This window comes from Variovorax sp. TLI9-5A, from assembly GCF_056867935.1.
Map to the genome: position 1 here is coordinate 1001455 of NZ_CP200310.1, position 56478 is coordinate 1057932.

At 66.3% G+C, this 56478-nt stretch carries 47 protein-coding genes, 2 tRNA genes, 3 rRNA genes and 1 riboswitch (2 of these 53 cut by a window edge); of the genes, 25 read left to right on the forward strand and 27 right to left on the reverse strand.

The annotated features are described in order from the left end of the window. Positions 1-127 carry the 5' end (the start) of a toxin-antitoxin system YwqK family antitoxin gene (locus AC1VNX_RS04910; protein WP_483155713.1) on the reverse strand. It extends 1046 nt beyond the left edge of the window, so the window shows 127 of its 1173 coding nt (coding positions 1-127); the start codon lies at positions 125-127; the stop codon falls past the left edge of the window. A gap of 4 nt (positions 128-131) precedes the next feature. Then, entirely contained in the window at positions 132-545 is a 414-nt protein-coding gene (locus tag AC1VNX_RS04915) for a VOC family protein (RefSeq protein ID WP_483155714.1), read from the reverse strand. A 64-nt stretch (positions 546-609) separates the two neighbouring features. On the opposite strand from AC1VNX_RS04915, the gene AC1VNX_RS04920 reads away from it, so the two are divergent. The 4 genes from AC1VNX_RS04920 (at position 610) to AC1VNX_RS04935 (ending at position 5586) form a co-directional block, all read left to right on the forward strand. Next, positions 610-1812, forward strand: coding sequence for a TraB/GumN family protein (locus AC1VNX_RS04920; protein WP_483155715.1), 1203 nt, complete (start codon positions 610-612; stop codon positions 1810-1812). An 11-nt stretch (positions 1813-1823) separates the two neighbouring features. Further along, complete coding sequence (locus tag AC1VNX_RS04925) at positions 1824-2195, forward strand: DUF2946 family protein (RefSeq protein WP_483155716.1); 372 nt, start codon at positions 1824-1826, stop codon at positions 2193-2195. 126 nt (positions 2196-2321) lie between these two features. After that, positions 2322-4613: a TonB-dependent receptor gene (locus tag AC1VNX_RS04930; protein WP_483155717.1), complete on the forward strand. Its 2292-nt coding sequence runs from the start codon at positions 2322-2324 to the stop codon at positions 4611-4613. Positions 4614-4653: 40 nt separating this feature from the next. Next, positions 4654-5586: a copper chaperone PCu(A)C domain-containing protein gene (locus AC1VNX_RS04935; protein ID WP_483155718.1), complete on the forward strand. Its 933-nt coding sequence runs from the start codon at positions 4654-4656 to the stop codon at positions 5584-5586. 18 nt (positions 5587-5604) lie between these two features. Here AC1VNX_RS04935 and AC1VNX_RS04940 read toward each other — a convergent pair whose 3' ends face one another. After that, a complete protein-coding gene (locus tag AC1VNX_RS04940; RefSeq protein WP_483155719.1) occupies positions 5605-7338 on the reverse strand; it encodes a phospholipase D family protein in 1734 nt (577 codons plus the stop codon). Positions 7339-7428: 90 nt separating this feature from the next. Continuing rightward, a complete protein-coding gene (locus AC1VNX_RS04945) occupies positions 7429-9333 on the reverse strand; it encodes an ATP-binding cassette domain-containing protein (protein WP_483155720.1) in 1905 nt (634 codons plus the stop codon). A 722-nt stretch (positions 9334-10055) separates the two neighbouring features. On the opposite strand from AC1VNX_RS04945, the gene AC1VNX_RS04950 reads away from it, so the two are divergent. From AC1VNX_RS04950 to rrf, 5 genes are all read left to right on the forward strand, one after another. Further along, positions 10056-11590, forward strand: a 16S ribosomal RNA gene (locus AC1VNX_RS04950). A 79-nt stretch (positions 11591-11669) separates the two neighbouring features. Next, positions 11670-11746, forward strand: a tRNA-Ile gene (locus tag AC1VNX_RS04955). Positions 11747-11776: 30 nt separating this feature from the next. After that, positions 11777-11852, forward strand: a tRNA-Ala gene (locus AC1VNX_RS04960). 315 nt (positions 11853-12167) lie between these two features. After that, positions 12168-15038 (forward strand): 23S ribosomal RNA (locus tag AC1VNX_RS04965). Positions 15039-15165: 127 nt separating this feature from the next. After that, positions 15166-15278 (forward strand): 5S ribosomal RNA (rrf, locus tag AC1VNX_RS04970). Together the 16S, 23S and 5S rRNA genes with 2 tRNA genes alongside form the textbook arrangement of a ribosomal RNA operon. 168 nt (positions 15279-15446) lie before the next feature. Here rrf and AC1VNX_RS04975 read toward each other — a convergent pair. The 5 genes from AC1VNX_RS04975 to hppD form a co-directional block, all read right to left on the reverse strand. Next, positions 15447-16379 (reverse strand): MBL fold metallo-hydrolase, encoded by a 933-nt coding sequence (locus tag AC1VNX_RS04975; protein ID WP_483155721.1) that lies wholly within the window; start codon positions 16377-16379, stop codon positions 15447-15449. Between the two features lie 6 nt (positions 16380-16385). Continuing rightward, positions 16386-18083: an AMP-binding protein gene (locus AC1VNX_RS04980; protein WP_483155722.1), complete on the reverse strand. Its 1698-nt coding sequence runs from the start codon at positions 18081-18083 to the stop codon at positions 16386-16388. A gap of 124 nt (positions 18084-18207) precedes the next feature. Beyond that, positions 18208-19083 (reverse strand): phenylalanine 4-monooxygenase, encoded by an 876-nt coding sequence (gene phhA / locus AC1VNX_RS04985; RefSeq protein WP_483155723.1) that lies wholly within the window; start codon positions 19081-19083, stop codon positions 18208-18210. A 31-nt stretch (positions 19084-19114) separates the two neighbouring features. Continuing rightward, on the reverse strand, positions 19115-19921 hold the full coding sequence (locus AC1VNX_RS04990) for a transporter substrate-binding domain-containing protein (RefSeq protein WP_483155724.1): 807 nt from the start codon (positions 19919-19921) through the stop codon (positions 19115-19117). A gap of 35 nt (positions 19922-19956) precedes the next feature. Next, positions 19957-21084, reverse strand: a complete 1128-nt coding sequence (gene hppD / locus AC1VNX_RS04995) for a 4-hydroxyphenylpyruvate dioxygenase (protein ID WP_483155725.1) — start codon at positions 21082-21084, stop codon at positions 19957-19959. Positions 21085-21239: 155 nt separating this feature from the next. Here hppD and AC1VNX_RS05000 point away from each other — a divergent pair, with 155 nt between their 5' ends. The 4 genes from AC1VNX_RS05000 (at position 21240) to lnt (ending at position 25116) form a co-directional block, all read left to right on the forward strand. Beyond that, a complete protein-coding gene (locus tag AC1VNX_RS05000) occupies positions 21240-21713 on the forward strand; it encodes an Lrp/AsnC family transcriptional regulator (protein WP_093206014.1) in 474 nt (157 codons plus the stop codon). 120 nt (positions 21714-21833) lie between these two features. Continuing rightward, positions 21834-22562 (forward strand): GNAT family N-acetyltransferase, encoded by a 729-nt coding sequence (locus AC1VNX_RS05005; RefSeq protein ID WP_483155726.1) that lies wholly within the window; start codon positions 21834-21836, stop codon positions 22560-22562. A gap of 110 nt (positions 22563-22672) precedes the next feature. Beyond that, entirely contained in the window at positions 22673-23551 is an 879-nt protein-coding gene (locus tag AC1VNX_RS05010; protein ID WP_126023798.1) for an HlyC/CorC family transporter, read from the forward strand. Beyond that, entirely contained in the window at positions 23551-25116 is a 1566-nt protein-coding gene (lnt, locus tag AC1VNX_RS05015; protein WP_483155727.1) for an apolipoprotein N-acyltransferase, read from the forward strand. Before AC1VNX_RS05010 ends, lnt begins: the two co-directional genes overlap by 1 nt. A 6-nt stretch (positions 25117-25122) precedes the next feature. Here the strand turns inward: lnt and AC1VNX_RS05020 are convergent, their stop codons facing one another. The 7 genes from AC1VNX_RS05020 to AC1VNX_RS05050 form a co-directional block, all read right to left on the reverse strand. Continuing rightward, positions 25123-26502, reverse strand: a complete 1380-nt coding sequence (locus AC1VNX_RS05020) for an FAD-binding oxidoreductase (RefSeq protein ID WP_483155728.1) — start codon at positions 26500-26502, stop codon at positions 25123-25125. Between the two features lie 9 nt (positions 26503-26511). Beyond that, positions 26512-27318 carry an ABC transporter permease gene (locus AC1VNX_RS05025; RefSeq protein ID WP_483161878.1) on the reverse strand — a complete coding sequence of 269 codons (807 nt, stop codon included), beginning with the start codon at positions 27316-27318 and terminating at the stop codon, positions 26512-26514. 2 nt (positions 27319-27320) lie between these two features. After that, positions 27321-28157 (reverse strand): ABC transporter ATP-binding protein, encoded by an 837-nt coding sequence (locus AC1VNX_RS05030; RefSeq protein ID WP_483155729.1) that lies wholly within the window; start codon positions 28155-28157, stop codon positions 27321-27323. Positions 28158-28177: 20 nt separating this feature from the next. Then, positions 28178-29161 carry an ABC transporter substrate-binding protein gene (locus tag AC1VNX_RS05035; protein WP_483155730.1) on the reverse strand — a complete coding sequence of 328 codons (984 nt, stop codon included), beginning with the start codon at positions 29159-29161 and terminating at the stop codon, positions 28178-28180. Between the two features lie 88 nt (positions 29162-29249). Then, positions 29250-30113 carry a creatininase family protein gene (locus AC1VNX_RS05040; protein ID WP_483155731.1) on the reverse strand — a complete coding sequence of 288 codons (864 nt, stop codon included), beginning with the start codon at positions 30111-30113 and terminating at the stop codon, positions 29250-29252. Positions 30114-30133: 20 nt separating this feature from the next. Beyond that, positions 30134-31411, reverse strand: a complete 1278-nt coding sequence (locus tag AC1VNX_RS05045; RefSeq protein WP_483155732.1) for an amidohydrolase family protein — start codon at positions 31409-31411, stop codon at positions 30134-30136. Beyond that, positions 31408-31995, reverse strand: coding sequence for an NAD(P)H-dependent oxidoreductase (locus AC1VNX_RS05050; RefSeq protein ID WP_483155733.1), 588 nt, complete (start codon positions 31993-31995; stop codon positions 31408-31410). The genes AC1VNX_RS05045 and AC1VNX_RS05050 overlap by 4 nt, the downstream gene beginning before the upstream one ends. Positions 31996-32310: 315 nt before the next feature. Between AC1VNX_RS05050 and AC1VNX_RS05055 the strand changes: the two genes are divergently transcribed. From AC1VNX_RS05055 to AC1VNX_RS05080, 6 genes are all read left to right on the forward strand, one after another. After that, complete coding sequence (locus AC1VNX_RS05055; RefSeq protein WP_483155734.1) at positions 32311-32817, forward strand: Csu type fimbrial protein; 507 nt, start codon at positions 32311-32313, stop codon at positions 32815-32817. 14 nt (positions 32818-32831) lie between these two features. After that, positions 32832-33563 carry a fimbrial biogenesis chaperone gene (locus AC1VNX_RS05060; RefSeq protein WP_483155735.1) on the forward strand — a complete coding sequence of 244 codons (732 nt, stop codon included), beginning with the start codon at positions 32832-32834 and terminating at the stop codon, positions 33561-33563. Further along, complete coding sequence (locus AC1VNX_RS05065; RefSeq protein ID WP_483155736.1) at positions 33514-35925, forward strand: fimbria/pilus outer membrane usher protein; 2412 nt, start codon at positions 33514-33516, stop codon at positions 35923-35925. The genes AC1VNX_RS05060 and AC1VNX_RS05065 overlap by 50 nt, the downstream gene beginning before the upstream one ends. After that, positions 35922-36950, forward strand: coding sequence for a Csu type fimbrial protein (locus tag AC1VNX_RS05070; RefSeq protein ID WP_483155737.1), 1029 nt, complete (start codon positions 35922-35924; stop codon positions 36948-36950). The genes AC1VNX_RS05065 and AC1VNX_RS05070 overlap by 4 nt, the downstream gene beginning before the upstream one ends. 253 nt (positions 36951-37203) lie before the next feature. Continuing rightward, positions 37204-37599, forward strand: a complete 396-nt coding sequence (locus AC1VNX_RS05075; RefSeq protein WP_483155738.1) for a hypothetical protein — start codon at positions 37204-37206, stop codon at positions 37597-37599. 78 nt (positions 37600-37677) lie between these two features. Next, a complete protein-coding gene (locus tag AC1VNX_RS05080) occupies positions 37678-38013 on the forward strand; it encodes a hypothetical protein (protein ID WP_483155739.1) in 336 nt (111 codons plus the stop codon). Positions 38014-38055: 42 nt separating this feature from the next. On the opposite strand, the gene AC1VNX_RS05085 is transcribed toward AC1VNX_RS05080, so the two are convergent. Next, a complete protein-coding gene (locus AC1VNX_RS05085) occupies positions 38056-39663 on the reverse strand; it encodes a carboxypeptidase regulatory-like domain-containing protein (RefSeq protein WP_483155740.1) in 1608 nt (535 codons plus the stop codon). Between the two features lie 181 nt (positions 39664-39844). Then, positions 39845-40522: a TetR family transcriptional regulator C-terminal domain-containing protein gene (locus tag AC1VNX_RS05090; protein WP_483161879.1), complete on the reverse strand. Its 678-nt coding sequence runs from the start codon at positions 40520-40522 to the stop codon at positions 39845-39847. Positions 40523-40686: 164 nt separating this feature from the next. Here AC1VNX_RS05090 and AC1VNX_RS05095 point away from each other — a divergent pair, with 164 nt between their 5' ends. Further along, positions 40687-41757, forward strand: a complete 1071-nt coding sequence (locus AC1VNX_RS05095; RefSeq protein ID WP_483155741.1) for an asparaginase — start codon at positions 40687-40689, stop codon at positions 41755-41757. A gap of 60 nt (positions 41758-41817) precedes the next feature. Here the strand turns inward: AC1VNX_RS05095 and AC1VNX_RS05100 are convergent, their stop codons facing one another. From AC1VNX_RS05100 to AC1VNX_RS05110, 3 genes are read right to left on the reverse strand one after another with little or no spacing between them, the layout of a single operon-like run. Continuing rightward, positions 41818-42654: a phosphatase PAP2 family protein gene (locus AC1VNX_RS05100; protein WP_483155742.1), complete on the reverse strand. Its 837-nt coding sequence runs from the start codon at positions 42652-42654 to the stop codon at positions 41818-41820. 10 nt (positions 42655-42664) lie between these two features. Continuing rightward, entirely contained in the window at positions 42665-43486 is an 822-nt protein-coding gene (locus tag AC1VNX_RS05105; protein WP_483161881.1) for a metallophosphoesterase family protein, read from the reverse strand. A 29-nt stretch (positions 43487-43515) separates the two neighbouring features. Then, a complete protein-coding gene (locus AC1VNX_RS05110) occupies positions 43516-44502 on the reverse strand; it encodes a diacylglycerol/lipid kinase family protein (protein WP_483155743.1) in 987 nt (328 codons plus the stop codon). A gap of 235 nt (positions 44503-44737) precedes the next feature. Here AC1VNX_RS05110 and glyQ point away from each other — a divergent pair, with 235 nt between their 5' ends. The 5 genes from glyQ to AC1VNX_RS05135 are packed head-to-tail and all read left to right on the forward strand — an operon-like array spanning position 44738 to position 50233. Further along, on the forward strand, positions 44738-45664 hold the full coding sequence (gene glyQ / locus AC1VNX_RS05115; protein ID WP_483161882.1) for a glycine--tRNA ligase subunit alpha: 927 nt from the start codon (positions 44738-44740) through the stop codon (positions 45662-45664). A 15-nt stretch (positions 45665-45679) separates the two neighbouring features. Next, positions 45680-47833, forward strand: coding sequence for a glycine--tRNA ligase subunit beta (gene glyS, locus AC1VNX_RS05120; RefSeq protein WP_483155744.1), 2154 nt, complete (start codon positions 45680-45682; stop codon positions 47831-47833). Positions 47834-47855: 22 nt separating this feature from the next. Beyond that, on the forward strand, positions 47856-48449 hold the full coding sequence (gene gmhB / locus AC1VNX_RS05125; protein ID WP_483155745.1) for a D-glycero-beta-D-manno-heptose 1,7-bisphosphate 7-phosphatase: 594 nt from the start codon (positions 47856-47858) through the stop codon (positions 48447-48449). Next, positions 48449-49222, forward strand: a complete 774-nt coding sequence (locus AC1VNX_RS05130; protein ID WP_483155746.1) for a lysophospholipid acyltransferase family protein — start codon at positions 48449-48451, stop codon at positions 49220-49222. Before gmhB ends, AC1VNX_RS05130 begins: the two co-directional genes overlap by 1 nt. Positions 49223-49258: 36 nt before the next feature. Beyond that, the gene (locus AC1VNX_RS05135; RefSeq protein ID WP_483155747.1) at positions 49259-50233 is read left to right on the forward strand and encodes a M48 family metallopeptidase; all 975 of its coding nucleotides are present in this window, start codon (positions 49259-49261) and stop codon (positions 50231-50233) included. Positions 50234-50275: 42 nt separating this feature from the next. Here the strand turns inward: AC1VNX_RS05135 and thiC are convergent, their stop codons facing one another. The 6 genes from thiC to AC1VNX_RS05165 all read right to left on the reverse strand — a co-directional run. Then, complete coding sequence (gene thiC, locus AC1VNX_RS05140) at positions 50276-52159, reverse strand: phosphomethylpyrimidine synthase ThiC (RefSeq protein WP_483155748.1); 1884 nt, start codon at positions 52157-52159, stop codon at positions 50276-50278. Between the two features lie 89 nt (positions 52160-52248). Next, positions 52249-52354: riboswitch (TPP riboswitch) on the reverse strand. Between the two features lie 41 nt (positions 52355-52395). Further along, a complete protein-coding gene (locus AC1VNX_RS05145) occupies positions 52396-52839 on the reverse strand; it encodes a YchJ family protein (protein WP_483155749.1) in 444 nt (147 codons plus the stop codon). 157 nt (positions 52840-52996) lie between these two features. Then, positions 52997-53836, reverse strand: coding sequence for a metallophosphoesterase (locus tag AC1VNX_RS05150; RefSeq protein ID WP_483155750.1), 840 nt, complete (start codon positions 53834-53836; stop codon positions 52997-52999). A 1-nt stretch (position 53837) separates the two neighbouring features. Then, the gene (locus AC1VNX_RS05155; RefSeq protein WP_483155751.1) at positions 53838-54968 is read right to left on the reverse strand and encodes an acyl-CoA dehydrogenase family protein; all 1131 of its coding nucleotides are present in this window, start codon (positions 54966-54968) and stop codon (positions 53838-53840) included. 43 nt (positions 54969-55011) lie between these two features. Continuing rightward, positions 55012-56259 (reverse strand): glutamate carboxypeptidase, encoded by a 1248-nt coding sequence (locus AC1VNX_RS05160; RefSeq protein WP_483155752.1) that lies wholly within the window; start codon positions 56257-56259, stop codon positions 55012-55014. Between the two features lie 86 nt (positions 56260-56345). Then, positions 56346-56478, reverse strand: partial view of an acetyl-CoA C-acyltransferase gene (locus AC1VNX_RS05165; RefSeq protein WP_483155753.1) — the final stretch only. Its footprint extends 1052 nt past the window's final position; the window shows 133 of its 1185 coding nt (coding positions 1053-1185); its start codon lies beyond the right edge, outside the window; its stop codon occupies positions 56346-56348.

The window sequence follows — 56478 nt, forward strand, 5'->3', positions numbered from 1 at the left end:
CGGCGGTGCTGCTGCCGTTGTCGGGGTTCACGCTGCGGCCGTTGAGCTCGCAGTCGAGCTGGGCGTGCGCGAGGGTGGCGCACAGCAGCGCCAGGGGCGCGATGACGGCGGCCGGGCGCGGGATCATCTGCTTACTTGTCGTAGAGGGAGTCCAGGGAGCGGAAGCCCTTGACCTCGATCGGATTGCCGAACGGGTCGTGGAAGAACATCGTCCATTGCTCGCCGGGCTGGCCCTCGAAACGCACCTGCGGCTTCAGCAGGAACTCGGTGCCGGCGGCCTCCAGCCGCTGCGCCATCGCCTGCCAGTCGGGCAGCGCGAGCGCGAGGCCGAAGTGGGGCATGGGCACCATCACGTCGCCGACGCGGCCGGTACGGGCGGTGGCGAAGGGTTCGCCCAAATGAAGGGAAATCTGGTGACCGAAAAAATCGAAGTCGACCCAGGTGTCGGTGCTGCGGCCCTCGGCGCATCCGAGCACGCCGCCATAGAAGCCGCGGGCGATGTCGAGGTCTCGAACGTGAAAGGCAAGGTGGAAGATGCTCTGCATGGTTTCGGATTATGGGCAGCGGTGCTGTGAGAATGCCGGACTTTCTTTCATCGTGGAGCAAGCCTTGCGGATACTCCGGATCCTCGCCGCGCCCCTGTGCGGCATCGCTTTTCTCTTCGGCCTCGGCTCGGCCCAGGCCGCTTGCCCGCCCTCCGCCATCGCCAGCCTCGAGAAGGCCGGCGCGGGCATGCGCAACGGCGTGGACCGCGGCGTGCTGTGGCGCATCGAGCGCGACGGGCGCACCTCGTGGCTGTACGGAACCATCCACATCGGCCGCGGCGACTGGGTGCGGCCCGGCCCCACCATCCAGAAGGCGCTGACGCAGAGCGACACCGTCGCCCTTGAACTCGACATGCGCGACGAAGCCACCGCGCGCGCCATGGCCCGCCCGGCCGACCCCGAGCTGCTGGCCCGCATGATCAGCGGCGAGCGCGCCCGCCGGCTGGAGCGCCAGAACAGCGAGGCCTGCGTGCCGCCGGGCTCGCTGTCGAAGCTGCAGCCGATCCTGCAGGTCACGGCGCTGGCCGGGCTGGTGGGGCGTGCCGACGGCCTCTACCCCGAGTTCGGCGTCGACGAGACGCTGGCGGTTGCCGCGCGCAACAGCAACAAGCCGATCGTCGCTCTCGAGAATGCGGACGCGCAGCTCAAGGTGCTGACCGGCGATTCCGAAACCGAGGAGGCCGAGCAGGTCGACGCGGCGCTCGACGAGCTCGAGTCCGGCAAGCTTCGCGGCCAGATCAAGGAACTGGCCGACGTATGGGCCCGCAGCGACGCCGCCCGGCTGGCCCGCTACCCCGAGTGGTGCGACTGCCTCAAGACGCCCGCCGAGCAGCGGCTGCTCAAGCGGCTGCTCGACGACCGCAACCCGAACCTCGCCGACGGCATCGAGCGCCTGCACGCCGGTGGCAAGGGCGTGTTCGCCGCGGTCGGGGCGCTGCACATGATCGGCCCGCAGGGGCTGCCCACGCTGATGGCGGCGCGCGGCTTCACCGTGACGCCGGTGCTGACCAACGCGCAGGAACAGACGGCGCAGCCGATGCCCGCGCTCGCTGCGCCGTCGCCCGCGCCCAGGGCCGCGCGCGGCGGCAAGGCGCTCAAGGGTCAGCGCGGAAAGGCCGCGCCGGCGGCCGCCGCAAGAGGCGGAAAGTCGGCCAGGGCGGCGCCCGCCGCCGCCAAGGGCGGGGCCCGCTCACCGGCCAAGGCTGCCGGCAAGACCACGGCCTCCAAGGCCGCGGCCCCTGCCGGCAAGGGCAAAGTGCGCAGATAATCGCGGCCGCCATGCACGCGCTGCACCGATCCACCCGCTCCATCGCCCTCGCCGGGCGATGGGTGCTGCTGTGGTTCGTGATGTCGCTGGGCGTGGCGGTGGCGTCGCCGCTGGTGAACCCGCAGGCCATGGAGCTGGTGTGCTCCGCCGCGGGTTCCATCAAGGTGGTGGTCCACACCGAGGACGGCGTCAAGGAAATGGGCGCCTCGCACATGGACTGCCCGCTGTGCGTGCTGACCGGCGCACCGCCGCCGGCCATGGCCGCCCCGGTTTTCGATCTTCCCCTCCCGCTGGGCCGCGTGGTCCAGCCCATTCCCGCCGCGCGCCTGGCCGCGGCCACCGCGGCGCCGCTGCCGGCGCGCGGGCCCCCGGCTTTCTCCTGACGCTCTCAAAACCGTAGCCATGCACGCGCGCCCGAAGCGCGTGCGCGGCTTGTCCGGCCTGTCCGGCTTGAAGCTCCGTGGAGAAGGTTCCTCTTGAAAAAGCATTCCCGCGCCCTGGCGATCGCCATGGCATTTCCTCTTGGCGCGCCCGCGCTGGCGCAACAGGCGCAGCCGGCCGACGCCGCCGAAGGCGGCCCCGGCGGCCGCACGCTGAACACCATCACCGTGACCGGCGGGCGGCCGACCTCGCTGCCCGCGCAGATTCCCACCACCATCGAGGGCGTGACGCACGATCAGATCGTCGAGACCGTCAACGCCACCGACAGCGAGGACGCGCTGAAGTACCTGCCGAGCCTGGTCGTGCGCAAGCGCTACATCGGCGACTTCAACCACGCGGTGCTGGCCACGCGCGCCTCGGGTACCGGCAACAGCGCGCGCTCGATGGTCTACGCCGACGGCATCATGCTGTCGAACCCGCTGGGCAACGGCGCCACCTACGCGCCGCGCTGGGGCATGGTGTCGCCGGAGGAGATCGAGCGCGTCGACGTGCTCTACGGACCGTTCTCGGCCGCCTACCCGGGCAACTCGGTGGGCGCGGTGGTCGACTACGTGACGCGCATGCCCACGAAGTTCGAGGCGCACGTCAAGCTGAGCGGCTTCGTGTCGAACTTCGACCTCTACAACAGCCATTCCTCGCCGGCCGGCCAGCAGCTCGACCTGTCGCTGGGCAGCCGCAGCGGCGACTGGTCCTGGTGGCTCAGCGCCTCGCGCACGCACAGCAAGGGGCAGGCGCTGGTGTTCGGCAACCGGCTGGTGAGCGCCGGCACGGTCGGCAACGCGGGTACGCCGGTGACCGGCGCGGTGGGCGGGCTGAACCCGTCGAACCAGCCGTGGTGGCTGGTGGGCGGCTCCACCATCTACGACACCACGCAGGAGCAGGCCAAGCTCAAGGTGGCCTACGACTTCTCGCCCACCGTGCGCGCCACCTACACGCTGGGCGCATGGAACAACACCACCCACGGCGGCGTCGACACCTGGCTGCGCGACGCCTTCGGCCGGCCGGTGTACGGCGGGCGGGTGAACATCGGCGGGCGCAGCTACAACCTCGACTCGCCCAGCGCCGCGCTCGCGCCCACCGAGACCGCGCTCACGCACTACATGCACGGCCTCTCGGTGAAGAGCCACACCGGCGGCGTGTTCGACTGGGAAGTGGCGGCCAGCCTGTACGACTACTCGCGCGACACCTCGCGCACGCCCACCACGCCGCTGCCGGGCGCCTTCAGCGGCGGCCCGGGCCGCACCACCGACATGGGCGGCACCGGGTGGAACACTTTCAAGGCGGCCGGCACCTGGCGCCCCACCGGCTCGGCCGAGGGCGTGGGCGCGCACGTGGTCGACATCGGCTTCCAGCAGGACACGGCGCGCCTGCGCACCAGCGTCGGCAACACGCTGGACTGGATCGGCGGCTCGCCCGTCTCGCCGTTCTCGGCCTTCAACGGCAACACCCGGCTGCAGTCGCTCTACGCGCAGGACACCTGGCGCTTCGCGAAGGACTGGAAGACCACGCTCGGCCTGCGCCACGAGCGCTGGGAGGCCTACGGCGGCCAGCTCGGCAGCGCCGGCACGCTGCTGGGCTTCGCGCCGCGCAAGAACAACTACGACTCGCCCAAGGCCGCCATTGCCTGGCAGGCCACCTCCGACTGGCTGCTCAAGGCCTCGACCGGCCGCGCGGTGCGCATGCCCACGGTGAGCGAGCTCTACCAGGGCTCGATCAGCGGCAACCAGATCGTCAACACCAACCCGAACCTGCGCCCCGAGCGCTCATGGACCACCGAGCTCACCGCCGAGCGCGACCTGAAGGGCTGGGGGCTCGACGGCGTGCTGCGCACCACGCTCTTCTTCGAGAACACCAAGGACGCGCTCTACACCCAGGCCCTCACCAACCTCGTGAGCACCGTGCAGAACGTCGACGCCATCCGCACGCGCGGGCTCGAGGTGGCGCTAAACGCGGTCGACGTGGGCGTGCGCGGGCTGGACCTGAGCGGCAGCCTCACGCTGACCCGCTCGAAGATCACCGCCAACAGCGGCTTCGCGGCCAGCGTCGGCCACGACCAGCCGCGCGTGCCCAGGGTGCGCGCCACGCTGCTGGCCACCTACCGGCCCGATGACCGCTGGAGCTACACCGTGGGCGCGCGCTACAGCGGCAAGCAGTACGGCACCCTGGACAACAGCGACCCCAACGGCTTCGCGTACATGGGCTTCTCGAAGTTCTTCGTGGTCGACGCGCGCATACGCTACCGGATCGACCGGCAGTGGAGCGCCTCCTTCGGCATCGACAACCTGACCAACAACAAGTACTGGGCCTTCCACCCGTACCCGCAGCGCACTTACGTGGCCGAACTCAAGTTCGACCTTTGACGACTTCCCACTCCAACTTCAACCGCAAGGACCACACGACATGATGAACACGACTTCGATGGCCATCCTCAGGACCACTGCCGCCGCCTGCGCCATGCTGGCCGGCATGGGTGCCGCCGTGGCGCACGTCACGCTGCGCCCGGGCGGCGTGACAGTCGGCAGCGACTACGACGCCGCCTTCCGAGTCGGCCACGCCTGCGAGGGCGCCAAGGCCACCACCGGCCTGGCCGTGCGCCTGCCCAAGGGCTTCATCCTGAGCGATGCGCAGGCGCGCAAGGGCTGGAAGCTCGACGTGCAGAAGAGCGCGAAGGACGGCGACGGCGAAGTCCGCTGGACCGCCGAGAAGCCCGAGAACGCGCTGCCCGGCAGCGAGCGCGCCGAGTTCGTGCTGCGCGGCAAGGTGCCCGCGACGCCGGGCACGCTGTGGTTCAAGGTGCTGCAGACCTGCGACGTGGGCGCGGCCGACTGGGCCGAGGTGCCGCCTTCGGGCAACTCCACCGCCGGCCTGAAGAGTCCGGCCGCGAAGTTGAGCGTGGTGGCGCAGGGCGTGGCCACGGTCGACGTGCGCGACGGCTGGGTGCGCCAGTCGGTGCCGGGCCAGAGCGGCACCGGCGCCTTCATGAAGCTGACCTCACCCACCGGCGCGAAGCTGGTGGGCATCTCCACGCCGGCCGCCGGTGTCGCCGAAGTGCACGAGATGAAGATGGAGGGCGACACCATGAAGATGCGTGAGCTCCCGGCCGGCCTCGACCTGCCCGCCGGCCAGACCGTCGAGCTCAAGCCCGGCGGCTATCATGTGATGATGATGGACCTGAAGGGTGCGCTGGCGAAGGGCGCGACGGTGCCGATGACGCTGAGGTTCGAGGACGCCAAGGGCGTGAAAACCTCGCTGGACGTGACGCTGCCGGTGGGCGCTCCCGAAGGCACGGATGCGGGCGGCACGGCCGGTGCGGCGCACCAGCACAAGCACTGAGCGGCTTCCTTCGTCGTTCTAGAGGAGCTGGTCCGGCGCCAGCGGCCCGAAGAGCCTGAGCATCAGCCGCAGCATCGCGCCGGCGTCGGGCTCGGTGGTGGCGTCCTTCAGGCCGCTGCCTTCGGGCGCGCGCCAAAGCAGCGAGCCGTCGACCAGTTCGACGTGCCATGAACGCTCGCGCATGCCGCGCTCGATCTGCTCGGAGGCGGCTCGCGAAAGCTCGTTGCTGCGGATCAGCAGCGCGATCTCGGTGTTCTGCAGCTGCGAGCGCAGGTCGAGGTTCATCGAGCCCACCACCAGCAGCCGGCCGTCCATCACCAGCACCTTGGAGTGCAGCATCGCGCGCGATTCGCCCGAGACGCCCGTGCTTCCGCCGCTGCGGCCGCTACTTCCAGTGGAGCCGCCGAAGACGGTGCCGAAGCTGGCCTGCTCGCTGCGCAGCTCGTAGAGCTCGATGCCCATCTTCAGCAGCTCCTCGCGGTGGCGCGCGTAGCCCACGTGCGCCACCGGTGCGTCGTTCGAGGCCAGCGAGTTGGTCAGCACGCGGATGCGCACGCCCCGGCCGCGGGCCGTGGAAAAGGCCTGCAGCATGTCCTTTCCGGGCACGAAGTAGGGCGAGATGATGAGCAGGTCGGTGCGCGCCTGGCCGATGAGCTGCAGCAGGCCCTCGACCACGGTGTCGCCGCCGGCGGCGAGGTCGGAGGCGGCTTCCAGGGAGGCCGCGCCGCGCGAGCTGCCGGCCTTGTCGTCGGGGCGGCTCACCACGAGGCCGGGCGCTTTCTTGTTGCCCGGGTCCGAGTCGGCGGGAATCTTGCCGGGCTTGTCGGCCAGCATCACGGCCGGCGCCCAGACGAAGGTGGCGGTGCGCAGGTCCAGCGGTTTCTCGTCCCAGGCGCGGGCGCGCTGCTCGGCGGTGGGGACGCCGCCGTCTTCCTGCTGGCGGACAGATTCCGCAGCCAGTTCCTGGTCGGCCCTTCTCGCGCGCTCGCGCATCGCCTGGAGCTCCTCGCGCGTGACCAGCGACTGCACCGGGTAGGCGCGCTCGTTGTTCCAGTAGCTGTCGAAGCTGCGGGAAAGGTCCTGCACGATGGGGCCGGCCGCCAGCACGTCGACATCGACGAAGTTGCCGTTGGTCGCGTTGCCGAAGTAGGCGTCGCCGAGGTTGCGTCCGCCCGTCACGCCCAGCACGTTGTCGGCCAGGAACAGCTTGTTGTGCATGCGCTGCTGGATGCGCGAGGCGTCGTCGATCGAGTTGAGCAGCCGGCTGAAGCTGGAGTCGCGCGAGCCGGCGAGCGGGTTGAACAGCCGCATCTGGATGTTGGGAATGAAGGCCAGGCCAAGCACCAGCGCGTCGCGGCCGGTGGTGTGGAAGTCGTCGAGCAGCACCCGCACCCGCACGCCGCGCTCGGCCGCCGCGCGCAGGCCGCGCACCAGCCGGCCGGTGCTGGCGTCGGCGTGAATGGCGTAGTACTGCAGGTCCAGCGTCTTCTGGGCGCCCTCGATCAGCGCGAGGCGGCTGCCGTAGGCGGCCTGCGGACCGCCAAGCAGCAGGAAGCCGGATTCGTAGCGCGCCTTCTCGGCCTGCCGGCGCTGCTGCACCAGGTCGGCCAGGGCGGTGCCGGTGGCCGGGGATGCGATCGCGGTCGAGACGGGGCGGTCGACGTTCTGCGGCAGTTGCGCGCAGGCGCCGAGGATCAGCAGCGCGAGCAGTGCCGTGGATCGGCGGAAGAACGTCTGGAGGGAGAAATGCATGCGGCTACTTTCCCGGGGCTCGGAGGGAGGTGCCGCATATATAGCCTAGTCGGCGCCCGCCGCGCGTCGGACGGCGGGCCCGGGCGGCTGTCAGCGGCCGGCGCTGAGTTCTTCCTGGCGCTCCATGGCAGCGAGCAGCTCGTCGTCGATCTGGGAATGGCGCTCCGCCAGCTCGGTCGCGCGCGAGGAGTCGGTGGCGTAGATGGCGCCACCGTCGAGTTCGAGCATTTCGGTGATGCGCTTCTGCTCGGTTTCGAGGGCCTCGATCTGGGCGGGGAGGGCATCGAGCTCGCGCTGCTCTTTATAGGAGAGCTTCTTGCGGGCGCCTGTCGCCGCCTTGGGAGCGGAGGGTTCCGCCGCCGGGGCAGGCGCGGGCGCCGGGGCCGCGGCGGGCGCGGCGGCCAGGCGCTGCTCGGCGATCTCGCGGGCGCGCTTGGACTGGGTCAGCCAGTCCTGCACGCTGCCCTCGTACTCGCGCCAGCGGCCGTCGCCTTCGTACGCGATGGTGCTGGTGACCACGTTGTCGAGGAAGGTGCGATCGTGGCTCACGAGGAACACGGTGCCGTCGTAGTCCTGCAGCAGGTTCTCGAGCAGCTCCAGGGTGTCGATGTCGAGGTCGTTGGTCGGCTCGTCTAGCACCAGCACGTTGGCCGGGCGGGCGAACAGGCGGGCCAGCAGCAGCCGGTTGCGCTCGCCGCCGCTGAGAGAGCGCACGGGGGAGTTGGCACGCGCCGGGGAGAAGAGAAAGTCGGAAAGGTAGCTCTTGACGTGCTTCTTCTGCGTGCCGATCTCGATCCACTCGCTGCCGGGGCTGATGAAGTCTTCCAGCGTGGCGTCGAGGTCGAGCTTGTCGCGCATCTGGTCGAAGTAGGCGACCTGCAGGTTGGTGCCGCGGCGGATCTTGCCGCTGTCGGGTTCGAGCTCGCCGAGGATCAGCTTCAGCAGGGTGGTCTTGCCGGCGCCGTTGGGGCCGAGCAGGCCGACCTTGTCGCCGCGCAGGATGGTGCCGCTGAACTTGCGGATCACTGTCTTCTCGCCGAAGGACTTGGTGGCGTCGGTGAGCTCGGCCACGATCTTGCCGCTGGACTGGCCCGAAGCCACGTCCATGTTGACGCTGCCCTGCACCTCGCGGCGGGCGGAGCGGCTGGCGCGCAATTCCTGCAGGCGGGTGATGCGGCTCTGGCTGCGGGTGCGGCGTGCCTCCACGCCCTTGCGGATCCAGATCTCTTCCTGGGCCAGGAGCTTGTCGGCCTTGGCGTTGATCACCGCTTCCTGGGCGAGCTGCTCTTCCTTCTGCAGGAGGTACTGCTCGAAGTTGCCGGGGTAGGAGCCCAGCTTGCCGCGGTCGAGCTCGACGATGCGGGTGGCGACGCGGTTCAGGAAGCTGCGGTCATGGGTGACGGTGACGACGCTGCCCTTGAAGTCGATCAGCAACTGCTCGAGCCACTCGATGGAGTCGAGGTCCAGGTGGTTGGTGGGTTCGTCCAGCAGGAGGACGTCCGGAGCCGCCACCAGCGCCTGGGCCAGGGCCACGCGCTTGCGGGTGCCGCCGGAGAGGGAGCCGACGCGGGCGTCGCGGTCCAGGTGCAGGCGGTGCAGCGTCTCTTCGACGCGCTGCTCCCAGTTCCAGGCGTCGAAGGCTTCGATCTGCGACTGGAGTGCGTCGAGGTCGAGGCCGTCCGCACCGGACAGATAGAGGTCGCGGATGGCGATGACGGGGGCCAGGCCCTGGCTGGCTGCGGTGAAGACATCCGCGTCCATGTCCAGCGCGGGCTCCTGGGCGACGTAGGCCACGCGGAGGTTCTGCTGCAGCTGGAGGGTGCCGTCGTCGGTCTTCTCCAGGCCGCCCAGTATCTTGAGCAGCGAGGACTTGCCCGCGCCGTTGCGGCCGATCAGGCCAATGCGCTCCGATTCCATAAGAGAGAAGTCCGCATGATCCAGCAGCGGGACGTGACCGAACGCGAGCTGCGCGTCGAGGAGTGTGATGAGTGCCATGTGGCGCGGATTATCGGAGGAGGGGATGTCGGGTCGCCCAGGGGGCGCTGCCCTATCTATATATGGAGAGACCGCGGAGACGCCAATCCAAGATTCTTTCACGAACATCTTGCGCGAGCCCGAATCTGTCATATACTCGTGGGCTTCGTTACTGACAGCCGCTAGGTTGTGGATGCGGCCGGTCTCTTCGGGGTTCTGGTTGTGGTGGTGAAGAAAAAGTCTTCGAAAGTTGACCGGTTCTTAAAAAACGGTGCATAATCGAAGGCTTCGCTGAAACGAACTGCTTCAGTGGCTTGCGATGAAAGTTGCGGGTTGCGAAAGAAGTTGGTGGATGTGAAAAGGCCAAAATAGTTGGTGAGATTTGAAAAAATCGTGCTAGACTGCAAGGCTTCGCTGAAATGACTTCGGCGGCTGACAATGAAAGTTGTGAGTTGCGAAAAACGAAGAAATGGAAAGCGAAAAAAGTTTGGCGATTCTTTAAAAATCGTGCTAGACTACAAGGCTTCGCTGATCGCAGCAAGCAAACGAAGTAAACGACAAGTTGCTTCGGTGATCGTTAAAAAATTACAGCCGATAAGCGTGGGCGTTTGAAGGTAATTGCACAAGTTCTTCGGAACAAGTCGCAAGACTTAAAACGCTCATGAGAATAGAAGTGAAGTTCACTTCAATTCCGTTTTTGTGAGTTTTGTTCAATCGCGAGATTGGACGCAAAAATCAAGATCGAACTATAGAGTTTGATCCTGGCTCAGATTGAACGCTGGCGGCATGCCTTACACATGCAAGTCGAACGGCAGCGCGGGAGCAATCCTGGCGGCGAGTGGCGAACGGGTGAGTAATACATCGGAACGTGCCCAATCGTGGGGGATAACGCAGCGAAAGCTGTGCTAATACCGCATACGATCTACGGATGAAAGCAGGGGATCGCAAGACCTTGCGCGAATGGAGCGGCCGATGGCAGATTAGGTAGTTGGTGAGGTAAAGGCTCACCAAGCCTTCGATCTGTAGCTGGTCTGAGAGGACGACCAGCCACACTGGGACTGAGACACGGCCCAGACTCCTACGGGAGGCAGCAGTGGGGAATTTTGGACAATGGGCGCAAGCCTGATCCAGCCATGCCGCGTGCAGGATGAAGGCCTTCGGGTTGTAAACTGCTTTTGTACGGAACGAAACGGCCTTTTCTAATAAAGAGGGCTAATGACGGTACCGTAAGAATAAGCACCGGCTAACTACGTGCCAGCAGCCGCGGTAATACGTAGGGTGCAAGCGTTAATCGGAATTACTGGGCGTAAAGCGTGCGCAGGCGGTGATGTAAGACAGTTGTGAAATCCCCGGGCTCAACCTGGGAACTGCATCTGTGACTGCATTGCTGGAGTACGGCAGAGGGGGATGGAATTCCGCGTGTAGCAGTGAAATGCGTAGATATGCGGAGGAACACCGATGGCGAAGGCAATCCCCTGGGCCTGTACTGACGCTCATGCACGAAAGCGTGGGGAGCAAACAGGATTAGATACCCTGGTAGTCCACGCCCTAAACGATGTCAACTGGTTGTTGGGTCTTCACTGACTCAGTAACGAAGCTAACGCGTGAAGTTGACCGCCTGGGGAGTACGGCCGCAAGGTTGAAACTCAAAGGAATTGACGGGGACCCGCACAAGCGGTGGATGATGTGGTTTAATTCGATGCAACGCGAAAAACCTTACCCACCTTTGACATGTACGGAATTTGCCAGAGATGGCTTAGTGCTCGAAAGAGAGCCGTAACACAGGTGCTGCATGGCTGTCGTCAGCTCGTGTCGTGAGATGTTGGGTTAAGTCCCGCAACGAGCGCAACCCTTGTCATTAGTTGCTACATTCAGTTGGGCACTCTAATGAGACTGCCGGTGACAAACCGGAGGAAGGTGGGGATGACGTCAAGTCCTCATGGCCCTTATAGGTGGGGCTACACACGTCATACAATGGCTGGTACAAAGGGTTGCCAACCCGCGAGGGGGAGCTAATCCCATAAAACCAGTCGTAGTCCGGATCGCAGTCTGCAACTCGACTGCGTGAAGTCGGAATCGCTAGTAATCGTGGATCAGAATGTCACGGTGAATACGTTCCCGGGTCTTGTACACACCGCCCGTCACACCATGGGAGCGGGTTCTGCCAGAAGTAGTTAGCTTAACCGCAAGGAGGGCGATTACCACGGCAGGGTTCGTGACTGGGGTGAAGTCGTAACAAGGTAGCCGTATCGGAAGGTGCGGCTGGATCACCTCCTTTCTGGAAACAGGCAATTTAATTTAAACGTCCACACTTATCGGTTGTTGGAAGAAGTCGAGATCGTCAAGGTCGTCGATATGGGTCTGTAGCTCAGCTGGTTAGAGCACCGTCTTGATAAGGCGGGGGTCGTTGGTTCGAGCCCAACTAGACCCACCAAATCTTCTGATATCTCGTGTGAGAGTTTGAGGGGGATTAGCTCAGCTGGGAGAGCACCTGCTTTGCAAGCAGGGGGTCGTCGGTTCGATCCCGTCATCCTCCACCAACAACTCGATGCTTATTCAACACCAAAGCGGCTTCCTGCGAAAGCATGAGGCTTCTTTGTTGTTGATCAGGATCTCTTGATCAATCGGCTGTTCTTTAAAAATTCATAGAGTCGAATCAGCGTTGCTGATGGAAACTGCACATTCGTAAAGGTTTAGTGCAGACCGTGCCATCAGCAACATAGAATTTTTGATTGCGTCAAAAGAAACTTCAATTTCGAGTCAAATCGATTTGAAGACGGCATAACGCGCCAGGTGAAAGGCCTGGTAATTCCTTGATTGACTTTGGTTTCCGTGAGGAAACGTCAAAGTTATAGGGTCAAGTGAATAAGAGCACGTGGTGGATGCCTTGGCAATGATAGGCGACGAAGGACGTGATAGCCTGCGATAAGCTTCGGGGAGCTGGCAAATTAGCTTTGATCCGGAGATTTCCGAATGGGGAAACCCACCGAAAGGTATCGTTATCTGAATACATAGGGTAACGAGGCGAACCGGGTGAACTGAAACATCTCAGTAGCTCGAGGAAAAGACATCAACCGAGATTCCGAAAGTAGTGGCGAGCGAAATCGGAGAAGCCTGTTAGTGATAGCACAAGACATAACGGAACAGCTTGGAAAGGCTGGCCATAGCGGGTGATAGCCCCGTACGTGAAATGACCTGTGTGGTACTGAGCTAACGACAAGTAGGGCGGGACACGAGAAATCCTGTCTGAATATGGGGGGACCATCCTCCAAGGCTAAATACTCATCATTGACCGATAGTGAACTAGTACCGTGAGGGAAAGGCGAAAAGAACCCCGGGAGGGGAGTGAAATAGATCCTGAAACCGCGTGCTTACAAAAAGTAGGAGCCCGCAAGGGTGACTGCGTACCTTTTGTATAATGGGTCAGCGACTTACATTCAGTGGCAAGGTTAACCGAATAGGGAAGCCGTAGAGAAATCGAGTCCGAATAGGGCGATCAGTCGCTGGGTGTAGACCCGAAACCAAGTGATCTATCCATGGCCAGGATGAAGGTGCCGTAACAGGTACTGGAGGTCCGAACCGACTAGTGTTGCAAAACTAGCGGATGAGCTGTGGATAGGGGTGAAAGGCTAAACAAACTTGGAAATAGCTGGTTCTCTCCGAAAACTATTTAGGTAGTGCCTCAAGTATTACCTTCGGGGGTAGAGCACTGTTTTGGCTAGGGGGTCATGGCGACTTACCAAACCAAGGCAAACTCCGAATACCGAAGAGTACAGCTTGGGAGACAGAGCACCGGGTGCTAACGTCCGGACTCAAGAGGGAAACAACCCAGACCGCCAGCTAAGGTCCCTAAAATTGGCTAAGTGGGAAACGAAGTGGGAAGGCTAAAACAGTCAGGATGTTGGCTTAGAAGCAGCCATCATTTAAAGAAAGCGTAATAGCTCACTGATCGAGTCGTCCTGCGCGGAAGATGTAACGGGGCTAAGCCAGTTACCGAAGCTGCGGATTTGCAATTTATTGCAAGTGGTAGGAGAGCGTTCTGTAAGCCTGTGAAGGTGCGTTGTAAAGCGTGCTGGAGGTATCAGAAGTGCGAATGCTGACATGAGTAGCGTTAAAGGGGGTGAAAAGCCCCCTCGCCGTAAGCGCAAGGTTTTCTACGCAACGTTCATCGGCGTAGAGTGAGTCGGCCCCTAAGGCGAGGCAGAGATGCGTAGCTGATGGGAAACAGGTCAATATTCCTGTACCGATTGTTAGTGCGATGTGGGGACGGATCTTAATAGGTCATCCGGGTGTTGGATATCCCGGTTTAGATGGATGTAGGCGTGCATTAGGCAAATCCGGTGCACATATACCGAGGCCATCGATCGAGCCAGCTTGCTGGTGAAGTGATTGAACGAGGTTCCAGGAAAAGCCACTAAGCTTCAGCTAACAACGACCGTACCGCAAACCGACACTGGTGCGCGAGATGAGTATTCTAAGGCGCTTGAGAGAACTCAGGAGAAGGAACTCGGCAAATTGACACCGTAACTTCGGAAGAAGGTGTGCCCTATTAGTGTGAAGCGAACAGCGGAGCATGAACGGGTTGCAAAAAATCGGTGGCTGCGACTGTTTATTAAAAACACAGCACTCTGCAAACACGAAAGTGGACGTATAGGGTGTGACGCCTGCCCGGTGCTGGAAGATTAAATGATGGGGTGCAAGCTCTTGATTGAAGTCCCAGTAAACGGCGGCCGTAACTATAACGGTCCTAAGGTAGCGAAATTCCTTGTCGGGTAAGTTCCGACCTGCACGAATGGCGTAACGATGGCCACACTGTCTCCTCCTGAGACTCAGCGAAGTTGAAATGTTTGTGATGATGCAATCTCCCCGCGGAAAGACGGAAAGACCCCATGAACCTTTACTGTAGCTTTGTATTGGACTTTGAACAGATCTGTGTAGGATAGGTGGGAGGCTTTGAAGCAGGGTCGCTAGATCTTGTGGAGCCAACGTTGAAATACCACCCTGGTGTGTTTGAGGTTCTAACCTAGGTCCATTATCTGGATCGGGGACAGTGCATGGTAGGCAGTTTGACTGGGGCGGTCTCCTCCCAAAGCGTAACGGAGGAGTTCGAAGGTACGCTAGTTACGGTCGGACATCGTGACGATAGTGCAATGGCATAAGCGTGCTTAACTGCGAGACTGACAAGTCGAGCAGATGCGAAAGCAGGACATAGTGATCCGGTGGTTCTGTATGGAAGGGCCATCGCTCAACGGATAAAAGGTACTCTGGGGATAACAGGCTGATACCGCCCAAGAGTTCATATCGACGGCGGTGTTTGGCACCTCGATGTCGGCTCATCTCATCCTGGGGCTGTAGCCGGTCCCAAGGGTATGGCTGTTCGCCATTTAAAGAGGTACGTGAGCTGGGTTTAAAACGTCGTGAGACAGTTTGGTCCCTATCTTCCGTGGGCGCTGCAGATTTGAGGAAGCCTGCTCCTAGTACGAGAGGACCGGAGTGGACACACCTCTGGTGTATCGGTTGTCACGCCAGTGGCATTGCCGAGTAGCTAAGTGTGGAAGAGATAACCGCTGAAAGCATCTAAGCGGGAAACTCGTTTCAAGATGAGATCTGCCGGGGCCTTGAGCCCCCTGAAGAGTCGTTCAAGACCAGGACGTTGATAGGTCAGGTGTGGAAGCGCAGTAATGCGTTAAGCTAACTGATACTAATTGCTCGTGCGGCTTGACCCTATAACTTTGATCGTCAGATCAAGGTGTTATGCCAAGTTGACGCATTCAAAATAATTCGCCAAAAGCTGATTCCAAACTCTATGAATTCGTTTGATTGATCGCGTGATCAGTCGGACAACCCTTTATGCCTGATGACCATAGCGAGTTGGTCCCACTCCTTCCCATCCCGAACAGGACAGTGAAACGACTCAGCGCCGATGATAGTGCGGGTTCCCGTGTGAAAGTAGGTCATCGTCAGGCTCTTACAGCCCCAAAAACCCCCGGTCGATATCGATCGGGGGTTTTTGCTTTGCGCGTCACAAATCGATCAATAAGAAAAAACACGCCCGCAAAGAAAGGGAAATAGAGCGGGCAGCGAAAGCAAAGACAGAGAGGGCAGAAAGGCCGCGAGGACGAGAGCACTGCCAATTAACGGTTGCTCAGATCCGTGTGACTCACCTCGGCTGCACCAGCAGCTACCAATTCCGCCAAGATCTCTCCGGTCAGCAGATCCAGCGCGACATCGCTGAAGAAGCGCGATCGGATCGCATTGAGATAGGGCGTGCCTCGAAGCCAGGCATCCCAGTCTTCCAGCGAGATCGACTGCACCTCCAGCAACTTGAACTTCATCAAGACCTTGATCGCATGCCGCGCATGCTTGACCGGATCGAGCCTCAATCCGTCGAGTCGTCGGTGCGCCACGGACAGAGCCTTGCCAACATCGTCGAACACAGCCCCGTGCCCAGGAATCACCCGTTGAGGCGCGAGCTTCTCGATCAAATCCAAAGTCGCACCTACTTCCTCGAACGACGGCTCCCCCGCCAACTCGGGAAACGCAATACCGAACCCGTTCTCCCACAAGGCATCCGCTGAAATCAACGTCCGCGATGCCTCGTCGAACAGAATGACCGAGTGAGGATCGTGCCCCGGTGCCGCATGCACCTGCCACGGCCTGCCGCCAAGCAGGCACTCGGCCCCCGGCAACAGCAACGACGTAAACCGGAATCGCGGACAGCTCTGCCCCGTGGCCAGAAAGCTCAGCCTCTGCTGATCCCAGCTCTCCACAAACGCAGCCTCCCCCGGCGGGATTTCCGTGTGAACCGACGGATAGCGCGCCTGCAGTGCAGCATTCCCCCCGCAATGGTCGCTGTGCAGATGTGTATTCAGAATCCGGTCGAGCGGCCGATCCCCGAGCGCCGACTCGACCAGCGCCAAGGTCTGCTCCGAATGCGTCACATACCCCGTATCGACCAGCACTGTCTCGTCGCCGCCCACGAACAGCACATTGTTCGAAGACAACCACCCGCGCTCGAACACGACGACACCCGCCGGCAGCCCTGCGCTCGCCGACGAATGACTCATCGCCGCTCAGGCTCCCGCGTTGACGCGAAGCTCGCGCCGCAGGATCTTCCCGACATTGGTCTTCGGCAGCGACTCCCGAAATTCGATGTGTTTCGGCCGCTTGTAGCCCGTGAGCTGCGAGTGGCAATACTGCAGCACCGCATCCTCGGTAAGCGCCGGGTCCCTGCGGACCACGAAGACCTTGATGGCCTCGCCTTGCTTCTCATCGGGCACGCCCACCGCCGCGCACTCCACGACGCCAGGGCACAGCGAGATCACGTTCTCCAGCTCGTTCGGGAACACGTTGAAGCCGCTCACCAGGATCATGTCCTTCTTGCGGTCGACGATGCGGCTGTACCCGTCCTCCTGCATCACGGCGATGTCGCCGGTGCGCATGAAGCCGTCGGCGGTGAAGGCGGCGGCAGTCTCGGCCGGCTGGTTGTAGTAGCCCGTCATCACGTTCGGCCCCTTGATGCAGAGCTCCCCGGGCTGACCGACGGGCAGTGAATGCCCTTCGTCATCCTTGATCGCAATCTCGATGCTGGGCAGCGGGAGCCCGATCGTCCCGGTGAACTCGGTGTTCGACACCGGATTGTTTGTACCGATCGCGCATGTCTCGCTCATACCCCAACCCTCGATCATGGGGCAACCGGTGGCCTCGAACCACTTGCGCGCCGTGCCTTCCGATGCGGCCATGCCGCCCGCCTGCGAGACGAACAGCGTCGAGAAGTCGATCGACTTGAAGTCCGGGTGCATCAGCAGCGCATTGAACAAGGTGTTCACCGCGGGCAGCATGTGGAAGGGCCGCTTCTTCAGAACCGCAATGAACTTGTCGAAGTCGCGCGGGTTCGGGATCAGCGTCATGTGCGAGCCCTGGCGGATCACCAGCAGGCACAGCGTCAGCGCGAAGATGTGATACAGCGGCAGCGCTGCGATGCTGTTGACCTTCGCCAGATCGCCCGCCCGCGACAGCGCCGGCGTGAACCAGGCCTCGGCCTGCAGCGTGGCTGCGACGATGTTGCGGTGGGTCAGCACCGCGCCCTTCGACAAGCCGGTCGTGCCGCCCGTATACTGCAGGAAGGCGATCGAGTCGAGCGTGCTCTGGTCAGGCCCCAGCGTGCGGCCGCGTCCCTCGGCAATCGCCTGGCTGAACGGCGTCACGCTGCGCCCGTCGCTCAGCGGCAGCTTGTAGGCCGGCACCAGCTTTGCAAGATGGCGCACGGCCACCGTGATCCAGGCGCCATACAAGCCGCCCAGCAGGTCGCCCATCGACGTCATGACCACGTGCTTCACCGGCGTGCGCTCGATCACCTTTTCGAGCGTGGCCGCGAAGTTCTCGAGGATGACGATGGCCGTTGCGCCGGAGTCCTTCAGCTGGTGCTCCAGCTCCCGCGCCGTGTAGAGCGGGTTGACGTTGACGCACGTGTACCCCGCGCGCAGCACGCCGCACATGGTGACCGCAAACTGCGGAATGTTGGGCAGCATGATCGCCACCCGCGCACCGGGCTCCAGCCCGCGCGACTGCAGCCAGGCGCCCAGCGCCTTCGACAGCGTATCGAGCTCGCCATACGACATCCAGCGCTCCATGCAGACCGAGAACGGCCGGTCTGCATAGCGGGCAAAAGCCTCGTCGAACATCTGGGGCAACGAGCGGTACTGCTCCGGATGAATCTCGTGCGGCACGCCGGCCGGATAGTTCTGTCGTGCGGATGTGGTGGTCTGCATGCAAGCTCCTTTGGCGCGGATTGTGGAAGGCACTCTGCCTCCGCGACCAGCGGGCTTGTCCTAGGGGAAGGGCATGCGCTGTCGCGCGCGCGATAGCTGCGCGCGGGAACAACCCTTCGAAGTCTCAGGCCTTGCCGGACTCGCCCGGCAGCAGCACACCGGCTTCGATGTCGGTCGCGACCTTCAGCGACTCGTACAGCGGCGTGAAATCGGGCTCGGTGAGGTCGAACAGCTGCTGGAAGTTGTCGATCACGAAGTAGTTGGCCTGGTAGGTGTCGATCTTGTAGCGCGTGCGCATGGTGCGCAGCAGATCGAGAGGCAGGCGACGCGGCTCCTCGCTGAGCACCGCATGCCTGAGTTCGCCCACCGAGCTGAGGATGCCGGCGCCGTACGCGCGCAGGCCGTCCGGCTGGCGGATCAGTCCGAATTCCACCGTGTACCAGTAGAGCCGCGCGAGCTTCTCGCCCGCGTCCAGCTCATGCGCCTTGATGCCGCCCTGGCCATAGCGTTGCACGTAATCGGCGAAGGTCGGGTCGAACAGCATCGGCACGTGGCCGAACAGGTCGTGGAACACGTCGGGCTCGACGATGTAGTCGAACTCTTCCGGCTTGCGGATCCAGTCCGTCACTGGAAACTTGCGGTTCGCCAGCAGCGTGAAGAAAGGCAGTTCAGGAATCAGCCCTGGCACCGCCACGATCTCCCAGCCCGTCGCGCGGTGCAGCCGTTCGTTGAGCTCGTCGAAGCGCGGGATGCGGTCCTTCACGCCCAGCGAGGGCAGCGCCTTGATGAAGGCGTCGCAGGCCAGCCCTGGCAGCTGCGCCACCTGCCGCTCGTAGAGCCGGCGGTAGGTGTCGTGGTCGGCCGGCGTGTAGCTGGCCCAGTCCTGCGGGCAGGTGTAGTCGGCCAGCACTGCGCCGCCGCGCGAGTAGTCGCCGCGGGGCGGGCGATCGGAGGCGCCGTAGACGGCAGGAGTGACAACGGCAGCGGCGGCGGATTCCATGAAAGAGCTCTGTCCTGAGTTGCTTGCTTGTTTACTTGAGCCAGCGGTCCATCGTCCGCTGGAAGTCGCCGCCGGCCTGCTGCAGGTGCAGCCACTGATCGACGTACGACTTGAAGGCCACGTCGTCGCGCGGCAGCATCCAGGCCATTTCGCCGTACTGCAGCGGCTTGTCGGGATTGACCGCGCACAGGCCCGGCTTGAGCTTTTGCTGCGTGATGGCCTCGGCCGCCTCGGTGACGAACACGTCGGCGCGGTTGGCGAGGATCTCGTCGAAGATCGTCACGTTCTCGCCGTGCAGCGTGAGCTTGGCCTGCTTGAAATTGGCCCGGGCGAAGCGCTCGTTGCTGCCGCCCGGGTTGAAGATGACGCGCACCGACGGCTTGTCGATGGCGGCCACGCTCTGGTACTTGGCCACGTCGGCGCAGCGCGCGATGGGCGTCTTGCCGTTGACCATGTAGGGCGCGCTGAAGAAGGCGCGCTTCTGCCGGTCGGTGGTGACCGACACGCCGCCCACGGCGATGTCGCACTTGCCGGCGGTCAGGTCGGGCAGCAGGTTGGCCCAGGTGGTCTTGATCCACTCGGGCTTCGCGCCGAGGCTGGCGCTGAAGCCGGCCATCAGGTCGACGTCGATGCCCTCGAAGGCGCCGTCGGGCTTCTGGAAGCTGAAGGGCTTGTAGTCGCCCGGGGTGCAGATGCGCAGCACCGCGGCCTTCTGCACCGTGTCCAGGTGCGAGGTGCCGGCGGCCGGCGTGGCTGCCGGCGTCATGGCGCAACCCGAAAGAAGGGCGGCAGCCGCCGCAATGAAGGTCAGACCGATCGAAGGCGTACAGCTGCGCATGCGTGCTCCAGAAGCGTGAATAAGGGATGGGGCCCTTATTTTGCGGCGCTCAGCACCCCGCGGCGCATCTGGTCGAGCTCGATGCTTTCGAACAGCGCCTTGAAGTTGCCGTTGCCGAAGCCGTCATCGCCCTTGCGCTGGATGAACTCGAAGAAGATCGGGCCGAGCTGGTTCTCGCTGAAGATTTGCAGCAGCAGCGCGTCCTTCTTGCCGTCGATCAGGATCTTGCGCTTGTGCAGCTCCTCCACGCTTTCGCCGTGGCCGGGAATGCGCTTGTCGACCAGCTCGTAGTAGGTGTCGATGGTGTCCAGCAGCGTGACGCCGTTGGCGCGCAGCGCGTCGACCGTCTTGTACAGGTCGTCCGAACCCATCGCGATGTGCTGGATGCCTTCGCCGCGGTACATGTCCAGGTATTCCTGGATCTGGCCGGCCTGCTCCTTGCCCTCTTCGTTGATCGGGATGCGGATCTTGCCGCAGGGGCTGGTCATGGCCTTGCTCTTCACGCCGGTGACCTGGCCTTCGATGTCGAAGTACTTGATCTCGCGGAAGTTGAAGAGCTTCTCGTAGAAGCCGGCCCAGACGTTCATGCGGCCGCGATACACGTTGTGCGTCAGGTGGTCGATGTAGGTCAGGCCGTTGCCGAACGGGGAAAGCGCCTGGTCCGGCGTGACGCCGGGCAGCGCCTCGAAGTCGACGTCGTAGAAGCCGATGTTGCCGATGTCGCCGGGCTTCGCCCCGTTCTTGCCGGGCCAGCGGTCCACCAGGTAGATCAGGCTGTCGCCGATGCCCTTGATGGCGGGAATGTTCAGCTCTCCGGGGCCGGCCTTGTCGGCGAAGCCCCAAGCGCCGAGTGCCGTGGCGCGTTCGTAGGCTTGCTTGGCATCCTGCACGCGGAAGGCGATGGCACACACGCTCGGACCGTGCTCGCGTGCGAATTTCTGCGCGAACGAATCGGGCTCCGCATTCAGAATGAAATTGATGGTGCCCTGGCGATAAAGCAGCACGTTCTTGTGGCGATGCTTGGCCACAGCCTTGAAGCCCATGCGCTCGAACACCTTGCCCATGGCGACAGGATCGGGTGCCGCGTACTCGATGAATTCGAAGCCGTCGGTGCCCATGGGGTTCTCCCAGGGCGTGAAGGCGGGGGCGTCGGCTTGGCTCATGTGCGGTCTCCGGTGGGTGGGGATTGAATGAATCGAACGAATAACAGGGCGCGAAATCGGCCGGTCATGCAATGTAGGGTGGATGCTTCTCAGGTTTTCTGCGTTTCCACGCGCCCATGGTGGCTCTTGCGCAGTAAAACTGCAAGAATGGAGAAATGGAAGCACTGGACAAGATTGATAGGCTCATTCTGCGCACGCTGCAAGCGGACGGCCGCGCCACCTACGACCAGATCGCCGAGCAGGTGAGCCTGTCGCCCAGCGCCGTGCTGCGGCGGGTCAAGCGGTTGGAAGAGCATCGCGTCATCGACCGTTACGTTGCCCTGGTGCAGCCCGAAGCCATCGGCCTGGGGCTAACCGCCTACCTCAACGTGCGACTCGAAAAGCACACCGAGACCCACAAGCGCAACCCCATGGACCTGTTCCGCGCCAGCGTGCAGACCTGGCCCGAGGTCGTCGAATGCGCGGCCCTCACCGGCGACATGGACTACCTGCTGCGGGTGGTGGTGGCCGACATGGCCCACTACAGCCGCTTCATCATGGACACCCTGCTCAAGCACCCCAGCGTGGAAGATTGCAAGACCAGCTTCGTGCTGGATCGTGTCAAAGCCACAACAGCTGTGCCCGTTTAGCCACATTTCGGTTGCTGGGGTGCTACACCGGTCGGTCGCAGCCCGGTACTGGGTCACAAATGTGTCCAGAGATTGACCTTGTAGACTTGTTGTTTAAGGGAAAACCCTTAAAGTTGGGCCATGCTTACCGCCAAGACCCTTCTCAAAGCGTCTCTCGGCATTGGCTCTTTCCTGAAGGCGCCAATGGTTGAGGCGCAACCACGCGCAGTCAGCGCGCCTCAGCCGGTGATGGTGCCGATCCGCTCGATCGGCCCCCGCGAACGCGAGCGCATCGCCCGCCACCTGCTCGACCTCACCCCGCACGACCGCTACCTGCGCTTCGGCTACGCGGCGGCCGACGAGCAGGTCCAGCGCTACGTCGACAGCCTCGACTTCGAGCGCGACGAACTCTTCGGCATCTACAACCGCCGTCTCGACCTGATCGCGATGGCGCACCTGGCCTTCGCGCCAGGCGACCAGCACAGCGACTGCGCCGAGTTCGGCGTTTCCGTCTCGGCCCACGCCCGCGGCCGTGGCTATGGCGCCCGCCTGTTCGAGCGCGCCGTGGTCGTGGCGCGCAACGAAGGCGTGGGCATGCTCTTCATCCATGCGCTGAGCGAAAACGCCGCCATGCTGAAGATCGCCCGCAACGCCGGCGCCACCGTGGTGCGCAGCGGCTCCGAAGCCGAGGCCCATCTCGAACTGCCCAGCGCCACTTTCGACAGCCGCATGAGCGAGATCGCCCTGGAGCACTATGCCGCTGTCGACTTCGCGCTCAAGAGCCGCGCCAAGCAGTTCTGGGCCTTCCTCGCCAGCCTGCAGGAAGTGCGCAGCGGCATGCGCGATGCCCGGAAGAAGTCGGCGCCCTGAGCCCAGCGGCCCTGGTGGCCGCCTCCGTTCTTACCCTTGAGGGAGTGCCCGGTAGAGCGTGTCACACGCAATCCGGTATCCTTGTCCCTCCTCAACTCCGCCCTCCCGCAGTGGCCGAACCTCACCCTGAACGCGCTCCCGTCGAACGGGAAGACAAGCGCAGCTTTCTCCAGAAACTCGCCGAATTCATCCACCCCGGCCCTGATTCGCGCGACGAGCTGATCGAAACCCTGGCGGACGCCGAGGACAACGAGGTGATCGGCGCGGAGTCGCGCGTGATGCTCGAAGGCGTGCTGCGCATGGCCGACATGACTGCCGGCGACGTGATGGTCGCCGCGCCGCGCATGGACCTGGTGAACATCGACGCGCCCTTCGACGCGCTGCTGCACCTGGTCATCGACACCGCGCACTCGCGCTTTCCGGTGTACGAGGGCGAGAAGGAAAACATCATCGGCATCCTGCTCGCGAAGGACCTGCTCAAGCTGCAGCGCGCGCCGGGCCTGAACATCCGCGCGCTGCTGCGCCCGGCAACCTTCGTTCCCGAAAGCAAGGGCCTGAACGACCTGCTGCGCGAGTTCCGTGGCAACCGCAACCACCTGGCCATCGTCATCGACGAGTTCGGCCGCGTGGCCGGCCTCATCACCATCGAGGACGTGCTCGAGCAGATCGTCGGCGAGATCGAGGACGAGTTCGACATCGCCGAGGACGAGGGCGACATCTTCGGCCTCGCCGACCACACCTACCGCGTCTCGGGCGACACGCCCATCGAGCGCGTCGCCGAGGCCTTCGGCATCGTGTTCGACGAAGAACAGCTCAGCGAAGACTTCGACACCATCGGCGGGCTCATCGCGCACGAGATGGGCCACGTGCCCAAGCGCGGCGAGCACCATGCGATCGGCGGCTTCGACTTCGTCGTGCTGCACACCAAGGGCGGCGCGGTGCGCTGGTTCAAGGTGTCCCCGGCGCGCGGCGGCGACGCGGCCGACTGATGGCTCGCGCGCCGGCTTCCTCCTTCGCCTCCCTGTTTCGTCCGATCGGCTTCGTCGCCGCCGGGCTTGCTCAGGCGCTCTCGATGGCTTCGCCCGTGGGCGGCAAGCCGCTGTGGTGGCTGCAGCTGCTGTCGCTCGGCGCATTCGTGTGGCTGCTCGATGGACTGCGTTCGCAGGGCGCAGGCTGGCGCCGCGCGGGGCTGCACGGCTGGCTGTTCTCCACCACCTGGCTCACCGGCAGCTTCTGGTGGCTCTTCATCTCGATGCATACCTACGGCGGCCTGCCGGCGCCGCTGGCGGCCATCGCCGTGCTCGCGCTGGCTGCTGCGCTGGGCCTCTATTACGCAGTCGCCGCGGCGTGGTTCGTCGTGCGGGGGCCGAAGGGCCGGGTGACGGGCGCGCTGGTTTTCGCCGCGCTCTGGACGCTGGCCGAGCTGGTTCGTGGCAGCTGGTTCACAGGCTTCCCTTGGGGCGCCGGCGGCTATGCGCATGTCGAGGGACCGCTCGCGGCGCTTGCGCCATGGGTGGGCGTCTACGGCATCGGTGCCGCAGCAGCACTGGCCGTTGCGCTGGTCGCGCTGCATCGCCCGATCCGCATCGTGGAAGCCGTGCAGGGCGTGGTGCTGATCGCGCTCGTGTTCGCCGTGCCGAACCTTGTGCCCGCGCTGCGCGACGATGTGCAAGGCGCCAAAGGCGCGGCCGGCAGCCTGAGCGTCGCACTCCTGCAGGGCAACATCCCACAGGACGAGAAATTCATTCCCGGCGGCGGCATCGAGACCGCGCTGCGCTGGTACGGCGAACAACTGCGCGATGCCCAGGCCTCGCTTGTCGTCACGCCCGAAACCGCACTGCCGCTGCTGCCACGGCAGCTGCCCGCCGGCTACCTGGAAGCGATCAAGGCCCGCTACAGCCAGGGCAACCAGGCCGCCATCGTCGGCCTGCCGCTGGGAGGGCAGGGCACTTACAGCAACGCGGTGCTGGGCTTCCGTCCTGGCGACGCGCAGCCCTACGCCTACAGCAAGCACCACCTCGTGCCTTTCGGCGAATTCATTCCCTGGGGCTTTCGCTGGTTCATCCAGATGATGAACATCCCGCTCGGCGATTTCGCGAGCGGCGGGCTCGCGCAGGCGCCCTTCGTCTGGCAGGGCCAGCGCATCGCGCCGAACATCTGCTACGAGGACTTGTTCGGCGACGAGATCGGCGCGAACTTCCGCGACGAGGCCACGGCACCCACCATCCTGCTCAACGTGAGCAATATCGCCTGGTTCGGCGATACCGTGGCCATCGACGAGCACCTGTCGATCTCGCGCATGCGCGCGCTCGAGTTCGCGCGGCCGATGGTGCGCTCCACCAACACCGGCGCCACCGTGGTGATCGACGCCCAGGGCCGCGTCACGCACGAGCTCCCGCGCCTCACGCGCGGCGTGCTAGAGGCGAACGTGGAAGGCCGTCGCGGCCTCACGCCCTTCGCGCGCTGGGTGGCACCCTTCGGCCTCTGGCCGCTGTGGCTGCTGGCCATGGCCATCGTGGCGGTGGCCTGGGTGCAGGGCCGCCGCCAGAACTGAAATCGGTCAGGCTGCCGCGGCCGCCTTCACCGGCCAGTCGCGCAGCTTGCCCGGGTTCAGCAGTCCCAGCGGGTCGAAGCGCTTCTTCACCTCGATGACTTCCGGTGGCAGCGGCCCGCCGGCCTTGCCGTCTTCCACGATGTTCACGTGCGGGTTGTTGATGTGCACGTTGTGCTCGCGGTGGATGCGCATGATCTCCTGCAGGCGCTCCTCGGTGCTGAAGCGCACCAGCTGCAGCCCGCTGCAGGTCATGAGGCCGGCCACGTTGCGCAGGAACTCGATGTGCATCATCACCTCGCCCTGCTCGCCACCCAGCAGCTTCTCCATCTCGATGACCTGCTCGACATGCTTGCCGGGGATGAAGCCGCTCTGCAGGTAGGTGAGGTTGGGGTCGACCTTCAGCGCATGCAGCGTCGTGTGGTTCCAGGTGAATTCCATCAGCGTGCGGTTGCTCTTCTGCACCTCGGCAGCCGTCTTGCGGTAGCTCACCGTGCCGCCGTGCGCCTCCACCAACTGGAGCATCGCGGGTTCGCACGACTCGGCCACCAGCGACAGCACCGTGTGGCAGCCCTTGGGCAGGTGCGCGGCCAGCTGCGATAGATGATCGGAGATGGGCGCCGCGAAGAAGGTCACGCCGCGCTTCACGATGCCCGGCGCGTGCGCCAGCTTGTCCGCGAAGTTCAACGCGCTTTCGAAGTCGATGAAAGTCACCAGCGTTTCCAGCCACGGATGCGCAGGCGCCAGCGCGATCTCCAGCTCCAGCACCAGCCCGTTGGTGCCCCACAGGTGGTGCATGCGCATCGCCTCGGCGCCGCGCAGCTCCACCACCTGCGGCTCGGCCTCGATGGTCATCGCGCGGATGCCGATCACGTTGCCGGGCGCGCCCAGCGGCCCGTAGTTGATCGAGCCCACGCCGCCGAAGCCGCCGCCGAAGAGGCCGCCCAGCGTGGCGCTGCGGTAGGTCGAGGGCACGCAGCGCAGCTCCTGTCCCGTGGGTTTGGTCTGCTTCTCCAGCTCCCCGAGGCGGATGCCGGCCTGGGCACGCGCCACGCCGGGCCTCACCCACAGGCAGCTGTTGTAGCCCGTCATGTCGAGCACCACGCCACCGGCCAGCGGCGTGGTCTGGCCATAGTTGCCGGTACCGCTGCCGCGGATGGTGATGGGCACGCAGCGGCGCGCGCAGGCGCCGATCACCGCGCGGATCTCTTCCTCGGTGCGCGGTCGCACGACCACGTCGGCGCGCTTGTCCTTGAGCTGGCGCACCAGCACGGGGCTGAACCACGAGAAGTCGGAGGACAGCCGCGTGACGCGGCTTTCGTCGGTGATCCAGTCGAGGTCGGGGAGTTCGAGCAGCAGCTGCTCGATGGCGGAAACAGGGGCGTTCATGGTCAAGGTTCAATCCTGGGAAAGTTCGCTCGCATGCCATGAGCCCAGCGCCAGCTTGGTGAGCCAGGCCATCAGCACGAAGAGCGCGACACCGGTGAGGGAAATGAGCAGCAGCGCCGCGAACATGCGCGGAATGTTCAGCTGGAAGCCCGCCTGCAGGATCTGATAGGCCAGCCCCGCGCCCGAGCCGCCGGTGCCCGCGACGAACTCGGCCACCACCGCGCCGATCAGCGCGAGGCCGCTGGAGATGCGCAGGCCGCCGAAGAAGTAGGGCAGCGCGCTCGGAATGCGCAGCCGCACCAGCTGCTGCCAGCGCGTCGCGCGATTGAGCTTGAAGTAGCTCTGCAGGTCGGGGTCGATGCTGCGCAGCCCCAGCGTGGTGTTGCTGATGATCGGGAACAGCGCCACCAGCGCGGCGCATACCGTCATTGCCGCCACCGGGTTCTTCACCCAGATGATGATCAGCGGCGCCACCGCCACGATGGGCGTGACCTGCAGCAGCACCGCGTACGGGAAGAGCGCGGTCTCGATGCGCTTGCTCTGCACGAAGAGAAACGAGATCAGCACGCCCGCCACCGTGGCCAGCAGGAACGACAGCACCGTGATCTTCAGCGTGACCAGCAGCGCATTGCCCAGCGGCGCCCAGTCGGTCACCAGTGTCTGCACCATCAGGTAGGGCGAGGGCACGAGGTAGGGCGGCAGCTCCATGGCCACCACCATCCATTGCCACAGCGCGACCAGCACCACGCCGATCAGCACCGGGTAGAGCACGCGCTGCACGCGCGGCTGGTTCAGCAGGGGAACGGGTTTCTTCATCATCATCGCGCGGCCTCCTCATCGGCGCTGCTGGCGCGCAGCAGGCTGTCCTGCAGTTGCTTCGCATGGCGCGCGAACTCCGGCGTGACCATGAAGTCGGCGCTGCGCGGATAGGGTTCGTCGATGCGGAACTCCTCCACCACGCGGCCGGGCCGCGCGGCCATCATCACCACGCGGCTCGACAGGAACACCGCCTCGTGGATCGAGTGCGTCACGAAGATCACCGTGAGCTTCTTCTTGCGCCACAGCTCCAGCAGGTCGGCGTCGAGCTTGTGGCGCGTGATCTCGTCGAGCGCGCCGAAGGGCTCGTCCATCAGGAGCAGGTCGGGCTGCGTGACGAGGCCGCGCGCGATCGATACGCGCATCTGCATGCCGCCCGAGAGCGCGCGCGGCAGCGCGTCGGCGAATTTCTCCAGCCCCACGAGCGCGAGCGATTCCATCACCCGCGCGTCGGCCTCCCTGCGCGGCACGCCGGCCAGGTCCAGCGGCAACCGCACGTTGGTGCGCACGCTGGCCCATGGCATCAGCGTGGGCGACTGGAACACGAACGACATCTTGTGCGAGCTCTCGTGCAGCTGCGCCACCGGCCGGCGCCACACCAGCAGGCGCCCGTCGCTGGGCTCCAGCATGCCCGCCACCATCTTCAGCAGCGTGCTCTTGCCGCAGCCCGAGGGCCCCAGCAGCGTCACGAATTCACCCTCGGCGATGGACAGGTCCACCGGCAGCAGCGCCTGCGTGCCGTTGGGGTACGTCTTCTCGGCCGAGAGCACCTCGACGGCGGGCACGGCGGGTGCGAGCTGCGGCGGCGGCGCCAGCGTCTGGGGATCGATGCGGTTCATGCGGCGGGGCCTTGGCGCGCTCAGGGCAGGACCTTCGCGTCTTTCACGAACTCGGTCGTGTAGGTCTTCGCCAGTTCGACCTTGGCGGGGTCGAGCAGCTTTGCCGACACCAGGAAGTCGTAGCTCGCCTTGGCGCGCGCATCCGTCATCACGCCGATGCCCAGCTTGGCCGCGTCGCCGCCGGTGACCATTCCCATCTCCTTGAGCTTGGCCACGCTGTAGGCTAGCTGGTCGTCGGTCATGTTGGGGTTGTCCTTCTTGATGAGCGCGTTGGCGGGCGCCGGGTCGGCGAGGTAGCTCTTCCAGCCTTCGGCCGAAGCCTTCACGAAGGCGGCGACCTGCTTGCTGCGCTCCTTCACGGTCTTCTCCATGCACGACACGGTGGTCGCATAGGCCGGGAAGCCGTGGTCGCTGAACATCAGCACGGTGCTCTTCACGCCGGCCTTCTGGATGGCGTAGGGCTCGGAGGTCAGGTAGCCCTGTTGCGCGGTGTTCTTGTCCGCCACGAAGGGCTGGATGTTGAAGGTGTAGGGCCGCGTCTGTTCGTCGGTGAAGCCGAACTTGGCCTTCAGCCACGGCCAGTAGCCGCGCTGGGCCTGTGCGCCGATCAGCAGCGTCTTGCCCTTCAGGTCTTCGAATTTCTTCACGTCGTCGTGCGCGATCAGCACCTGCGGATCTTTCTGGAAGAAGGCGGCCACGTTGACCACCGGCACGCCGCCCTCGCGCACCTGCATCATCTGGATGTCGCTCGAACCCATGATGCAGTCGGCCTGGCCGGCGGCCATCATCTGCGTGATGTTGACCTGCGGGCCGCCCATCTTGATGGTCACGTCGAGGCCGTACTTCTTGTAGATGCCCTGCGCCACTGCCTGGTAGAAGCCGCCGTGCTCGGCCTGCGCGTACCAGTTGGTCATGTAGGTGAACTTGTCCTCGGCCTGCGCGGGCGTGGCGGCGAGAAAAGCGATGGCGGCGGCGCCGGCGACGGACAGTGCGAAGGAGCGCATGGGTGAACCTCTCGAGGGCAGGGAGTTGAAGAAGAAAGAAAACAGGAAAGGAGAAGCGGCCGTTGCAAGAAGCGGGCTCAGGCCCATCTCAGGCCGGGTGGAAGCGCTGCTGGATGAAGCCTTGCTGGTGCCCGCGCTCCCAGGTGGCTTCCTCGCGCACCACCCAGCGCAGCGCATGCAGCTCGGTCAGCGCCTGCGCCCAGCTGTCGGAGAGCGTGTCGAGGATGGCTTCGCCCTGCTCGCGCGTGGCGGTGGTCGGGTCGCCGATCACGCCGCTCGGGCCGAAGTCGCGCGAGGTCCACGCACAGGCCGGGCGGCCATCGGCCGAAAGCAGCTTGATCGGGAAGGGGGGCGGAAAGTTGGCGACCGCGTGCTCCATGTGCACCGTCTCGGGCGCGAGCGCGAGCATCAGCGCGGTCTCGGAATGGCCGGCGTGCATCGCGAGCTTCTTTTCCTGTTCGCTCACCTGCTTGCTGGCCGCGCTCGGCAGGCGCGACACGCCGTGCGGCACCACCACGAAATCGCCGTGGCGCAGGCGCAGTTCGCGCGCCGCCATCTCCAGCACCTGCGGCTGGCCGCCGTGGCCGTTGGCGAACAGCAGCTTGCGAAAGCCCGAGCGGTACACCGACTCGCCGATCTCGATCACCGTCGACAGCAGCGTGGTGCCGGTCAGCGTCATCGTGCCGGGAAAGTGCAGGTGCTCTTCCGACTTGCCGTACGTGATGGTCGGCAGCGCGAAGGCGCGCACCTCGGCGGGGAGCTTTTCGAGCGCCTTGCCCATCACGCCCGAGCAGATCACGCTGTCGACCGAGCAGGGCAGGTGCGGACCGTGCTGTTCGATGGCACCGCAGGGCAGCACGATGACGGTGTTCTCGCGGTCGGGCAGCGCGGCGATTTCGGTCCAGCTCAGGTAGGGCAGGAAGCGGTGGGGCGGGATGTAGCCGTGGAGCATGGAGAGTCCTTGTTTGTTCGTTAGCGAGGAAAGAAGGGCGTCGCGTCGCCGTGCGTGACGCGGCCTTCCCGCAGCACCACGCGGCCGGCGGTGCGCGAGGGCCAGCCGTGGCGATCGGCCTGTGTGAACAGCACGAGGTCGACGCCCTGGCCGACCAGCGTGGGCCTTGCGGGCGCGGCTTCGCGCCGCAGCCAGTCGCCGCGGCACAGCGCCTGCGACCATTCGTCGAAGGGCTCGTCGAGCTGCGCCACCAGCGCGGCCGTGCCCAGCGCCTCGACCGGATCGAAGCTGCCGACGCGGCAGAAAGGGTCTTGCACGTTGTCGCTCGCGAAGAGCAGCGGAATGCCGCGCTCGCGCGCCTCTTTCACCAGCGTGATGCCGCGCAGGCGCGGCGTGCGGCCGGTGACGGCGTCCTGCAGCAGCAGGTTGGTGGCGGGCAGCGACACCACGGTGATCGGCGCGCGCGCCACCGCGTCTAGCGTGGCGAAGGCCTGCGCCTCGGGCTGGGCCGCGAGCGCGCAGATGTGCCCGCAGACCACGCGGCCTTCGTAGCCGATCTCGCGCAGGATGCGCGCGGTGGTCTGCAGGCCCACTGCCGATGCGTTGAGCTCCTCGTCCACGTGCAGGTCGATGTCCAGGTCGCAGGCCTGCGCCGACACCAGCAGGTTGCGCAGCGCGTTCTCGCTCCAGTTGGTGGAGTGCACGAAGCCGCCGAGCAACGCGTGCGGCCCCGTGGCCTTCACCTGCTTCGCAAGGCGCATGGCCTGCGCCGCATCTTCGAAGAGCGGCAGCTTGATGAGGCTGACCTGCTCCAGCCGCACCTTGCCGGCCCACTCCTGCGCCAGCCCGGCCATCACCGGCCAGGCCATCGGCACGGCATCGGGCTCCCACCAGTCGACGTGCGTGCGCAGATGCGAGGTGCCGCATTCCCAGGCCCACTGAAGGCCGCGCGAGGCGCGCTCGCGCACGTCGGCGGGCGTCCAGTGCACGCGGTCGGCGAGCATCGCGTCGATGGCGCCGAGCAGGCCGGGCTGCACCTGTTTCATGCGCGGCAGGGTGAAGGCCTTGTCGAGGTGCGTGTGGACGTCGACGAAGCAGGGCAAGGCCAGTGCGCCGTCGAGGTTCCAGGCAGAAGGCTGCGCAGCGGGCGTGGCGAGCGTGGCGGGCAGCACCGACTGCACGCGGCCGGCCTCGATCGCGATGCGCGCGAGTTCCGGCACACCGTTGTGCTGTGGCCAGTCGGCCGGCAGCAGCCAGCGCGGCAGGCGCACGTTGTCGAGGAGCGACGGCGTGCTCATGCGAAGCGCGCCATGGCTTGCCCCACGCGTGCCATGAAGCGCTTGAGCTGGGGCTCGGTCGCGACGTTCATGTGGTAGTGGGCGTGGTAGTCCACCTTGGCGCGCTGGCCGGTCAGCCGCTTCATGTAGCGCGTGACGATCTTGCGCGGCGGATCGCCCATGTAGATGGCCATCCAGCGCGGCCGCCCGTAGGTGACGACGGCGCTGATGCGCTTGATGTGCGTGAGCATCGGCTTCACGTTGGCCGGGTCGCTGATGTCGAAGGCCACGCCCGGCATGAAGAGCCGGTCGAAGTAGCCCTTGAGCATCGCCGGCAGCCCGAAGCACCAGGTCGGAAAGCAGAACACGATGCCCTCGGCCCACTGCAGCCGCTCCACGTAGGGCGCGAGCGGCAGCTGGTTGGAGGGCACGTCGTGATAGCCCAGCCGCTCCTCGCGCGACAGCACCGGGTTGAAGCCCTCGGCGTAGAGGTCGCAGTCGTCCACCTCGTGCCCTGCCGCGCGCAGGTTCTTCAGAACCTCCTGGTGCAGGGCGGCGTGGAAGCTGGTTTCGACCGGATGGCAGTAGACGACGAGCACGCGCATGGTGTGTTTGACCGCTTAATCAGAGCAAGTGGTCAGGTTATGCAAGCGACGTGCCAGTGCCTGCGCACCGGGTTGGGGCGGCGTGGCGGCCGCGCTACGGAACTGTCGGAAGGCGGATTTGTGAGTGGCGGAATTTCGTAACAAAAGTCACGTAAATCCGAGAAACGCGAGTTGTGAGCGGTGAATTTCACCGCCGCCGTAACAACAACTCACTATTTCTTCCAATTGTTAACTAAAATTCACAGTCCCAAATTTGTGAACTTTGGGCCTCATTTCTCTCTTCATCAACCGTTCGATACCCGAGAGTCCGTCCTCATGAAAAAGTCTTCCCTCATCGTTGCCGCCGTTCTTGCCGTCACCACCAGCGCAGTCTTGGCGGCCACCAGCCCGGCCACTGCCACGTTCCAGGTTCTGATCACCGTTGCCAAGGCTTGCTCGGTGACGGCGGGCGCCGGCTCCAACATCAACTTCAATACAGTCGATTCCTCTGCCACCAACTTGAGCGCCAGCAGCAACATCAGCGTGACCTGCTCCAAGTCGACGCCCTACAACATCGGCCTGCTGCCCTCGAACAACAGCACCTCCGGCGCCGGCGTGATGAGCCCCCCGACGGGCACTGACACCATCCCCTACCAACTGCGCTCGGTGAGCGCCACCGGCGCGATCTGGGGCAGCACGGCCACGTCCACCTCGGTCGGCAACGGCGTGAGCGGCACTGGCACTGGTTCGGCCCAGTCGATCCCCGTGTGGGCCACGGTCGCGAGCGTCAACGTGACGCCTGGCTCCTACCTCGACACCGTGACCGTCCAGGTCAACTACTGATCGATTGCCCGACCGTGCCCCGCTTGCTGCGCCACACCCTTGCCCTCGCGTTCGCCCTGCTGGCGCACGCGGCCGCTTCGGCGAGCGGCCTGCAGGTCTCGCCGGTCACGCTGACGCTGCAGGCTACGCAGAACGCCGATGGCCTGTGGCTCAGCAACACCGGCGACGACGTGGTGCACGCGCAGGTTCGCGTCTATCAGTGGTCGCAGGAAGACGGCAACGAAAAGCTCACCCCCTCGCGCGAGCTCCTCGTGAGCCCGCCGATGGTGCAGTTGGCTGCTTCCTCGCGGCAGCTGATCCGCGTCATCCGCACCGGCGTTCCGCCCGGTGCGGTCGAGAATTCCTACCGGGTCATCATCGACGAGCTGCCCGTCGAGATGAAGGAGAAGAAGGGCCTGCAACTGGTGCTGCGCTACTCGGTTCCCATCTTCATCGCGCCCGCCGGCGCACAGCCGGCCGCACCCCAACTGAGCTGGTCGCTGCGCCGCGAGGGCGGCCAGGCGATGCTCGAAGTCGCCAACGGCGGCGGCATGCACGCCCAGCTCGCCGATCTGGATTTTGTCGATGCCGCCGGCAAGCGCAGCGCGGTGCACGCAGGCCTGATGGGCTACGTGCTGCCGGGCGCGAGCATGCGTTGGCCCTTGAAGACACCCGCGGAAGCCTTTGCCTCCGGCGGCGTCCTGGAAACGAAGATCAATGGCAACGCGACGCAGGAAAAGATCCCGCCACTTCCACGCGTCCGCTGAGCGTCTGCTTCCACTGCTGCTTCTGTCGGGCCTGGCGTCATTCGCCGCTCAGGCCGAGAAGACTGCAGCCGAACAGGGGCCCTGGCTGGTCGCATCCGCGGCCGAAGGCGACATCACCGGCCCGGGCGGCAGCGACCTCTACCTGGAGCTGAGCCTCAACGGCAACCCCCAGGGACTGGTGCATTTCGGCCTGCGTGGCCGCGAGCTCTGGGCCAGCGCCTCCATCTTGCGGCAGCTGGGCTTCGTCCTGCCGGCGGGCGCGTCCGACCCCGTGCGGCTCAACAGCCTTCCCGGCGTGAAGGTCGCGTACGACGCCGCAACCCAGAGCGTTGCGATCAATGCCACCGCCGACGCGCTGCGCCTGCCCACGACCGTGGTCAACACGTCGACGATCACCTCGCCGAAGGCCAGCGCCTCCCCCGGCCTGCTGCTCAACTACGACCTCTACGGCACGCAGGGCCGAGGCAACAGCACCAGCCTCAATGCCCTGGCCGAAGTGCGCGCCTTCAGCGGCAGCAGCGTGTTCACCAGCACCATGATGTCGCGCGCCTACCGCTCCGGCAACGAGGACTGGACGCACGACTCGGTGCGGCTCGACACCACCTGGAGCCGGTCCTTCCCCGACGACATGCTGACGCTGCGCGTGGGCGACACCACCACCGCGTCGCTGCCGTGGTCGCGCTCCACCCGCATCGGCGGCATCCAGCTTTCGCGCAACTTCTCGCTGCAGCCCTACCGCACCACCACCCCGCTGCCGGCGTTCCTGGGGGCGGCCGCGCTGCCCTCGCAGGTGGAGCTCTACATCAACGGCCTGCGCCAGTACACGGGCCAGGTCCCGGCAGGGCCCTTCCAGCTCAACACGGTGCCGAGCATCAACGGCGCGGGCAACGCGCAGGTGGTCCTCACCGACGCGTTCGGCCGTGCCACCACGCTCGACTTCTCGCTGTACGACACCCAGCGGCTGCTGCAGGAGGGCCTGTCCGACTGGTCCGTCGACCTCGGCATGGTGAGAAAGAACTACGGCCTGCGCTCGAACGACTACGGCAGCGACCCCGCCGCCACCGGCACCTGGCGCTACGGCGTGAGCAACAGCTTCACGCTGGAGGCGCACGGCGAGGCCACCAAGGGGTTGGTCAAGGGCGGCGTCGGCGGTGCATGGCTGCTCGGCCAGAGCGGCGTGTTCACGGGTGCCGTGGCGCACAGCAGCTATGGCGGCGAGCAGGGCTCGCTGTTCAACCTGGGCTACAGCTGGCGCGACAACCAGTTCAACTTCGCGGTCGAGGGCACGCGCACGCGCGGCGAGTACCGCGACGTCGCCTCCCTGTACGGCAGCGCGCCGCCGCGCGGCTCGGGCCGGGCGTCGATCGGCTACAGCACGAAGGACATCGGCAGCTTCGGCGTCAGCTATCTCTACCTGCGCTATCCGGCGCAGGAGGCGACGCGCCTGGCCAGCGTCTACTGGTTCCGGGCCATCGGAAAGAGCGCCTCGATGAACGTGAGCATCAACCAGAACCTGGACAAGCGCCGCGAGCGCAGCCTCTTCGTCGGCTTCACCTGGGCGCTGGACGGAAACATCACCGCCAGCGCCGGCGTCCAGCGCGACCGCGACCAGACCGTCTACACCGCCGACGCGCAAAGCTCCATGCCGGGCGACGGCGGCATCGGCTGGCGCGCCGGCCTGCGCCAGGGCGGCGGCCAGAACGGCGGACAGGCAGAGATCGACTACCTCGGCCGCTACGGCCGCGCCATGGCCGGTATCAGCGTGCTCGGCGACACCCGCTATGCCTACGCCGGCGCCACCGGCTCGATCGCGTTCATGGGCGGCCAGCCCTTCGCGGCCCGGCGCATCGACGATGCCTTCGCGGTGGTCTCCACCGACGGCATCGCCGGCGTGCCCGTGAAGCTGGAGAACCGCGACATCGGCACCACGGACGACAAGGGCATGCTGCTGGTGGCGCCGCTGCGCTCCTACCAGAACAACCAGCTGTCCATCGACCCGATGCAGCTGCCGGCCGACGTGAGGATCGAGCGCGTGAAGACAGTGGCCTCGCCGAGCGACCGCGCCGGCACGCTGGTGCGCTTCGGCATCACGCCGGTCAGCGCGGCCGCGCTGCTGCTGGTGGACGAGACGGGCAAGCCGCTGCCGCTGGGCAGCCGCGTGCGCGCCAACGGACAGGGTGGCGAGCCGGCGCTGGTCGGCTTCGACGGCGCCGTGTACCTGGAATCGCTGCAGGCCCACAACACGCTCGACGTGCAGACGCCCGGTGGCGTCTGCCGGACCAGCTTCGACTATCGCAAGGAAGGCGCGGCAATCCCGCAGATCGGGCCGCTGCGCTGCGCCAGGGAGGCCAAGACACCATGACCACCATGACGAGCCATCTGACCCGCACTCTGCAGGCCCTGCGCCTGCCCCTGTTCTGCGTGCTGCTGTGGCTGCTGTCGGCTGGCAGCGCGCAGGCGTCGATCAATTGCACCGCGTCGATGACGGCCGTGGCCTTCGGCACGGTCGATCTGGTCGCCGGCACGGCCGCGCCCGCCAACGCCACGCTGAGCTACACCTGCACCAAGACCGGCAACACCAACACCACCGAGTACGCCAGGGTCTGCTTCAACATCGGCGACGGCAACGAAGGCCTGACGAACTTCAATCCGCGCGTCATGAAAAGCGGCGCGGGCGACAGCCTGAAGTTCCAGCTCTACCAGGGGACGGGCAGCACGATCTGGGGCTCGAACGGCAACGCCGCGGTGCCGAACCCGTTCACCATCAACATCAGCATTCCTGCCCGGTCCACCACCACCTCGGGAACCGCCACGATGCGCGGCGAGCTGCTCGCGGGCCAGGGCACGGTGCCTCCGGGCTCGTACCAGGACAACTTCGCCGGAATCCACACGTCGATCACGCTCACGTCGAGCACGGCCGGCGCGCCGACCACCTGCGGTACGACGCTGGCAGACCAGTTCGCCTTCATCGTCAGCGCGACCGTCTCCAAGAGCTGCATCGTCACGGCCGATCCGCTGAACTTCGGCTCCGTCGCCGGCCTGCCGGGCGGGGCCAACATCGACCAGCTCAGCACCATCTACGTCACCTGCACGACGCCCACCTCCTACACGGTCGGGCTGACGCCGTCCAACAACGTGGCCAACGGTGCGGGGGCGATGACGCCGACCGGGGGCGTACCCGGCAACACGGACACGGTGCCCTACCAGCTCTACCGCAACTCCGGCCGCACGAATGCCTGGGGCAACATCGCGGGAACCAACACCATCGGGGGCACGGGCAATGGCCAGGTCCAGCCGCTGCCCCTGTATGGCCGCGTTCTCGGTGCCAGCACCAACGTGCGGCCGGACAGCTACATGGACGTCGTCACGGTCAGCGTGACCTACTGAGTTCACGCCTGGGCCACGCCCGCGGCCGCACTGAAATGGGATGCCCGCTGGCAATTTGCCGGCAATGCGCGAAGAATGGCATCCGGACGGCCTTCATTTTTCCGCGACTCTGCCGATAAGCCTGACTGGGCATCGATCCGATGCCTCCATCCAGGTTGCGACGAGAGGAGTTCCCATGCCCGGAAACAGGCGTACTGCAAGGGCGACTGCGCTGCGGTCGCCGCGAACGGCTCCATCGCTGGCAGCTGCCGGCGTGCTGTTGCTCCTGCTGCCGCTGCCCCTGCAGCTTAGTTCCGCGGAGCCGACGCACGGCGCGGGCAGCGCCACTGGCCGCTTCACCCTGAGCATCAACGTCCTTCCGACCTTCAAGGTGCTCGAGGTCACGCCCGTGAAAGGCGGGCATGCGTACCGCGTCTGGACCAACATGGCGTCGGTGGTCATCAAGGGGCGGGAGTACCGGTTCGACAAGGTCGGAGAAGCGAGCTTCATGGTGCCGGGTGCCGATGCCGACGGCCGCGACAGCCTCGGTGCCGCCTTGCACGGCTCGCTCGGTGCAATGGCGGTGACCGCTGGCGGCGCTTCGCCGCAGTCCGCGAGCGCCGCGGCCGGCGACGGCAGCAACGCGACTCGGGTGACAGTGACGTACTGAGCCCCTGCATTTCTTTCCGTTCCTGCCGATATCCGGAGGTCGGGCGCCTGTGCCGCGCCCGCGCCTCACGTTCTTGCAATGGACAACGGATCGGGCCTCACGACGGTACATCGGCTTCAATCGGCGCGCGCCGTCTTGGCCGCGCTCGCGATGCTCGCCCCACTGCTGTGCGCGGCGGAGAGCAGCTTCGGTGCCAACTCAGCGACCGCGCAGGTGCGCCTCATGGTGACCGTGCCGCCGGTGTTCCAGGTGCTGCGGGCCGCGCAGACCGCCGAGGGGTACGACTATCTGGTCTGGACCAACATGAGGTCGATCATCATCGGCGGCCGCGAGTACAGCTTTGCCCGGCCCGGCGAGCACACCGTGCACGTCCCCGCGGCGCCCGCGGGCGCCTGGGTCGTGCACGGCCTGTAGGCGGCGCGCGCATCGCTTGCCCGCGCCGCCGCGTCACACTGGTCAGTTGCAGTACTGCGCGTTGCCGCTGGTGTCGAGCGACACCGGAGGATCGGCCAGGAACTGCTGGACTGGAACCACGGACGCGTTGCAGGCTTCGTCGGTGCGGATGTCGAAGACATGCCAGAAGTCCGTGCTGCCGCTTTCGCCTGCGGGCGGCGAGAAGACCGTCTGTGCCCCGCGGTTGCTCACCTCGACCCGCGCGGGCGAACCGGTCTGCCCCGGATCGAAGGTGCCCGAGAAGTTGCGGACATAGAAACGGTAGGTGCGGTTCTTGGCCAGCTTGGCAAAGGTCGTGACTTCGGGGCCGAAGCTGTCCACGTCGTCCACGTCGAGCGCGATGAACGGCGCTGTAGCGAGGCTGCCCTTGTCGCTGTAGTAGACATGCTCGTCGGCGTTGGCGCCCAGCGTGTGCGAGTCGAGGTCGCGCGGGCGCTCGCCCCAGGTCAGCTTGATCGACAGCGCGGAGCGCGTGAGTTGGAGGCAGCCGCCCAGCGAGATGTCCTGGTCCCCGGCTTCTACCGTCGGGGAGTTGGAGATCTCGCTCGCGGTGGTGGCGACCACGAAGGCCGAGCCGGAACGCTTCACGGCGACCGAGAACTCACCGTTCGCATTCGTCAGCGTCGATGCCAGGCCGGTGTACGACTTGCCTTCCGACGCCACCAGCGCACCCGCGACCCGTGCGCCCGCCGCATCCTGCACGCAGCCGTTGATGCGCACGGTGTTGTAGATCTGGTCGGCGTTCCAGGTGGTGAAGTGCGTCACCGTGCCTTCGTAGTACTGGTTGGGTGCCGTGCCCTGCAGCGTGGCGGAGCCCTCCTGCACCCACAGGCCCGTGGTGGTGTTGTAGAAGAACAGCGGCACCGACGGCGGCAGCGTGCCGCTGCGCGAGGACGGGGCGATGCGCACCGTCGCGCTGGTGCCTGCAGCCAGGTTCAGCGGCGTGCCGTCGGCGTCCGTGAAGCTGGCGTCGAGCGCGCCGAAGCTCTCCATCGGCGCGCTGCCGCCTTCTGCTGCGGCCAGATAGTTGCCGGGCATCACATTGACGTCGTTGGCCGGCGCAATGGGTGTCACCTGCGCGGTCACCAGTCCGCCGGGCGCGCTGCCATCGGGGCGGCGAAGGGAATTGGCGCTCAGGCGAACCATCGCGGTCGAGCCCGGAACGACGACGTCGTGCGCCGATTGCCCGTCGAAGCTCTCTGTCACCGCAACAGGGAGCATCGGCACGTTGATCACCGTCGATGCACCCGATCCGGCGAGCGCGGCCGTGGCCCGGCTCTGCGGCACCATGCCGCTCTTCGAGAAGCTCAGCAGCACCGACGCATTCGGCGGGATCTCTGTGAGCGAGTAGCTGCCATCGGCGTCTGTCACGGCGGAGACGCCCGCGGCCGTGACCGTGACCTGCGCGATCCCCCGGCCGTCGAGCGCATTCGTCACGCGGCCGCTGACCTTCGCGTTGCTCTGCTGCGGCGGTGGGGGAGGAGGCGGTGGCGGCGGCTCGTTCTGCTGGGGCGGGGGCAGGGCGACGAAGCCTGGGCCTGAGTCGCCTCCGCCGCAAGCTGCCAAAGCCGCAACTGTTGCGATCGCGGCAAGAAAAAATCTGATTTTCATGGTCCCTCTTCTCCTGTGTATTCGTGATTCGCCGTCATGAGACAGCCTGGACAGCGAAGCGTGCGAAGGTAGGCGTGCGGGCGCGCCGAACACAGTGCACAAAGTCACTGCGTGGCAGGAGGCCGCAGGAAAACGGAGAGCGGGTTAAGAAGAAAGGATTGGCCCCGGCCGCAGCCGGCGCTCAGGCCTCGATGCCGCAGCCGTGCAGCACGAAGGCCACCAGCTCGCGCGCGATCGGCTCGCGGTCGAAGGGCGCGTCGGGCGGCAGGCCGAGCATCACGCGCGTCTGGATCGCGTAGTCGGCGTAGCTCTGCGTCATGGCCCAGATGTGCATCAGCAGGATGCGAGCGTCGAGCGGGCGCATCTGCCCGCGCGCGATCCAGCCGTTGATGACGTCGATCTTCTTCTGCGTCCAGGCCCGTGCGTTGGGCCAGTAGCGGTCGAGGTTGCGCCCGCCATCGAGAATTTCGCGCGTGAAGATGCGCGACATCTCGGGGCTGTCGATGGCGTGGTCCAGCTTCTTGCGGATGTAGTCGCCCAGCACCGTGGCCGGATCGCTTGCGTCCTCGAAGGAGAACACCACCTTCCATGCGTGCAGCACCTGCATCAGCAGCTCTTCGTAGAGCTCTTCCTTGCCGGCGATGTAGTAGTGCAGCTGGGGCTTGGTGAGGCCGGCGCGCGCCGCGATGGCCTGGGTCGAGGTGCCCTTGAGGCCATGCAGGCTGAACTCGGTGACGGCGGCGGCGCGGATCGCCGCCATGATGCGTTCGCGTCCGGGTCGCGCGCGCGACAGGGGCCCGTCGGGCGCGGGCATTTCCTGGGCGGTCGAGACGGGGAGGGCGGTGGGGTCGGCGTTCATGGTGGCGGGTGCGCGCCAGTACGCGCGGTCGATGACGATGGTAATACCACCGGTGCCCCCGGCATGACCGCATGCCATGCCGGCATGAGCGCGCAGGGCATGCAGGCATGGTTCCTGTATCTTCCTCGCCGCCTCGAAAGATTCTCTCAACACAGGAGTTGTTTATGTACCTCTCTCCCCGTTTCCGTGCCTTCGCGGCCGGTGCCGCACTGCTGGCCGCCAGCGCGCTCGCGCAAGCGCAACAGGCGCTGCCCAACGTGGTGATCCTCGCCACCGGCGGCACCATCGCCGGCGCCGGCGCCTCGGCCGTCAACAGCGCCACCTACGCGGCCGCCAAGGTCGGCGTCGAGAAGCTGATCGCCGGCCTGCCGGAGCTCTCCAAGGTGGCCAACGTGCGCGGCGAACAGGTGTTCCAGGTCGCATCGGAAAGCCTCACCAACGACAACCTGCTGACGCTGGCCAAGCGCGTGTCGGCGCTGTCGAAGCAATCGGACGTGGACGGCATCGTCATCACCCACGGCACCGACACGCTGGAAGAAACCGCCTACTTCCTCACGCTGACCGTGCACACCAACAAGCCGATCATCGTGGTCGGCTCGATGCGCCCGGGCACCGCCCTGTCGGCCGACGGCGCGCTCAACCTGTACAACGCCGTGAACGTGGCGGGCAGCAAGGACGCGATGGGCAAGGGCGTGCTGGTGACGATGAACGACAACATCGACAGCGGCCGCGACGTGAGCAAGAACGTCAACATCAAGACCAATGCGTTCTCCAGCCAGTGGGGCCCGCTGGGCATGATCGTCGAGGGCCGCAACTACTGGTTCCGCGCGCCGGTGAAGCGCCACACCATGAACTCGGAGTTCGACATCGACAGCATCACCACGCTGCCGCCGGTGGAGATCGCGATGGGCTATGAGGGCGTGTCGTCGGTGGCCATCGACGCCATCGCCAAGAGCGGCGCCAAGGCGCTGATCCACGGCGGCACCGGCAACGGCTCGGTGGCCGACCGCATCGTTCCGAACCTGCAGAAGGCCCGCGCCGACGGCGTGATCGTGATCCGCAGCGCCCGCGTGCCCGACGGCTTCGTGATCCGCAACGCCGAGCAGCCCGACGACAAGTACGACTGGGTTGTGGCGCACGACCTGCGCCCGCAGAAGGCGCGCATCCTGGCCATGGTCGCTCTGACCAAGACGAACAACACCAAGGAACTGCAGCGCATCTTCTGGGAGTACTGATCTCCCCAGGCCTGCTCGCCTCGCGGTGTCCGTTCCTCGCGAACGCCCGCCAGGCGATGCTCAGGCCAGCGCGCGCTGCAGCCGTCGGTGGCGCGCGTACTCCAGGCCGCCCACGCACACGAGCAGCCAGGCCAGGCCGGTGAGCAGGCCGGCCACCACGTCGCTCGCGAAGTGCACCTGCAGGAAGATGCGGCTGCACGCGATGGTGACGATGGCGCCCGCGGCCGCCATCGCACCCGGCACATGCCAGCGCACCGGCAGCGTGCGCAGCAGCAAATACAACAGCATCCCGTAGCTCACGATCGCGCCCGCGCTGTGGCCGCTCGGAAAGCTGTAGCTCGTCTCCAGCGCCAGTCCGTGGTCGTGGATCGGGCGGGCCCGCGCGAAGATCTGCTTGAGCGCGGGGTTCAGCAACACGATGCCGACCAGCGCGAGCACCCAGCCCAGCGCCAGTCCGCGATGCCGGTGCCGCCACAGCACGGCGGCCACCAGCACGCACACCGGCCCGAGGAAGGCCGCGTCGCCCAGGTGCGTGACCCAGCTGAAAACCACCAGCGCGGCCCGCGGCAGGTTCGCGGCGATGGCGTCGGTCAGCGCGTGGTCAGCCTGGCCGAGCACGTGGCCGTCGGAGATGTTCGAGGCGATCCACGCGAACAGGCTCGACGCCAGCAGGATCAAGACGAAGCCCGACGCGAAGGCGAGCGCGATGCGCGGCTCGCTGGGCTCTTCGGCGTCCTGCAGCCTGAAGTGGCGCTTCTGCAGCAGGTGGCAGGCGACGCCGGCGCCGAGCACCGATACCGCGAGCAGCGAGAGGAACCAGGCCAGCGCATGCGCGCCGAGCTTTCCGGCAAAGACGACAAGAGGGGACAGGGAAGAAAGGGAGGCTTCGAGCGGCATGCGGCGCACCCTAAGGCCGCGCTGCCTGGCTGGCAAGGGAAAGGCCGAATACTTCTGCGCAGCCGAAGGCCTTGTCGCGCGGCACGTAGTCCCAGCGTTCCACCCGGCAGGCGCGGGGGCCTTCGGCGATGTCCGAGCGCACCACGTTGACCGAGTTGGGGTGTCCCGCGCGCACCCGCCGCGACACGGCAGTGCCCGCCTGCACCGCCCACGTCGTGCGCGCGCAGCCCGCGAAGGCGTCATGCAGCGGCCGCACGAAGGGCAGGTGGATGTGGCCGCCCAGGATCATGTCGGCCCCCGCCGCGCACCAGCGCGCCACGGCTTCCTCGCGCCCGTGCAGGCGGTTGCCCAGGTCCCGCGTGCGCGTGACCATCACCGGCTGGTGCGTCACCACCACCCGCAACTGCGCGGGCGAGGCCGCCTCGAGCCGCCGCGCCACGCGCTCGACCTGCGCGGACGAGACCGCGCCGTCTTCATGCCGGTACCAGCGCGTGGTGTTGACCGCGACCACCAGCCATCGGGGCGAGTCGAACACGGGCTCGAGATCGTCGCCGAAGGCCCGGCGGTAGCGCGCGTACGGCGCGAACACGCGTGCCGCCAGCTGGAACAGCGGAATGTCGTGGTTACCCGGAATGGCCAGCACCGGTGTGCCGAGCCGGTCGGCGAAGGCGCGCGCCGCCGCGAACTGCGCCACGGTGGCGCGCTGGGTGATGTCGCCCGAGAGCACCACCAGCTCGGGCGCCAGCGCATGCGCCAGCCGCTCGAGCGCCTGCAGCACCTCGGGCTGCTCGGTGCCGAAGTGGGGGTCGGAGATCTGCAGCAGGCCGCTCATTCGCGCGCTGCCTCGATGCAGCAGGCCGCTCATTCGCGCGCTGCCTCGAGTTCGGGCGCCGTCTCCTGCGGCCGCACCAGCCACAGCCGCTCGGGCGCCACGCGGAACAGCAGCGGCATGTCGACCCAGCCGATCTCGCCATCGGTCGCCACCTTCACGCGGCGCGGACCGAGCGGGCCCAATGCCCGGCTCGCCTTGACGGTCAGCGACTCGAACGGGAAGGTCAGCACCTCGTGGGCATCGCCCAGCCGCCCGAGCGCGCCGCGCGCCAGCAGCCCCGGCATCGACAGCGGCCCCACCGGCTTGAGCACGATGGCCGCCAGCTGGCCCTGCTCTGGCGCGTCGGCCTCGGGAATGCCGACCTGGTGCAACTGCAACGGGTTGTTGCCGACGAACAGCGTCGGCGTGCGGATGTCGCGCTCCTTGCCGCGCCAGGCCATGCGCAGGTTCCAGTGCCGGTGGCCGCGCAGCACCGTCAGCAGCCCGGCGCCGAAGGCGATCCAGCGGCTGCGGCCGAAGCGCGACTTGTAGGTCTCGCGCTCCTCCAGCAAATCGGCGTACAGGCCCATGCTGGCATTGACCAGGAACACCCGGTCGTTCACCAGCCCCACCTGCACCGGCCGCGGCTGCTCGGTCAGCAGGATCTGCAGCGCCTGCGCGGTGTCGCGCGGGATGCCGTGGGTGCGGCTGAAGTAGTTGAAGGTGCCCTGCGGCAGCAGGCCGAAGGCGCAGCCGCTGCCCAGCGTGGCCTGCGCCACCGCATTGATGGTACCGTCGCCGCCCGCGGCCACCACCACGCCGCCGGCCGCGCGCGCCCGCTCGACCGCCTCGCGCACCAGCGCCTGCAGCCGGCCGGGCTCGTCGACCACGAAGATGCGCAGCCGCCGGCCGGCCGCGGCGCAGCCTTCCTCGATGACGCGTCGAGTCTCGGCCGCGTCCTCGCTGCCGGAGGCGGCGTTGAGCACGATGAAAAGGGGCGAATCGGAGGCGGTCTCGGGCATCTTGGGCTCGGGCATGTCCAGGGATATCGGGAAAGCGGGTCGAAGGATGGAGGAACGGCAGGGCGGGAGCGCTGGCGGCGCTGCCGTCGCGCACGACGGGTGGGGTGTTGTCGCACGCGCCGCCCGGCGCCGCCGGAAGGCGACTTCCCGTCGCGCTGTGGGAGAGTTGCCCTCCGAACGTAAAATCGCCCGCTTTCGCGGCGCGTCGCCGCGCTACCGTCCAATGTCCGGCTTCCTGCCGGCCAGCTTCATGTTGACCTTCCAGCAAATCATTCTCAAATTGCAGTCGTATTGGGCCGACAAGGGCTGCGCGCTGCTGCAGCCGTACGACATGGAGGTGGGCGCGGGCACTTCGCACACCGCCACCTTCCTGCGCGCGCTCGGCCCCGAGCCCTGGAAAGCCGCCTACGTGCAGCCCAGCCGCCGCCCCAAGGACGGCCGCTACGGCGAGAACCCCAACCGCCTGCAGCACTACTACCAGTACCAGGTGGTGCTGAAGCCGGCGCCCTCGAACATCCTGGAGCTCTACCTCGGCAGCCTCGAAGCCCTGGGCTTCGACCTGAAGAAGAACGACATCCGCTTCGTGGAAGACGACTGGGAGAACCCCACGCTCGGCGCCTGGGGCCTGGGCTGGGAGGTCTGGCTCAACGGCATGGAAGTGACGCAGTTCACCTACTTCCAGCAGGTCGGCGGCATCGACTGCAAGCCCATCACCGGCGAGATCACCTACGGCCTCGAACGCCTGGCCATGTACCTGCAGGGCGTGGACAACGTCTACAACCTCACCTGGACCGAGGGCCCCGCCGCAGGCTCCAGATTGACGTACGGCGACGTCTACAAGCAGAACGAGGTCGAACAGTCGACCTACAACTTCGAGCACAGCGACGCCGAGTTCCTGTTCACCGCCTTCAATGCGCACGAGAAGCAGGCCAGGCACCTCATGGACGCCCAGCTCGCACTGCCCGCCTACGAGCAGGTGCTGAAGGCTGCGCACAGCTTCAACCTGCTGGACGCGCGCGGCGCGATCAGCGTGACCGAGCGCGCCGCCTACATCGGCCGCATCCGCAACCTCGCGCGCAGCGTGGCGCAGAGCTACTACGACAGCCGCGAGCGCCTGGGCTTCCCGATGGCGCCGCGCGAATGGGTCGCGCAGATCCCCCCGAAGAAGGCCGCCTGAGCGATGACGACCCCCATGAACAAGAATTCCCTCCTGGTCGAACTGTTTGTCGAAGAGCTGCCGCCGAAGGCGTTGAGGAAGCTCGGCGACGCCTTTGCGGGCGTGCTGCGCGACCAGCTCGTGGCCCAGGGCCTGGCCGAGGCCGGCTCCGTGCTGACCTCCTACGCTTCGCCGCGACGCCTCGCCGCGCACATCACGCACGTGGCCGACCGTGCCGCCGACAAGGCCGTGTCGCAGAAGCTCATGCCGGTGGCCGTGGGCCTCGACGCCTCGGGCCAGCCCACGCCCGCGCTGCTCAAGCGCCTGGGCGCGCTCGGCGCCGACGCTTCCGCCGTGCCCGGCCTCAAGCGTGCCATGGACGGCAAGGCCGAGGCCCTGTTCTACGAAAGCACCGCCAAGGGCGCCACGCTGGCCGAAGGCCTGCAGAAGGCGCTGGCCGAAGCCATCGCCAAGCTGCCGATCCCGAAGGTCATGAGCTATCAGCTCGAAAGCGGCTGCGAGCTGCCGGGCTGGACCAGCGTGAGCTTCGTGCGCCCCGCGCACGGCCTCGTGGCGCTGCACGGCGACGCCGTGGTGCCCATCGAGGCGCTGGGCCTGAAGGCCGGCCGCGAAACGCACGGCCATCGCTTCGAGGCCGCGGTCGATCCGGTCGTGCTGCGCGACGCCAACAGCTACGCGCTGCAGCTGCAGGAAGACGGCGCCGTCATCGCCAGCTTCGAGGCGCGCCGTGCCGAGATCGCGCGCCAGCTCGCGGCCGCTGCCGTGAAGGCCGGCGGCGGCTCGGTGCCCATCGAGGACGACGCGCTGCTCGATGAAGTGACCGCGCTGGTCGAGCGCCCGAACGTGCTGGTCTGCAGCTTCGAGCGCGAGTTCCTCGAAGTGCCGCAGGAGTGCCTCATCCTCACGATGAAGGCCAACCAGAAGTACTTTCCGCTGCTCGACGCCTCGGGCAAGCTCACCAACAAGTTCCTCGTCGTCAGCAACATCAGCCCCGAGGACGCGAGCGCGGTCATCGAAGGCAACGAGCGCGTGGTGCGCCCGCGCCTGGCCGACGCCAAGTTCTTCTTCGACCAGGACCGCAAGAAGTCGCTGGCCTCGCGCGTCGAGTCGCTGGGCAAGGTGGTCTATCACAACAAGCTGGGCACGCAGGGCGAGCGCGTGGAGCGCGTGATGCGCATCGCGCGCAGCATCGCCGAGCAGATCGGCGACGCGGCGCTCGCCGCGCATGCCACGCAGGCAGCCCAGCTCGCCAAGGCCGACCTCGTGACCGACATGGTCGGCGAGTTCCCCGAGCTGCAGGGCATCATGGGCCGCTACTACGCGCTGCACGACGGCCTCGACGCATCGGTGGCCGACGCCATCGAAGACCACTACAAGCCGCGCTTCGCCGGCGATGAGCTGCCGCGCAACACCGTGGGCCTCGTGGTGGCGCTGGCCGACAAGCTCGAGACGCTGGTCGGCATGTTCGGCATCGGCAACCTGCCCACCGGCGACCGCGACCCCTTCGCGCTGCGCCGCCATGCGCTGGGCGTGATCCGCATGCTGGTCGAGAAAGACCTGCCGCTCGATCTGAGCAAGCTGGTGAGCGCCGCGCGTACCGTGCTGGACGACGCCATCGGCAAGACCGGGCAGTTCCCGCTGCACAAGGCCGCGGAAGACGTGAGCCAGGTCGTCGATTTCATCTACGACCGGCTCGCCGGTTCCCTGCGCGAGCAGGGCGCCAGCGCGCAGGAAGTCGAAGCCGTGCTGGCTCCGCGCCCGCAGCGCCTGGGCGAGGTGCCCAAGCTGCTGGCCGCCGTGCGCGCCTTCGCCGCCCTGCCGGCCGCAGCCGCACTGGCCGCCGCCAACAAGCGCATCGGCAACATCCTCAAGAAGGCACCCGAGGCCGACGCGCACGTCAGCGAACTGCTGCTGCAGGAGCCCGCCGAGAAGGCATTGCACGCGGCCATGGCGCAGGTCGTGCCCGCCGCCAACGCGCAGTTCGACGCCGGCGACTACACCGCCTCGCTGCAGACGCTGGCCGCGCTGCGCGAGCCGGTCGACGCCTTCTTCGACGGCGTGATGGTCAACGCCGAACAGGCCGACCTGCGCCTGAACCGGCTCGGCCTGCTGATGTCGCTGCACGCAGCGATGAACCGGGTGGCGCAGCTCGAGTGGCTGGCCGTCTGAACATTCCTACGGCAACACCACCATGGGCGGCTCTGCCATGAAACTCGTCATCCTCGACCGCAACGGCACGATCAACGTGCACCGCGAAGACTTCGTGAAGAGCGACATCGAGTGGACGCCGCTGCCCGGTGCGCTGGAGGCCGTCGCGCGGCTCAACCATGCGGGCTGGCACGTGGTGATCGCGTCGAACCAGTCGGGCCTGGGCCGGGGTCTGTTCGACATGGCCTCGCTCAACGCCATGCACGCCAAGATGCACAAGATGCTCGCGGCCGTGGGCGGCAAGGTCGACGCGGTGTTCTACTGCCCGCACAGCCCCGACGAGAACTGCGACTGCCGCAAGCCGAAGCCGGGTCTGTTTCTGCAGATCGGCGACCGCTACGGCATCGATCTCAAGGGCGTGCCGACCTGCGGCGACAGCCTGCGCGACCTGCAGGCCGGCGCGGCCGCCGGCTGCGAGCCGCACCTGCTGCTCACGGGCATGGGCGCGGCCTGCCGCGGCGTCGATCCGCTTCCTTCCGAATACCCGGCGAACACGTTGGTCCACGACGATCTCGCCGCCTTTGTCGATTTTCTGCTCGCGCGCGAAGCGCGGGATGCACTGCAGGTAGCTGTCTGATGGCGTTGTTCCGTTCCATTCTTCACGCACTCTGGATGCTGGTCACTGTGGTGCCCTGGGGCATCATCATGTGCGTCAGCTCGCTCTGGAAGCGCGGCATTCCGCTGTACTGGATGGCCGTGCGCTGGCTGGGCTGGGCCATCGGCGGCGCGCGCGTTCTGCTGGGCATCAAGACCCGCGTGAGCGGCATGGAGAACCTGCCGACCGACAAGCTGGCCGGCGCGGTCCTGCTGGTGAAGCACCAGTCGACGCTCGAGACCTTCCTCATGCCCACGCTGATGCCGCACCCGCTGGCCTACGTGTTCAAGAAGGAGCTGATCTACATCCCCTTCTTCGGCTGGGCGATGGCGCGGCTGGACATGATCCACATCGACCGCAGCCAGCGCGCGCAGGCCTTCAACAAGGTGGTGAACCAGGGGCGCAAGCTGCTCGCGCAGGGCATCTGGATCATCATGTTCCCCGAGGGCACGCGCATTCCGCGCGGGCAGAAGGGCACCTACAAGAGCGGCGGCACGCGGCTCGCCTGCGAGACCGGCGTGCCGGTGATTCCGATCGCCGTGACCTCGGCCAAGGTGTGGCCGCGCAAGGCCTTCATCAAGCGCCCCGGCGTGGTCGACGTGTCCATCGGCCCGGCCATTTCCAGCGTGGGCCGCAAGCCCGACGAGCTGATGCGCGAGGTCGAGGAATGGATCGAGGCCGAGATGCGCCGCCTCGACCCCGAGGCCTACGTCAACAACCCGTCGCAGCCCGCCCGGCAGGAAGCGGTGAGCTGAAGGCGAGCCGGTAGAACAGAAACCAGAAGGCCCGCCATGGGGGGACTGCTCCGGTTCACGATGGACCTGTTCGAGGGGCTGGGGAGCGAGTTCGCGCCTCCGGCGCCCGCGCCGGCACGCCCGCGCCGTCCGAAGAAGCCCAAGCCGGCGGTGCCCCCCGCCATGCAGCCGGATGCGGCGGCTCTTCCTGCGGAGCCTGTCGATCCGCATGCGCCGCCCGCGGTGCCCCTGGCCGACACGCTGACGCTCGCGAACTTCGCCCACCCCCAGGCCACGCGCGAAGTGGTGCTGGGCTCGGCGCGCGTGGCCTACGAGTTCAAGCGCGGCAAGCGCAAGACCATCGGCTTCCTGGTGGGCGCCGAGGGGCTGTCGGTGCGCGCGCCGCGGTGGGTGGCGCTGCGCGACGTCGATGCGGCCATCCACGAGAAGTCGGACTGGATCCTGCGCAAGCTCACCGAGACGCGCCAGCGCCACGCCCGCGTCGAAGCCACGCGCATCGAGTGGAAGGACGGGGCGGGCTTTCCGTTCCTGGGCGAACCGGTCGTGATGCGGCTCGATCCGAAGCACGGCTTCTCGAGCGTGGGCGGCACGCTGGATGCGGCCACGGAAGACGGCGTGCCGCGCGTGCTGCGGCTGGCCGTTTCGCAGAACGCCGAGCCCTCGCAGATCCGCGACGCGGCGCAGGCCTGGCTGATGCGGCAGGCGCGCAAGCTCTTCATCGAGCGGCTGGACCACTTCGCGCCGCTGCTCGGCGTGCGGTGGCAGAAGCTCTCGCTGTCCAACGCGGCCACGCGCTGGGGCAGCGCGAGCGCGGACGGGTCGATCAGGCTCAACTGGCGGCTGATCCACTTCCGGCTGCCGGTGATCGACTATGTCGTCGCGCACGAACTGGCCCATCTGAGGGTGATGGACCACTCGCACCGCTTCTGGGAAACCGTGGAGAGCGTGGTGCCCGACTACGACGCGCTGCGGCAGCAGCTCAAGGACGAGACGGTTCCGCGCTGGAACTGAGGCCGGGGCTCCCCGGCCTCAAGACTGGATCGAGCCAGGGCCTCAGGACACGGCCTTGATGGGGATGTACATCTCGCCCCCGCCCGCCATGAACTCCTTCGACTTCTCCTCCATGCCTTCGCTCATGGCCTGATCCTCGGCCACGCCCTTCTTCGCGGCGTACTCGCGCACTTCCTGCGTGATCTTCATCGAGCAGAACTTGGGGCCGCACATCGAGCAGAAGTGCGCCACCTTGCTCGAATCCTTGGGCAGCGTCTCGTCGTGGAATTCGCGCGCCGTGTCGGGGTCGAGGCCCAGGTTGAACTGGTCCTGCCAGCGGAACTCGAAGCGGGCCTTGCTCAGCGCATCGTCGCGAGAGCGGGCGCCCGGGTGGCCCTTGGCCACGTCCGCCGCGTGCGCGGCGATCTTGTAGGCAATGATCCCCTGCTTCACGTCGTCGCGGTCGGGCAGGCCCAGGTGCTCCTTCGGCGTCACGTAGCAGAGCATCGCGGTGCCGGCCCAGCCGATCATGGCCGCGCCAATGGCGCTGGCGATGTGGTCGTAGCCCGGCGCGATGTCGATGGTCAACGGGCCCAGCGTGTAGAACGGCGCCTCGTGGCAGTGCTTGAGCTGCTCGTCCATGTTCGACTGGATCATGTGCATCGGCACATGGCCCGGGCCTTCGATCATGGTCTGCACGTCGTGCTTCCAGGCGATCTGCGTGAGCTCGCCCAGCGTGCGCAGCTCGGCGAACTGGGCCTCGTCGTTGGCGTCGGCGCCCGAGCCGGGGCGCAGGCCGTCGCCGAGCGAGAAGCTCACGTCGTAGGCCTTCATAATGTCGCAGATGTCCTCGAAGTGCGTGTAGAGGAAGCTCTCCTTGTGATGCGCGATGCACCACTTGGCCATGATCGAGCCGCCGCGCGACACGATGCCGGTCATGCGGTTGGCCGTCAGGTGGATGAAGGGCAGGCGCAGCCCGGCGTGGATGGTGAAGTAGTCGACGCCCTGTTCCGCCTGCTCGATGAGGGTGTCGCGGTAGATCTCCCAGGTCAGGTCCTCTGCCACGCCGCCCACCTTCTCGAGCGCCTGGTAGATGGGCACGGTGCCGATCGGCACGGGGCTGTTGCGCACGATCCAGTCGCGCGTGGTGTGGATGTTCTTGCCGGTGGAAAGGTCCATCACGTTGTCCGCGCCCCAGCGGATGGCCCACACCAGCTTCTCCACCTCTTCCTCGATGCTCGAGGTGACGGCCGAGTTGCCGATGTTGGCGTTGATCTTCACCTTGAAGTTGCGGCCGATGGCCATCGGCTCGACTTCGGGGTGGTTGATGTTCGCGGGAATGATCGCGCGGCCGCGCGCCACCTCGTCGCGCACGAACTCGGGCGTGATGATGCGCGGAATGTTCGCGCCCATCGGGTTGCCCGCCACGCGCCTGGCGCGTTCCTCGTTGGCGAGGTACTCGGCCATCCATTCGCGCTTGCCGTTCTCGCGCAGGGCCACGTATTCCATCTCGGGCGTGACGATGCCGCGGCGTGCGTAGTGCATCTGCGTCACGTTGCTGCCCGACTTCGCGCGGCGCGGCGTGCGCTGCAGCGCCGAGGCGCCGGCGCGCAGTTCGGCCAGGCGCTGGGCGTCGCGGTCCTCGTTCTTGGCGCCGTCGTCCAGCGCGTGGTGCACGCGGCCTTCGTAGCTTTCGGTGTCGCCGCGTTCGGCGATCCACGCGCCGCGCACGTCGGGCAGGCCGCGGCGCACGTCGATCTCGACCTTCGGATCGGTGTACGGGCCCGAGGTGTCGTAGAGCGACACGGTCTCGCCATTGGTCAGCTGCACGTCGCGCACGGGCACGAACAGGTCGGGCCGGCTGCCCGGAATCACGCACTTGTGCGACGCGGGAAAGGGCTCGCGCGTCAGCGAAAGCAGCGAGGTGAACTTGTCGGGGGCATTCATCGGAGGCACTCCTTGTTGAGGAAAGGGTGCTCCGCAATCGCTCGGTGGTCTTCGGCAAATGCCCGTCACGGGAAGGTGGACGGACCGAAGTCAGGGAGTGCAGCTCTTCTTACGCCGGTATGACCCGGATCAAGTTCGCGGGTCGGCAGCTTTGCCATCTCAGCACGCCACATGCGTGCACCCCGGAGCGGGGCCGATTGTGCGAGCCTCGGACCGTCGCGTCAACCCGCGGGTTGTTACCGCAGGTCGCCGTCGAGGTAGTACCAGCGGCCGTCCGCGCGCACGAAGCGGCTGCGCTCGTGCAGGCGGGTGGCGGCGCCCGAGGGGCCGCGCTGGCGCGCGACGAACTCGATCTCGGCGTGGTCGGCGTCGAGCACAGAACGCGCGCGGACGTCCAGCCCGAGCCATTTGACGCCCGGCTCGAACTCGATGGAGGCCGGGCGTTTCGAGGCATGCCAGGTGGCGAGCAGGTACTCGCCGCGCTCCAGCACGAAGGCCGAATAGCGCGAACGCATCAGCGATTCGGCATCGGGCGCGGGCGTGTTGTCGAAATCGTCGAGGTAGCGGCCGCAGCACTGGGCGTGGGGAACGGGCTTGTCGCGGCGGTCGGTCCGGCCGCAGGGGCAGGGGCCGGAGAAGGACCCGGGGAGGGACCCGGGGAATGGGGCGGAGGCACTCATGAAGACCCACATTGGAACACCTCGCGGCCCTTGTGCCGAGAGGGCAAGCCCGCGGATGGGCCATGAAGGCCGATTCGCGGCGATGGCCCGCTGCACGCGCTGCGCGTCGGCGGGCTTGCGGATCAGCGCATGGCCCCGGAAACGACGGCGACAGGCCCTACCGGAACATCACCCACTCGGGCCGCACGTTGAAGCGCACCGGCAGGATGCTCACGCCCAGCCCGCTGGTGACGTACATGCGCCTGTCCTTGTGCGTGGTCCAGCCGTAGGCCCATTCGCGCGGGGCGGCGCCCGGCACGATCAGTGCGCCATAGCCCGGCACGCTCACCTGCCCGCCGTGCGTGTGCGAGGCCACCACCAGCCCGCGCGTGCGCGGCATGGTCGCGAAGCTGAAGGGGTCGTGCATCATGACCAGCGTCGCCGCGCCGGGCGGCACGCCGGCCAGCGCGCGCATCGGCTCCGAATGGCCGGTGGAATGGTCGCCGATGCCGACCACCCAGATGTCGTGGCCGGGCAGGCGCGTCGAGGCGTTCTCCAGTACGCGGATGCCCTGTGCGGTGAGTGCCTTTGCCGTGCGCTCACCGTCATGCCACCAGTCGTGGTTGCCGAGCACCGCATACACGCCCTGCGGCGCCTTCAGCTTGCCGAGCACGGCGGCCATGTCTTCGATGGGCAGGGGCTCGTCGTCTTCACCCGTACCCGCGAGGAAGTCGCCGGGCAGCAGCACCACGTCGGGCTGCGCGGTGTTGATCTCGTCGACGATGCGCCCGGCGCGCTCCACGCTGGTGATGCGCCATGCGGAGCGGGATGTGAGATGCCAGTCGCCCGCCACCGCGACCTTCATGCCGGCGGGCGCCTGCCATTGCGCCGAGCTCAGGGGCTCGACGCGTGCAGCCACCCAGCGTGGCTCGATGACGAAGCTCCAGACGGCCAATGCCGCGAGCACGAATGCCGCGGCATGCCACCAGCCCGGGCGTCGCCCTCGGCGCTCGCTCACGTCACGCCAGCGCGCGTTGGATCAGCAGCTTCTGGATGTCCGAAGTGCCTTCGTAGATCTGGCACACCCGCACGTCGCGGTAGATACGCTCCAGCGGAAAGTCGCTCACATAGCCGTAGCCGCCCAGCGTCTGGATGGCGGCGCTGCACACGCGCTCGGCCATCTCGCTCGCGAACAGCTTGGCCATGGCGGCTTCCTTCAGGCAGGGCAGGCCGGCGTCGCGCAGGCTGGCCGCATGCCAGATCAGCTGGCGCGCGGCTTCGATCTGCGTCGCGCATTCGGCAAGGCGGAAGCCCACGGCCTGCTGGTCGAAGATGGAGCCGCCGAAGGCCTGGCGCTCCTTGGCGTAGGCCAGTGCGGCGTCGAAGGCGCTGCGCGCCATGCCCACGCTCTGAGCGGCGATGCCGATGCGCCCGCCTTCCAGCGCGCCGAGCGCGATCTTGTAGCCCTCGCCCTCCGCGCCGATCAGGTTCTCGCGCGGAATGCGGCAGCCGTCGAAGTTGATCTGCGCGGTGTCGCTGCTGTGCTGGCCCAGCTTGTCCTCCAGCCGCGCCACGTTGTAGCCGGGTGCGTTCGTCGGCACGATGAACGCGCTCATGCCGCGCTTGCCCGCGCCCTTGTCGGTCACCGCGATGACGATGGCGACCTGCCCATTCTTGCCGCTGGTGATGAACTGCTTCACGCCGTCGATCACGTAGCCGTCGCCGTCCTTGCGCGCGGTGGTGCGCAGGCTCGAGGCATCGCTGCCGGCCTGCGGCTCGGTGAGGCAGAAGGCGCCGAGCATCTGCCCCTGCGCCAGCGGCTCGAGCCATTGCTTCTTCTGCTGCGCGTTGCCGTAGCGCAAGAGGATGGCGTTGACGGGGCAGTTGGTCACGCTGATGGCGGTGCTGGTGCCGCCGTCGCCGGCCGCGATTTCTTCCAGCACCAGCGCGAGCGTGAGGTAGTCGAGGCCGGCGCCGCCATGCTCCTCGGGCACGCAGATGCCGTAGGCGCCCAGCGCGGCGAGGCCCTGGTGAGCCTCCTTCGGAAAGCTGTGTTCGCGGTCCCACTTCGCGGCGTTGGGCCAGAGTTCGGCTTGCGAGAAATCGCGCACCGCGTCGCGGATGGCTTCCTGGTCGGCGCTGAGCAGCATGGCGTTGTCTCCTGTCTTTCTTGTCTTGTTCGCGCTTCTTCTATTACTTGCCGGCGCCGAGGTCCATGATGAGGCGAGCGGCCATGTAAAGGCGGCGCGGGATCGCGCTGATGTCCACGTACTCGGCCTTGTCGCTGTGGTAGCCGAAGCCGGGCAGGCCCAGGCTCTCGATCACCGGCTTGCCCGAGAGCGCCGCATAGGCCGCGTCGGTGCCGCCGCCGGTGCGCTCTTCCACGCCCAGGGTGCCGCCGGCTTCCTTGTAGTAGGCCACTGCCTTGTCGACCAGCTTCTTGCCGCCTTCGCCTGCGTTGAAAGCCGGGCGGCCGCGCGTGACGATCACCTTGACGTCGGCCTCGGGCAGCTTCTTCTGCTGCGCGCGCTCTTCGAGCGTCTTCATGGCGGCGTCGAAGTCCTCGTTGCGCGCATAGCGCACGTCGGCGTTCAGCGTGGCGCTGGCGGGAATGATGTTCGAGACGTTGCCGGCCTTGGCGATGGTCCAGTTGAAGCGCAGGTTCTTCGACTTGTCGTCGATGTTCATCGTGCGCAGCACCAGGTCGGAAGCCTCGACCAGCGCGTTCACGCCCAGCTCCGGCGCGGCACCCGCGTGCGAGGCCTTGCCGGTGATGTTGACCTGAACGTAGGCGATGCCCGAGGTGCCCAGCGAGAGCTTTTCGTCGCCAGCGCTGGTGGGCTCGAAGGAAAGCACGTAGTCGGCCAGCTTGGCTTCTTCCTGGATCAGGTCGCGCGAGCCGAAGGAGCCCTTTTCCTCGTCGGTGTTGAAGAGCACGGTGATGGTGCCGTAGTCGCGCACGCCGTATTCCTTCAGCAGCTTGAGCGTGTGCAGGATGACCGCGTTGCCGCCCTTGTCGTCGGCGATGCCGGGGCCGTAGGCCTTGTCGCCCTCGACGCGGAAGGGCGCCTTCGCGAGGATGCCCTTCAGGTAGACGGTGTCCATGTGCGACATCAGCAGCAGGTTCTTGCCGCCGCGGCCCTTGATCTTGCCGACGATGTTGTCGCCCACCACCAAGCCGGCCGACTTGCTGCGGGTGACGGTGAAGCCCAGGTTCTTGAGTTCGCCCTCGAGGTAGTTGCCCGCGGCGGCGATGCCTTCGGCGTCACCGGTGCCGGTCTCGATGTTGACCAGCTTTTCCAGCGTCTTGATCACGGCCGGCTGCTCGTCGGTGGCTGCCTGGAACAGCACGTTGTCGCGCTTCTGGGCCAGGGCGGAACTCGCCACGAAAGCGGTGGCCAGCACGGCAGCGATGGCGGTGCGGTGGATGGATGGGCGCATGAAATCTCCTGCTCTACGCATTTATTTGAATGTCTGGATGAAAAAAGCTGGCGAGCGCCCCTGCTCGGACGCTCCCAGCCCCGCTCTTATAGCAATTCGAGCGCCACGGCCGTGCCTTCGCCGCCGCCGATGCACAGCGTCGCCACGCCGCGCGTCTTGCCGCGCGCCTTCAACGCATGGATCAGCGTGACCATGATGCGCGCGCCGCTGGCGCCGATC

Excerpts from the sequence above, each read along its gene's own strand:
- AC1VNX_RS04915 (WP_483155714.1), bottom strand. The coding sequence starts at position 545 with ATGCAGAGCATCTTCCACCTTGCCTTTCACGTTCGAGACCTCGACATC.
- AC1VNX_RS04925 (WP_483155716.1), top strand. The coding sequence starts at position 1,824 with ATGCACGCGCTGCACCGATCCACCCGCTCCATCGCCCTCGCCGGGCGA.
- AC1VNX_RS04930 (WP_483155717.1), top strand. The coding sequence starts at position 2,322 with ATGGCATTTCCTCTTGGCGCGCCCGCGCTGGCGCAACAGGCGCAGCCG.
- AC1VNX_RS04935 (WP_483155718.1), top strand. The coding sequence starts at position 4,654 with ATGATGAACACGACTTCGATGGCCATCCTCAGGACCACTGCCGCCGCC.
- AC1VNX_RS04940 (WP_483155719.1), bottom strand. The coding sequence starts at position 7,338 with ATGCATTTCTCCCTCCAGACGTTCTTCCGCCGATCCACGGCACTGCTC.
- AC1VNX_RS04945 (WP_483155720.1), bottom strand. The coding sequence starts at position 9,333 with ATGGCACTCATCACACTCCTCGACGCGCAGCTCGCGTTCGGTCACGTC.
- AC1VNX_RS04975 (WP_483155721.1), bottom strand. The coding sequence starts at position 16,379 with ATGAGTCATTCGTCGGCGAGCGCAGGGCTGCCGGCGGGTGTCGTCGTG.
- AC1VNX_RS04980 (WP_483155722.1), bottom strand. The coding sequence starts at position 18,083 with ATGCAGACCACCACATCCGCACGACAGAACTATCCGGCCGGCGTGCCG.
- phhA (WP_483155723.1), bottom strand. The coding sequence starts at position 19,083 with ATGGAATCCGCCGCCGCTGCCGTTGTCACTCCTGCCGTCTACGGCGCC.
- AC1VNX_RS04990 (WP_483155724.1), bottom strand. The coding sequence starts at position 19,921 with ATGCGCAGCTGTACGCCTTCGATCGGTCTGACCTTCATTGCGGCGGCT.
- hppD (WP_483155725.1), bottom strand. The coding sequence starts at position 21,084 with ATGAGCCAAGCCGACGCCCCCGCCTTCACGCCCTGGGAGAACCCCATG.
- AC1VNX_RS05000 (WP_093206014.1), top strand. The coding sequence starts at position 21,240 with ATGGAAGCACTGGACAAGATTGATAGGCTCATTCTGCGCACGCTGCAA.
- AC1VNX_RS05005 (WP_483155726.1), top strand. The coding sequence starts at position 21,834 with ATGCTTACCGCCAAGACCCTTCTCAAAGCGTCTCTCGGCATTGGCTCT.
- lnt (WP_483155727.1), top strand. The coding sequence starts at position 23,551 with ATGGCTCGCGCGCCGGCTTCCTCCTTCGCCTCCCTGTTTCGTCCGATC.
- AC1VNX_RS05020 (WP_483155728.1), bottom strand. The coding sequence starts at position 26,502 with ATGAACGCCCCTGTTTCCGCCATCGAGCAGCTGCTGCTCGAACTCCCC.
- AC1VNX_RS05025 (WP_483161878.1), bottom strand. The coding sequence starts at position 27,318 with ATGAAGAAACCCGTTCCCCTGCTGAACCAGCCGCGCGTGCAGCGCGTG.
- AC1VNX_RS05030 (WP_483155729.1), bottom strand. The coding sequence starts at position 28,157 with ATGAACCGCATCGATCCCCAGACGCTGGCGCCGCCGCCGCAGCTCGCA.
- AC1VNX_RS05035 (WP_483155730.1), bottom strand. The coding sequence starts at position 29,161 with ATGCGCTCCTTCGCACTGTCCGTCGCCGGCGCCGCCGCCATCGCTTTT.
- AC1VNX_RS05040 (WP_483155731.1), bottom strand. The coding sequence starts at position 30,113 with ATGCTCCACGGCTACATCCCGCCCCACCGCTTCCTGCCCTACCTGAGC.
- AC1VNX_RS05045 (WP_483155732.1), bottom strand. The coding sequence starts at position 31,411 with ATGAGCACGCCGTCGCTCCTCGACAACGTGCGCCTGCCGCGCTGGCTG.
- AC1VNX_RS05050 (WP_483155733.1), bottom strand. The coding sequence starts at position 31,995 with ATGCGCGTGCTCGTCGTCTACTGCCATCCGGTCGAAACCAGCTTCCAC.
- AC1VNX_RS05055 (WP_483155734.1), top strand. The coding sequence starts at position 32,311 with ATGAAAAAGTCTTCCCTCATCGTTGCCGCCGTTCTTGCCGTCACCACC.
- AC1VNX_RS05065 (WP_483155736.1), top strand. The coding sequence starts at position 33,514 with ATGGCAACGCGACGCAGGAAAAGATCCCGCCACTTCCACGCGTCCGCT.
- AC1VNX_RS05070 (WP_483155737.1), top strand. The coding sequence starts at position 35,922 with ATGACCACCATGACGAGCCATCTGACCCGCACTCTGCAGGCCCTGCGC.
- AC1VNX_RS05080 (WP_483155739.1), top strand. The coding sequence starts at position 37,678 with ATGGACAACGGATCGGGCCTCACGACGGTACATCGGCTTCAATCGGCG.
- AC1VNX_RS05085 (WP_483155740.1), bottom strand. The coding sequence starts at position 39,663 with ATGAAAATCAGATTTTTTCTTGCCGCGATCGCAACAGTTGCGGCTTTG.
- AC1VNX_RS05090 (WP_483161879.1), bottom strand. The coding sequence starts at position 40,522 with ATGAACGCCGACCCCACCGCCCTCCCCGTCTCGACCGCCCAGGAAATG.
- AC1VNX_RS05095 (WP_483155741.1), top strand. The coding sequence starts at position 40,687 with ATGTACCTCTCTCCCCGTTTCCGTGCCTTCGCGGCCGGTGCCGCACTG.
- AC1VNX_RS05100 (WP_483155742.1), bottom strand. The coding sequence starts at position 42,654 with ATGCCGCTCGAAGCCTCCCTTTCTTCCCTGTCCCCTCTTGTCGTCTTT.
- AC1VNX_RS05105 (WP_483161881.1), bottom strand. The coding sequence starts at position 43,486 with ATGAGCGGCCTGCTGCAGATCTCCGACCCCCACTTCGGCACCGAGCAG.
- AC1VNX_RS05110 (WP_483155743.1), bottom strand. The coding sequence starts at position 44,502 with ATGCCCGAGCCCAAGATGCCCGAGACCGCCTCCGATTCGCCCCTTTTC.
- glyQ (WP_483161882.1), top strand. The coding sequence starts at position 44,738 with ATGTTGACCTTCCAGCAAATCATTCTCAAATTGCAGTCGTATTGGGCC.
- glyS (WP_483155744.1), top strand. The coding sequence starts at position 45,680 with ATGAACAAGAATTCCCTCCTGGTCGAACTGTTTGTCGAAGAGCTGCCG.
- gmhB (WP_483155745.1), top strand. The coding sequence starts at position 47,856 with ATGGGCGGCTCTGCCATGAAACTCGTCATCCTCGACCGCAACGGCACG.
- AC1VNX_RS05130 (WP_483155746.1), top strand. The coding sequence starts at position 48,449 with ATGGCGTTGTTCCGTTCCATTCTTCACGCACTCTGGATGCTGGTCACT.
- AC1VNX_RS05135 (WP_483155747.1), top strand. The coding sequence starts at position 49,259 with ATGGGGGGACTGCTCCGGTTCACGATGGACCTGTTCGAGGGGCTGGGG.
- thiC (WP_483155748.1), bottom strand. The coding sequence starts at position 52,159 with ATGAATGCCCCCGACAAGTTCACCTCGCTGCTTTCGCTGACGCGCGAG.
- AC1VNX_RS05145 (WP_483155749.1), bottom strand. The coding sequence starts at position 52,839 with ATGAGTGCCTCCGCCCCATTCCCCGGGTCCCTCCCCGGGTCCTTCTCC.
- AC1VNX_RS05155 (WP_483155751.1), bottom strand. The coding sequence starts at position 54,968 with ATGCTGCTCAGCGCCGACCAGGAAGCCATCCGCGACGCGGTGCGCGAT.
- AC1VNX_RS05160 (WP_483155752.1), bottom strand. The coding sequence starts at position 56,259 with ATGCGCCCATCCATCCACCGCACCGCCATCGCTGCCGTGCTGGCCACC.